At 68.8% G+C, this 57,671-nt stretch carries 53 protein-coding genes and 1 pseudogene (1 of these 54 running past the window's edge); 14 read left to right on the top strand and 40 right to left on the bottom strand.

Translation table 11 applies throughout. The features are described from left to right. From QOZ89_RS10250 to QOZ89_RS48240, 3 genes are all read left to right on the top strand, one after another. Positions 1–33, top strand: the 3' portion of a protein-coding gene (locus tag QOZ89_RS10250) for an ABC transporter ATP-binding protein (protein WP_071051358.1). The gene continues 705 nt to the left of window position 1, outside the view; only the last 33 of its 738 coding nucleotides appear in the window; its start codon lies off the left edge, out of view; it ends in the stop codon at positions 31–33. A gap of 71 nt (positions 34–104) precedes the next feature. Further along, on the top strand, positions 105–752 hold the full coding sequence (locus tag QOZ89_RS10245; RefSeq protein ID WP_071051357.1) for a TetR/AcrR family transcriptional regulator: 648 nt from the start codon (positions 105–107) through the stop codon (positions 750–752). A gap of 618 nt (positions 753–1,370) precedes the next feature. Then, positions 1,371–1,655: a hypothetical protein gene (locus tag QOZ89_RS48240; protein WP_312623623.1), complete on the top strand. Its 285-nt coding sequence runs from the start codon at positions 1,371–1,373 to the stop codon at positions 1,653–1,655. Here the strand turns inward: QOZ89_RS48240 and QOZ89_RS10235 are convergent. The 12 genes and pseudogenes from QOZ89_RS10235 to QOZ89_RS10190 form a co-directional block, all read right to left on the bottom strand. Continuing rightward, positions 1,578–3,290 carry an FAD-dependent oxidoreductase gene (locus tag QOZ89_RS10235; RefSeq protein ID WP_312623622.1) on the bottom strand — a complete coding sequence of 571 codons (1,713 nt, stop codon included), beginning with the start codon at positions 3,288–3,290 and terminating at the stop codon, positions 1,578–1,580. The genes QOZ89_RS48240 and QOZ89_RS10235 overlap by 78 nt on opposite strands. A gap of 13 nt (positions 3,291–3,303) precedes the next feature. Next, on the bottom strand, positions 3,304–3,753 hold the full coding sequence (locus tag QOZ89_RS10230; protein WP_198543422.1) for a thioredoxin family protein: 450 nt from the start codon (positions 3,751–3,753) through the stop codon (positions 3,304–3,306). Between the two features lie 273 nt (positions 3,754–4,026). Further along, positions 4,027–4,557 (bottom strand): phosphate-starvation-inducible PsiE family protein, encoded by a 531-nt coding sequence (locus QOZ89_RS10225; RefSeq protein WP_071051354.1) that lies wholly within the window; start codon positions 4,555–4,557, stop codon positions 4,027–4,029. A 128-nt stretch (positions 4,558–4,685) separates the two neighbouring features. Continuing rightward, entirely contained in the window at positions 4,686–5,552 is an 867-nt protein-coding gene (locus tag QOZ89_RS10220; RefSeq protein WP_071051391.1) for an LLM class F420-dependent oxidoreductase, read from the bottom strand. Between the two features lie 88 nt (positions 5,553–5,640). Then, positions 5,641–8,277 carry an ATP-dependent chaperone ClpB gene (gene clpB, locus QOZ89_RS10215; protein ID WP_071051353.1) on the bottom strand — a complete coding sequence of 879 codons (2,637 nt, stop codon included), beginning with the start codon at positions 8,275–8,277 and terminating at the stop codon, positions 5,641–5,643. After that, positions 8,268–8,654 (bottom strand): chaperone modulator CbpM, encoded by a 387-nt coding sequence (locus QOZ89_RS10210; protein WP_071051352.1) that lies wholly within the window; start codon positions 8,652–8,654, stop codon positions 8,268–8,270. The genes clpB and QOZ89_RS10210 overlap by 10 nt, the downstream gene beginning before the upstream one ends. Continuing rightward, the gene (locus tag QOZ89_RS10205) at positions 8,651–9,604 is read right to left on the bottom strand and encodes a DnaJ C-terminal domain-containing protein (RefSeq protein WP_312623621.1); all 954 of its coding nucleotides are present in this window, start codon (positions 9,602–9,604) and stop codon (positions 8,651–8,653) included. The genes QOZ89_RS10210 and QOZ89_RS10205 overlap by 4 nt, the downstream gene beginning before the upstream one ends. 6 nt (positions 9,605–9,610) lie before the next feature. After that, positions 9,611–10,285 carry a nucleotide exchange factor GrpE gene (locus QOZ89_RS10200; RefSeq protein ID WP_083419302.1) on the bottom strand — a complete coding sequence of 225 codons (675 nt, stop codon included), beginning with the start codon at positions 10,283–10,285 and terminating at the stop codon, positions 9,611–9,613. Between the two features lie 7 nt (positions 10,286–10,292). After that, positions 10,293–12,206, bottom strand: coding sequence for a molecular chaperone DnaK (gene dnaK, locus QOZ89_RS10195; protein ID WP_071051350.1), 1,914 nt, complete (start codon positions 12,204–12,206; stop codon positions 10,293–10,295). After that, a complete protein-coding gene (gene ligD / locus QOZ89_RS47260) occupies positions 12,161–12,832 on the bottom strand; it encodes a non-homologous end-joining DNA ligase LigD (protein ID WP_491677177.1) in 672 nt (223 codons plus the stop codon). The genes dnaK and ligD (QOZ89_RS47260) overlap by 46 nt, the downstream gene beginning before the upstream one ends. Further along, positions 12,750–12,920: pseudogene (gene ligD / locus QOZ89_RS48235) on the bottom strand (non-homologous end-joining DNA ligase LigD); the annotation flags it as partial. The pseudogene ligD (QOZ89_RS48235) and the gene ligD (QOZ89_RS47260), both read right to left, overlap by 83 nt. Positions 12,921–12,983: 63 nt before the next feature. Next, positions 12,984–14,993, bottom strand: coding sequence for an erythromycin esterase family protein (locus tag QOZ89_RS10190; protein WP_071051349.1), 2,010 nt, complete (start codon positions 14,991–14,993; stop codon positions 12,984–12,986). A 401-nt stretch (positions 14,994–15,394) separates the two neighbouring features. Here QOZ89_RS10190 and QOZ89_RS10185 point away from each other — a divergent pair, with 401 nt between their 5' ends. Further along, positions 15,395–15,763, top strand: coding sequence for a hypothetical protein (locus QOZ89_RS10185; protein WP_071051348.1), 369 nt, complete (start codon positions 15,395–15,397; stop codon positions 15,761–15,763). Positions 15,764–15,884: 121 nt separating this feature from the next. Continuing rightward, positions 15,885–16,082 (top strand): BON domain-containing protein, encoded by a 198-nt coding sequence (locus QOZ89_RS10180; protein WP_198543421.1) that lies wholly within the window; start codon positions 15,885–15,887, stop codon positions 16,080–16,082. Positions 16,083–16,572: 490 nt separating this feature from the next. Here QOZ89_RS10180 and QOZ89_RS10175 read toward each other — a convergent pair whose 3' ends face one another. After that, a complete protein-coding gene (locus QOZ89_RS10175; protein WP_071051347.1) occupies positions 16,573–17,022 on the bottom strand; it encodes a DUF1931 family protein in 450 nt (149 codons plus the stop codon). A 92-nt stretch (positions 17,023–17,114) separates the two neighbouring features. Next, the gene (locus QOZ89_RS10170; RefSeq protein WP_241842028.1) at positions 17,115–17,408 is read right to left on the bottom strand and encodes a hypothetical protein; all 294 of its coding nucleotides are present in this window, start codon (positions 17,406–17,408) and stop codon (positions 17,115–17,117) included. A 387-nt stretch (positions 17,409–17,795) separates the two neighbouring features. On the opposite strand from QOZ89_RS10170, the gene QOZ89_RS10165 reads away from it, so the two are divergent. Next, positions 17,796–18,563 carry an SDR family NAD(P)-dependent oxidoreductase gene (locus QOZ89_RS10165; protein WP_071051346.1) on the top strand — a complete coding sequence of 256 codons (768 nt, stop codon included), beginning with the start codon at positions 17,796–17,798 and terminating at the stop codon, positions 18,561–18,563. A 75-nt stretch (positions 18,564–18,638) separates the two neighbouring features. Continuing rightward, the gene (locus tag QOZ89_RS10160) at positions 18,639–19,487 is read left to right on the top strand and encodes an LLM class flavin-dependent oxidoreductase (RefSeq protein WP_312623619.1); all 849 of its coding nucleotides are present in this window, start codon (positions 18,639–18,641) and stop codon (positions 19,485–19,487) included. Positions 19,488–19,704: 217 nt separating this feature from the next. Here the strand turns inward: QOZ89_RS10160 and QOZ89_RS10155 are convergent, their stop codons facing one another. The 9 genes from QOZ89_RS10155 to QOZ89_RS10115 form a co-directional block, all read right to left on the bottom strand. Further along, positions 19,705–20,781: a YVTN family beta-propeller repeat protein gene (locus QOZ89_RS10155; RefSeq protein ID WP_071051344.1), complete on the bottom strand. Its 1,077-nt coding sequence runs from the start codon at positions 20,779–20,781 to the stop codon at positions 19,705–19,707. A gap of 78 nt (positions 20,782–20,859) precedes the next feature. Continuing rightward, entirely contained in the window at positions 20,860–22,161 is a 1,302-nt protein-coding gene (locus QOZ89_RS10150) for a Dyp-type peroxidase (RefSeq protein ID WP_116271686.1), read from the bottom strand. Between the two features lie 330 nt (positions 22,162–22,491). Then, on the bottom strand, positions 22,492–22,917 hold the full coding sequence (locus QOZ89_RS10145; protein ID WP_071051343.1) for a hypothetical protein: 426 nt from the start codon (positions 22,915–22,917) through the stop codon (positions 22,492–22,494). Positions 22,918–23,657: 740 nt separating this feature from the next. Then, positions 23,658–24,428 carry an ethanolamine ammonia-lyase subunit EutC gene (gene eutC, locus QOZ89_RS10140; RefSeq protein WP_071051341.1) on the bottom strand — a complete coding sequence of 257 codons (771 nt, stop codon included), beginning with the start codon at positions 24,426–24,428 and terminating at the stop codon, positions 23,658–23,660. A gap of 101 nt (positions 24,429–24,529) precedes the next feature. Beyond that, complete coding sequence (gene eutB, locus QOZ89_RS10135; protein WP_071051340.1) at positions 24,530–25,990, bottom strand: ethanolamine ammonia-lyase subunit EutB; 1,461 nt, start codon at positions 25,988–25,990, stop codon at positions 24,530–24,532. A 60-nt stretch (positions 25,991–26,050) separates the two neighbouring features. Further along, positions 26,051–27,394, bottom strand: a complete 1,344-nt coding sequence (locus tag QOZ89_RS10130; protein ID WP_312623617.1) for an NAD(P)/FAD-dependent oxidoreductase — start codon at positions 27,392–27,394, stop codon at positions 26,051–26,053. Next, positions 27,387–28,277 (bottom strand): amino acid ABC transporter ATP-binding protein, encoded by an 891-nt coding sequence (locus QOZ89_RS10125; protein WP_283240620.1) that lies wholly within the window; start codon positions 28,275–28,277, stop codon positions 27,387–27,389. The genes QOZ89_RS10130 and QOZ89_RS10125 overlap by 8 nt, the downstream gene beginning before the upstream one ends. After that, entirely contained in the window at positions 28,274–29,014 is a 741-nt protein-coding gene (locus QOZ89_RS10120; RefSeq protein ID WP_071051339.1) for an amino acid ABC transporter permease, read from the bottom strand. The genes QOZ89_RS10125 and QOZ89_RS10120 overlap by 4 nt, the downstream gene beginning before the upstream one ends. Positions 29,015–29,050: 36 nt before the next feature. Beyond that, complete coding sequence (locus QOZ89_RS10115; RefSeq protein WP_312623616.1) at positions 29,051–29,998, bottom strand: substrate-binding periplasmic protein; 948 nt, start codon at positions 29,996–29,998, stop codon at positions 29,051–29,053. A 19-nt stretch (positions 29,999–30,017) separates the two neighbouring features. Between QOZ89_RS10115 and QOZ89_RS10110 the strand changes: the two genes are divergently transcribed. The 3 genes from QOZ89_RS10110 (at position 30,018) to QOZ89_RS10100 (ending at position 32,917) form a co-directional block, all read left to right on the top strand. Further along, positions 30,018–31,418, top strand: a complete 1,401-nt coding sequence (locus tag QOZ89_RS10110) for a CdaR family transcriptional regulator (protein ID WP_312623615.1) — start codon at positions 30,018–30,020, stop codon at positions 31,416–31,418. A 480-nt stretch (positions 31,419–31,898) separates the two neighbouring features. Further along, positions 31,899–32,453 (top strand): Uma2 family endonuclease, encoded by a 555-nt coding sequence (locus QOZ89_RS10105; RefSeq protein ID WP_312623614.1) that lies wholly within the window; start codon positions 31,899–31,901, stop codon positions 32,451–32,453. A 149-nt stretch (positions 32,454–32,602) separates the two neighbouring features. Continuing rightward, positions 32,603–32,917 carry a transposase gene (locus tag QOZ89_RS10100; RefSeq protein ID WP_312623613.1) on the top strand — a complete coding sequence of 105 codons (315 nt, stop codon included), beginning with the start codon at positions 32,603–32,605 and terminating at the stop codon, positions 32,915–32,917. On the opposite strand, the gene QOZ89_RS10095 is transcribed toward QOZ89_RS10100, so the two are convergent. After that, positions 32,911–34,098, bottom strand: coding sequence for an FAD-dependent monooxygenase (locus QOZ89_RS10095; RefSeq protein WP_312623612.1), 1,188 nt, complete (start codon positions 34,096–34,098; stop codon positions 32,911–32,913). The two genes, QOZ89_RS10100 and QOZ89_RS10095, sit on opposite strands and share 7 nt — an antisense overlap. A gap of 102 nt (positions 34,099–34,200) precedes the next feature. Between QOZ89_RS10095 and QOZ89_RS10090 the strand changes: the two genes are divergently transcribed. Further along, a complete protein-coding gene (locus QOZ89_RS10090; RefSeq protein ID WP_312623611.1) occupies positions 34,201–35,130 on the top strand; it encodes a TetR/AcrR family transcriptional regulator C-terminal domain-containing protein in 930 nt (309 codons plus the stop codon). A gap of 148 nt (positions 35,131–35,278) precedes the next feature. On the opposite strand, the gene QOZ89_RS10085 is transcribed toward QOZ89_RS10090, so the two are convergent. The 8 genes from QOZ89_RS10085 to QOZ89_RS10050 form a co-directional block, all read right to left on the bottom strand. Then, complete coding sequence (locus tag QOZ89_RS10085; RefSeq protein ID WP_071051333.1) at positions 35,279–35,614, bottom strand: TfoX/Sxy family protein; 336 nt, start codon at positions 35,612–35,614, stop codon at positions 35,279–35,281. After that, complete coding sequence (locus tag QOZ89_RS10080; RefSeq protein WP_312623610.1) at positions 35,611–36,321, bottom strand: type 1 glutamine amidotransferase domain-containing protein; 711 nt, start codon at positions 36,319–36,321, stop codon at positions 35,611–35,613. Before QOZ89_RS10080 ends, QOZ89_RS10085 begins: the two co-directional genes overlap by 4 nt. Before the next feature lie 147 nt (positions 36,322–36,468). Beyond that, the gene (locus QOZ89_RS10075; RefSeq protein WP_312623609.1) at positions 36,469–37,059 is read right to left on the bottom strand and encodes a TetR/AcrR family transcriptional regulator; all 591 of its coding nucleotides are present in this window, start codon (positions 37,057–37,059) and stop codon (positions 36,469–36,471) included. 399 nt (positions 37,060–37,458) lie between these two features. Then, a complete protein-coding gene (locus QOZ89_RS10070) occupies positions 37,459–37,995 on the bottom strand; it encodes a hypothetical protein (RefSeq protein ID WP_131804115.1) in 537 nt (178 codons plus the stop codon). A gap of 84 nt (positions 37,996–38,079) precedes the next feature. Next, positions 38,080–40,947, bottom strand: coding sequence for an ABC transporter permease subunit (locus QOZ89_RS10065; protein WP_071051329.1), 2,868 nt, complete (start codon positions 40,945–40,947; stop codon positions 38,080–38,082). After that, positions 40,944–43,226, bottom strand: coding sequence for an MFS transporter (locus QOZ89_RS10060; protein ID WP_312623608.1), 2,283 nt, complete (start codon positions 43,224–43,226; stop codon positions 40,944–40,946). Before QOZ89_RS10060 ends, QOZ89_RS10065 begins: the two co-directional genes overlap by 4 nt. Before the next feature lie 214 nt (positions 43,227–43,440). Then, positions 43,441–44,661 carry an ABC transporter substrate-binding protein gene (locus tag QOZ89_RS10055; RefSeq protein ID WP_071051326.1) on the bottom strand — a complete coding sequence of 407 codons (1,221 nt, stop codon included), beginning with the start codon at positions 44,659–44,661 and terminating at the stop codon, positions 43,441–43,443. Between the two features lie 857 nt (positions 44,662–45,518). Beyond that, complete coding sequence (locus tag QOZ89_RS10050) at positions 45,519–46,145, bottom strand: TetR/AcrR family transcriptional regulator (protein WP_312623607.1); 627 nt, start codon at positions 46,143–46,145, stop codon at positions 45,519–45,521. A gap of 277 nt (positions 46,146–46,422) precedes the next feature. On the opposite strand from QOZ89_RS10050, the gene QOZ89_RS10045 reads away from it, so the two are divergent. The 3 genes from QOZ89_RS10045 (at position 46,423) to QOZ89_RS10035 (ending at position 49,400) form a co-directional block, all read left to right on the top strand. Further along, positions 46,423–47,679 (top strand): amidohydrolase family protein, encoded by a 1,257-nt coding sequence (locus QOZ89_RS10045; protein WP_071051321.1) that lies wholly within the window; start codon positions 46,423–46,425, stop codon positions 47,677–47,679. 46 nt (positions 47,680–47,725) lie between these two features. Further along, on the top strand, positions 47,726–48,166 hold the full coding sequence (locus tag QOZ89_RS10040) for a VOC family protein (protein WP_071051319.1): 441 nt from the start codon (positions 47,726–47,728) through the stop codon (positions 48,164–48,166). A gap of 481 nt (positions 48,167–48,647) precedes the next feature. Further along, on the top strand, positions 48,648–49,400 hold the full coding sequence (locus QOZ89_RS10035) for an LmeA family phospholipid-binding protein (protein WP_071051317.1): 753 nt from the start codon (positions 48,648–48,650) through the stop codon (positions 49,398–49,400). 74 nt (positions 49,401–49,474) lie between these two features. Here the strand turns inward: QOZ89_RS10035 and QOZ89_RS10030 are convergent, their stop codons facing one another. The 8 genes from QOZ89_RS10030 to QOZ89_RS09995 all read right to left on the bottom strand — a co-directional run bounded on the left by QOZ89_RS10030 (position 49,475) and on the right by QOZ89_RS09995 (position 57,410). Continuing rightward, complete coding sequence (locus QOZ89_RS10030; protein WP_071051315.1) at positions 49,475–50,416, bottom strand: MBL fold metallo-hydrolase; 942 nt, start codon at positions 50,414–50,416, stop codon at positions 49,475–49,477. Between the two features lie 68 nt (positions 50,417–50,484). Further along, positions 50,485–51,186, bottom strand: a complete 702-nt coding sequence (locus QOZ89_RS10025; RefSeq protein WP_071051313.1) for a response regulator — start codon at positions 51,184–51,186, stop codon at positions 50,485–50,487. Beyond that, a complete protein-coding gene (locus QOZ89_RS10020) occupies positions 51,183–52,349 on the bottom strand; it encodes a sensor histidine kinase (RefSeq protein WP_491677178.1) in 1,167 nt (388 codons plus the stop codon). The genes QOZ89_RS10025 and QOZ89_RS10020 overlap by 4 nt, the downstream gene beginning before the upstream one ends. A 73-nt stretch (positions 52,350–52,422) precedes the next feature. After that, positions 52,423–53,256, bottom strand: coding sequence for an ABC transporter permease subunit (locus tag QOZ89_RS10015; RefSeq protein ID WP_083419291.1), 834 nt, complete (start codon positions 53,254–53,256; stop codon positions 52,423–52,425). Then, on the bottom strand, positions 53,253–54,200 hold the full coding sequence (locus tag QOZ89_RS10010; RefSeq protein WP_071051311.1) for an ABC transporter ATP-binding protein: 948 nt from the start codon (positions 54,198–54,200) through the stop codon (positions 53,253–53,255). Before QOZ89_RS10010 ends, QOZ89_RS10015 begins: the two co-directional genes overlap by 4 nt. Positions 54,201–54,653: 453 nt before the next feature. Then, positions 54,654–55,634, bottom strand: a complete 981-nt coding sequence (locus QOZ89_RS10005) for an NADPH:quinone oxidoreductase family protein (protein WP_312623606.1) — start codon at positions 55,632–55,634, stop codon at positions 54,654–54,656. Beyond that, complete coding sequence (locus tag QOZ89_RS10000) at positions 55,634–56,398, bottom strand: SDR family NAD(P)-dependent oxidoreductase (protein ID WP_071051309.1); 765 nt, start codon at positions 56,396–56,398, stop codon at positions 55,634–55,636. Before QOZ89_RS10000 ends, QOZ89_RS10005 begins: the two co-directional genes overlap by 1 nt. Before the next feature lie 187 nt (positions 56,399–56,585). Beyond that, a complete protein-coding gene (locus QOZ89_RS09995) occupies positions 56,586–57,410 on the bottom strand; it encodes an SDR family oxidoreductase (protein WP_312623605.1) in 825 nt (274 codons plus the stop codon). Positions 57,411–57,671: the final 261 nt, after the last annotated feature.

The raw sequence follows: 57,671 nt of genomic DNA, 5'->3' as shown, positions 1-57,671 counted from the left end.
ACGCGCTCCGCACCGGCGAGCGCGGTCGGGTAGGGTTCTGCCGGCGTGGGACGACCGGAGCAGGTCCTTCCCCGACGGCGGCTTTGGACGACAGTCGAGGTGCGATGCCAGGCACGGACCGGGAGGCTCCGGGGGCCGGGAGCCTGCGGGCGCGCCAGAAGCAGCTCACTCGCCAGCTTCTTCTCGACGCCGCGGTCCAGGTGATCGTCGACCTCGGCTACGCGTCGGCGACCGTCGAGGACATCGCCCAGGCCGCGGGCGCCAGTCGACAGACGTTCTACCAGTACTTCCCGTCGAAGGCCGACGTGGTGCTGGAGCTGGTCGAGCGCAAGCAGGCCGAGGTCGACGAGCTGTTCGGCGCCTTGTTCGCGCTCGAGGAGCCGACCGCCTCTGAGCTGCGCGCGTGGATTCGGCGGGCGATCGAGATCTGGTACCCGGCGAGCCCCGAGCGGGTCGTCGTACAGCAGGTCATGGCCCTGGAGCCGGCGGTGGACAGCCGCGGCGGCGACTACATGGTGGCGAGCCTGGACGCGCTGGCCGGCTATCTGCGTCGCCAGAACCCGATGCTGGGTCAGCTTTCGGCGCGGGTCCGGGCGTGCCGCCTGATCGCCGAGTTCGAGATGCTCTCCTACCTACGTCTGTATGGCATTCCCGGCGGCATCGACCTGGTCGTCGACGGGTTCGTCCGCGGCTGGCGGGCGGCGCTGACCGAACCGGAGGAAACGACCGGCGGCGCCCCGCCCGAGGCCTGAACGTCGACACGTCGTCATGACGCGGCCGGCCTCCGGCGGATCCCTTCCGCCGACTCCCCGCGGGTCGGGACCGACACCGCCGCTCGGGACGCGCCGCGCGCCGCTGGACACGGCCTGGGCGCCGCCGTCGCCACCCCTTCACGCGGAGCGGGCGCCTGTCGAGGCGCACGGGCCGACGCCGACCGACACGGTCATGACGCGGCTCGCCGCGCAGGGACCGGCGCTGGACCACCCCTCGTCGCCGGCTTCTGTGCCCACGGCCCGGCCACGACGCAGCCGCCGCCGAGGGCTTACCGCCGCCTTCGCCGCCGCTGTCACCGTCGTGCTCGCCACCGTGGTGACGACGGTCGTCCTGACCAGCGGCGGCGGCACGGGGGGTGAAACGCCAGCCGCCCACGCGCTTACGGCTTCACCGGGCGCGGGTGACGCGACCCCCACGGCCAGGCAGCCGGCGGCTGGCCAACCGGCGACGGCCTCGGCGGGACCTGGCGGTGCGATCACCACAGCCACGCCGCTTGGCAAGCCGCTGACCGGCCCCACCGACCTGGTGAACGCGGTCGTGTTCTCGTCCGACAGCCGCACCCTCGCGGTCGGCAGTGGCGAGGGCGCCGTGCGGTTATGGGACGTGTCGAACCCAGCGAGTGGCCCTGGGCTGATCCCGTCGTCGGCCTGGCCATCACCGTCGCGATCCTGCGGGTCCTACGCTCCGCCGCCCGGGTCCTCGGCGCCAGACTCATGGACGCCGTCGATCCCGACCTCGTCGCCGAAGCCACCACCACCCTCCTGCACACTGTCGACGACACCCGCAACGTTCCGTACAGGGCGTCAGGAGGCCCGACTTCCGGTGTGTTCGAGGTGTTCGTGCAGCATGCGGATGGCGGTGGCACCGTCGCCGACGGCTGAGGCGACCCGTCGGACGGCGCCGTGTCGAACGTCTCCGACGGCGAAGACGCCGGGCCGGCTGGTTTCCAACTTGCGCGGCGGGCGGTCGAGGTTCTGCCAGACCTCCCCACGTGCGGCCGGCTCCGCGTCCACCCCGGTCAGAATGAAGCCGCTGTCGTCCAGCGCGACCGTGTCGGCGAGCCAGCGGGTGCACGGCTGTGCGCCGATGAAGACGAAGAGGACCTCGGCGGGTATCGAGCGCCGTCCGCCGGAGTGGTCGTCCTCGATGACGAGTGCCTCCAACGAGCCGTGTCCCACGGCCCGCCTTACCCGGCTGTGGGGGTGGACGACGACCCGGGGATGGCGCCTGATCCGGTCCACCAGGTAGCGCGACATGTTTTCGCCGAGGTCGTCTTCGCGGGCCACCAGGTGAACCACCGGTGCGATCTCCGCCAGGAAGACTGTGGCCTGCCCGGCGGAGTTGCCGCCGCCGACGACCGCGACCGGGCGCTGGGCGCAGAGCTTGGCCTCGATCAGGGTCGCCGCGTAGTGCACGCACGTGCCCTCGAACTCCCCGATGCCGGGCGCGTCCAACCTGCGGTACCGGGCACCGGTGGCGATCACCACGGTCCGGCTGACGACCTCCATCCGCCGGCCGCCGCAGTCCACCGGGACGACGTACAGCTCACCGTCCGGTACCAGCGCAACCGCCTCGGCCGGCACGCTGATCTCCGCCCCGAACCTTCGTGCCTGGATGGCCGCCCGCTCGGCCAGTTCCGCTCCGGAGATCCCGGCCGGGAAGCCCAGGTAGTTCTCGATCCGGGAGGACGTTCCCGCCTGACCGCCGGTGGCGATCGCGTCCAGCGCCGTCGTGGCCAGACCTTCCGACGCCCCGTACACGGCTGCTGCGAGCCCGGCCGGTCCCGCCCCGATCACGAGCAGATCCCGCACTGACGTCTCCGGACGCAGCACCGTCACGCCGATCGCCCGGGCCAGTTCGGCGTTGCTGGGGTTACGCAGCACCAGCCCCTGCGGTCCCTTCCGCCAGATCACCACCGGGGTGTCCGCTGGCCCGAGGCCAAGGCTTCGCAGGACCTTGTCCGCGTCGCTGTCCTGCTCCAGGTCCACGAACCGGTGCGGCAGCCGGTTGCGGCCGGCGAACTCTCGCAGCCGCCGGGTGTCCGCGCAGTAGTGGGAGCCGATGATCCGGAAACCGGCTTCCATGCCGATGAGCAACTCGCGGCGCAGGAAGTAGGCACGTACGATCAGATCGCCGAGCGCGTTGTCCCGTTGCACCACTTCTGTCAGTGCCTCCAGCGGCACCGCGAGGACTTCTGCATCCTCGCCGGGCATCGCGGTGGAGAACGCGACCTGTCCCGTCAGGAGACCGAGTTCGCCGAGGAAGCGGCCTGGGCCGTGCACGCGGATTACCCGCGCGTCGTCGCCGCCGTAGCCCGTGATCACCAGCACCTTGCCCCGCAGGACGACCAGGAACTGGTCGGTCCGCTCGCCCTCCCGGATCAGTACTTGTCCGCGGCGCACGTGGCGACGTTCACCCCGGGTGGCCAGGATCTTGACCTGGTCGGCCGACAGCCGTGGATACGCGCCGTGCAGATCCGGAGTTTCGGTCAGCTGGGTCGGGTCCGGTATTAGCACGGCGGTACTCCGATCAAGCAGCGCTTCCCGATGGTCGAGGAGGCCCGGTCGAGGTCGCGGCGGCGATCACCGTTTCCACCCGGTCCCGCGATGCCGGTGCCGGTGCCGCACCTGCCCTTCGGCCGACGACGGCGGCCCGGTTCAACACCAGCAGGGTTGGGATCGCCTGCGCCGAGAATCGCTGCGTGATGCGGGGGTTCTCGTCCACATTCACCTTGACGAGTTTCGGCCGGCCGGCGAGGTTCCGAGTGACCTGTTCCAGCGCCGGGCCGACGATCCTGCACGGCCCGTACCACGGCGCCCGCAGGTCGACCAGGATGGGAATGGTCGCCTGCTCCGCGAGCTCAGGAAATTTCCGCTCGCCGGCCTCCACGACCCAGGGTAGCGGGCGTGGCAGTGACCGCGCCGCGGGATTCCCTCGCTGGCCGCAGGCACCCGGTTGGCCCGGCCGCAACGCTCGCACCGCACCACCGCCAGCTCGCCGCCGGCGGTCCTCGTCGTGGCCGTCGTCAACCGTCCGCGTCCCGGTCCGCTGTTTCGGGTCCGGATCCCGGTCCAGACCACGGCTGGTGCCCCCTTCCCGCTTGGCAGTCGGCCCATGCGCTACGGATATGCCCGCGAACCGGCGGCGTGGAACGTGGCCGCCGGGTCGTGCTGTCGTTGCCCTGGGGTAGGTCATCCCGCTATATGCGGTTTGCGGCCCAGGGTGAAATCGGTGGTCCGGAATCGCTCCCGGTTACCCGGGCTCACCGGTGTCGAATCGCCGCTGCGACCAGCGAGCCAATGCCAGCGCGGCAATCAGGACGAAGACCGCCCCCGCGTCGACTGCCAACTCAATCAGCCGCTGCCGACTCTCCGCCGGTGTCTCCGGGATGGTCAGGACGACTACGACCGACAGTACGTGGCGCACCAACGCGATGATACCGACGATGATGAACGGCTCGAGTTGCAGCCGCCCGCCCTCGAGTCTCGTTTCGATGGTCACCAGAATTTCCACGATGATGAGAATGAGAAGCAGTTCCTCGATGGCGACGACGAAACGTGCCGTCCAGGAACCGCTGCCGTGCAGCACGGTGGCCAGCGTGAGATACAGCACGCCGGCGCCCACGGCCAACAGCACGACCGAAATCAGGTAGAGCAGCACATACTGCGCGCCGAGCAGCAGCCGCAGCGGTGGGGACTCGGGCCGATTCAGGTTGCCCAGCGCCGACGGCCCGCCCGGCGAGGCCGGCGAGGCAGCGGCATCCTGCCCGCTCGATTCAGCCATGATCGTGACCGTTCTGCAGCGCGTGCACCCTCCGAGACTCGCCGCTGGCTGAAGCAACCGCATGTCGGGACCGGCGGTGCCGGCGATCCGCGCTGGGGCCACCGACGTTGGTTGACACCTTTCCTTGGTCAGGGCCGTAGGCCCAGGCCGGTGGCGAGGCTGCGCCACTGCGCTCTGGGCAGGGTGTCCGGAGAGTCGGTGAGGACCTGAAGGGCGACGTGGTCGGCGCCCGCCTGGTGGTGCTCGTCGACTCGGCTCCGGATCCGGTCCAGGTCTCCCCAGGCGACCAGGCTGTCGACCAGGCGGTCGCTGCCACCGCTGGCGAAGTCGTCCGCGCTGAACCCGAATCGCGCCAGGTTGTCGGTGTAGTTCGGCAACGCCAGGTAGATAGACAGGACGCGGCGGGCGATCGTCCGCGCCTGGGCCGGATCGGTGGTCAGGATGACTTTCTGCTCCGGGGCGAGCAGCGGGCCGGCGCCGAGGATGTCCCGGGCCCATGAGGTGTGCTGCGGGGTCACCAGGTACGGGTGGGCCCCGGCGGTGTGCGTGGCGGCGAATCTCAGCATCTGCGGGCCCAGCGCGGCGAGCACTCGTACGTCCCTGGGGACCGTGGGCCGCTCGACGTCGAGCCGGTCGAGGTGGTCGACCACGGCCTGGTAGGGGTACCAGTAGCCTTCGCCGGCGAACGCCGGGTAGCCGGTGCCGAACCCGAGCAGCAGCCGGTTCGGGCGGGACTTCGTCACCCGAGCGTAGCTGGCGGCCACGATGTCCGTGGGTTCGGTCCAGACGTTGAGGATGGCGGTCACTGCGCCGAGGTGGCGGGTGGCGTCCAGCAGGGCCGCCGGCAGTCCGAGGTCCGCGGTCGCGTCGCCAAGCCAGACCGCGCCGAAGCCGAGCGCGTCGACGTCGGCGGCGGCGTCCGCGCGCTCCCGCGGATCGTCTGGCCATCTCGCGCTGGTGGTCCAGAGTCCGAACCTGCCGATGTTCACCGCCACCACGTCGTCCTTCTTTCCGCGCCGCCTCTCGTCCCGCCGGCCAGCGGCCGAGGGCGGCAGCCGGGAGCCAACGGCCGAGGGCGGGTCCTCAGGCGGCGAGTCCGTGCCGGGCCGCGGCCTTCTCGTAGGTGACGGCCAGTTCGCCGTCGTGGGCGTCGAGCCGCACTGCGCTGCCTTCGGTGACCTCGCCGCGCAGCAGCGCCCGGCCGATCCGGGTCTCCACCTCGTGCGAGATGTACCGGCGCAGCGGCCGGGCGCCGTAGACCGGGTCGAACCCCCGTTCGGCGATCAGGCGGCGACCGGCCTCGGTCAGCTCCAGCGTGATGCGCCGTTCGGTGAGCCGCTGGCGCAGGTCGGAGAACTGCAGGTCGACGATCTTTTCGAGGTCGGGGAGAGTCAACGGCCGGAACAGGATGATGTCGTCGATCCGGTTGAGGAACTCGGGGCGGAAGTGGCCGCGTAGTTCGGCCATCACCCGGGCCTCGGTCTCGGGCCTGATCTGGCCGGTGTCGTCGAGCCCGTCGAGCAGGTATCCGGAGCCGATGTTCGAGGTCATGATGACGACGGTGTTGCGGAAGTCGACCCGGTGGCCCTGGGCGTCGGTGATCCGGCCGTCGTCCAGGACCTGCAGCAGGATGTTGAACACGTCCGGGTGCGCTTTCTCGATCTCGTCGAAGAGCACCACCGAGTACGGCTTGCGCCGGACCGCCTCGCTGAGCTGACCGCCTTCCTCGTACCCGACGTAGCCGGGCGGAGCGCCGACCAGCCGGCTGACCGTGTGCCGTTCCTGGTACTCGCTCATGTCGAGCCGGATCATGCTCTCCTCGGTGTCGAACAGCGCCGCCGCCAGGGTCCTGGCCAGCTCGGTCTTGCCGACGCCGGTGGGCCCGAGGAAGACGAAGGAGCCGATGGGCCGGCGCGGGTCCCGGATCCCGGACCGCGCCCGGATGATCGCGTCCGCGACGAGCCCGACCGCCTCGTCCTGACCGACCACCCGCTCCCGCAGGATCTCGTCCAGGCGCAGCAGCTTGTCCCGTTCGGTCTCCTGCAGCCGGGCGACCGGGATACCGGTCCAGACGGCGACGATCTCGGCGATCTCGTCGGCGGTGACGACCTCGCGCAGCAGCCGGTGGTCGCCCTGCTTGGCGGCGAGCTGCTCCTCTTCCGCCGACAGCCGCCGTTCCAGTTCGCGCAGCCGGCCGTAGCGCAGTTCGGCGGCCCGGTTCAGGTCGTACGCCCGTTCGGCTTCATCTGCTTCGCGGCGGACTCGTTCCAGTTCCTCGCGCAGCTCCTGGACCCGCTTGATCGCGTGGCGTTCGGCCTCCCACTGGGCACGCTTGGCGTCCGCCTCGGCGCGCAGGTCGGCGAGTTCGCGGCGCAGCTCGTCGAGCCGTACCTTGCTGGCCGGGTCGGTCTCGGTGGCCAGCGCGGCCTCCTCGATCTCCAGCCGGGTCACCCGGCGGGTGATCTCGTCGAGCTCGGCGGGCATCGAGTCGATCTCGGTCCGCAGCCGGGCGCAGGCCTCGTCGACCAGGTCGATCGCCTTGTCCGGCAGGAACCGGTCGGTGATGTATCGGTGGCTCAGTGTCGCGGCGGCGACCAGCGCCCGGTCGGAGATCTTCACCCCGTGGAAGACCTCGAACCGCTCGCGCAGGCCACGCAGGATCGAGATGGTGTCCTCGACGCTCGGCTCGTCGACCATCACCGGCTGGAACCGGCGTTCCAGCGCGGCGTCGGACTCGACCCGCTTGCGGTACTCGTCCAGCGTGGTCGCGCCGATCATGTGCAGCTCGCCGCGGGCCAGCATCGGCTTGAGCATGTTGCCGGCGTCCATCGCACCTTCGGCCGCGCCGGCGCCGACCACCGTGTGCAGCTCGTCGACGAACAGCAGGACCCGCCCCTCGGCGGCCTTCACCTCGGCGAGCACGGCCTTCAGCCGCTCCTCGAACTCGCCGCGGTACTTGGCACCGGCCACCAGCGAGCCCATGTCCAACGCGAAGATGGTCTTGTCGCGCAGCCCCTCCGGCACGTCGCGGCGCACGATCCGCTGGGCCAGGCCCTCCACGATCGCGGTCTTCCCGACACCCGGGTCGCCGAGCAGTACCGGGTTGTTCTTCGTCTTGCGGCTCAGGATCTGGATCACCCGGCGGATCTCGGCGTCTCGGCCCACCACCGGGTCGAGGGTGCCCGTTCGCGCCTGCTCGACCAGGTCCCGGCCGTACTTCTCCAGGGCCTCGTAGGCGCCTTCCGGCGTTGCCGAGGTGACCCGCTGGTGGCCGCGGACTCCGCTGAGCGCGGCCAGGAACGACTCCCGGGTGATCCCGTGCTCCGTCAGCCGGCGGCCGGCCGTGGTGCCGGTGCCCTCCTCGGCCAGCGCAAGGAGGAGATGCTCCACCGACACGTACTCGTCCTTGAGGCGCTTGGCCTCACGTTCGGCCGCGTCCAGCAGCCGGGCCAGCCGCTGGGTGACGAAGACCTGTCCCGGCTGGGCGCCAGGCCCGGTCACCTTCGGCCGGCGGGCCAGGTCCGTCTCGACAGCGGCGCGCAGCGCCGCGGTGTCGGCGCCGGCCTGCCCGAGCAGCTTCGGTACCAGCCCCTCGGGTGCGTCGAGCAGGGCGAGCAGCAGGTGCTCGCCGTCGACCTCGGTATGCCCCAGCCGCGTGGCTGCGGACTGGGCGGCCTGCAACGCCTCCTGTGACTTCTGGGTCAGCCGGTTCATGTCCATGGTGGTGTGCTCCTCGCGGCTGTCGGCGGTCGAGCGGGTGTGCTGCTGCGCAGCGCGGCTTCCAGTGCATCGATGCGGTCGAGCAGGTCCAGGACGAGGCCGATCGCGGCGTAGTTCAGGCAGAGCCCGGCCCGCAGCCGCTGGATCCTGGCGATCGTTGCCAGCGTGTCCAGCGGGAACCAGAGCTCTCCGCGGGCGTCCCGGGTGGCGTTCAGCAAGCCGAGCGTCACGAACCGGCGGAGCAGGTCGGGGTGCAGGCCACTGCGGTGGACGACCGTCTCCAGCGTCAACCTGCGGATCGGCGCCAGCGGATAGCGAGGCCGGCCGGCCGGTGCCGACGGCACTGCCCGCCGCTGGGACGGGGATCGGATGCTCATCCTCGGGACCCCCTCCTCGGGTCGAAGGTCGACACGGCCGCCAGTTCCTGGAACAGTGCGCGCTCCCGATCGGTCAGCCTCGCCGGCACCGCCACACTGACCTCGGCGTACAGGTCGCCCGGCCGTCCGGCGGGGTTCGGTAGTCCCTCGCCCCGCAGGCGCAGCCGCCGGCCGCTCGACGACCCGGCCGGCACGTGCACCTTGACCTTGCCGCCGGGAGTGATCACCGGGACCGTCGCGCCGAGCGCCGCCTCCCACGGGGTGACCGGCAACGTGACGTGGATGTCCCGGCCGTCCGGCCGGTAGCGGGGGTGCGGCGCTATCCGCGCCCGCAGGTACAGGTCGCCGGGCTGCCCGCCGCCGGCTGACCGGCCACCCTGCCCGGCCAGCCGGATCCGCTGCCCGTCCACCACCCCGGCCGGGATGGTGACCTGGTAGCTGCGAGGCCCGTCGGGGCCGGCCAGGGTCACCCGGCGGCGGCCACCCCGGTATGCCTCCTCGACCGTCAGCTCGAGCTCGGCTTCCTGATCGGCGCCGGGGATCGGCCCGGCCGCGCCGCGGGCGCCGAAGATGTCGCCGAAGATGTCTTCGAAGCCGGCGCCGCCGGCGCGGGCGCCGAAGTCCGTGCCGAAGCCGGGTTCGACCCGGACACCCCGGGGCCGGGCCGGACCGCCGCCTACCCAGCCCCCGCCCGCCCCGGCGGCCACCCGCTCCTCATAGTCCTCGGGGATCCGTCGGAAGTCCGGGCCGAACCGGTCGTAGCGCGCCCTCGTCTTCGGGTCGGACAGCACGTGGTAGGCCTCACCGATCTCCTTGAACCGCTCCTCCGCGGCCGGATCGGAGTTCACGTCCGGGTGGTAGCGGCGGGCGAGCCTGCGGTAAGCCTGCTGTATCTCCTCGGCGCTCGAGTCCCGGCCGACACCGAGAATCTCGTAGTAGTCGCGGGCCACCGCCGGTCACTCCGCGGATCCGCTGGCGTCACGCCCTCCGCGGCCCGGCTCCCGGCCCTGCGGGCCTGGCGCCCGCTCCTGCGGGGAGCCGGGCCGGGCCGGGGACCGTTGCCCGCCGTCGGCATCGTCGGCTGGTGGTCGGCTGACGGCGACGCCGACGGGGCGCAACTGCCGGCCGCCGTCGCCGTAGCCGGGGCGCACCACGTCCACCACCGTGCCGGGCGGCATGCCGGGCTCCTCGACCACGCTCAGCGCGTCGTGCCGGGCCGGGTCGAACGGCACCCCTACCTCGTCGTGGCGTGGATAGCCGAGCCGGTCCAGCACGTCGACGGCCTGGTCCCGCACGGCCCGGACGCCCGCCACGATCGAGCGGGGGTCGGCGTCGGCGTTGGCGAGCGCGAGTTCGAGGTGGTCGAGCACCGGCAGCCAGGCGCGGGCGATGCGGGCCTTCTCGGCCTCACGGTCCCGCTCCACCTCCCGGGCGAACCGTTTGCGCAGGTTCTCCAGGTCGGCGGCAGCCCGGCGCCAGCGGTCCTCCAACTCGCCCACCCGGCCGGCGGCGGCCGAGCCAGCGTCGCGGGCCGCGTCGCCGGCCGGAGCCTCGGCGGCGCGTGCTTCGGTTGCGACGGTGGGCACCTCGGTGGAGGCGTCCTGCGGGCGCTGCTGCCCCTCGGTCGACATCACGCGATCAGCCACGGTCGAAGTCGGCGTCGATGACATCGTCCGCGTCGGTCGGTCCGCCGGCGGGCGGAGGCTGCTTTCCGGGGGCGCCAGGAGCGGGGCCGGTCGGGCCGGGGCCGGTCGGGCCGGTTCGGCTGGCCGCGAGGCCGTGGTAGACCTGCTGCAGGTCCGAACTCAGCGACCGGACCCGGTCCAGCGGCGCCTCCTCCTTGACGGCCTGCCGGGCGTCGGCGACGAGCATCCCGGCGCGGGCCTTCTCGTGCGGCGGTGCGGCGTCGCCGAGGTCGGCCAGAAGCCGCTCGACCTGGTAGGCGACCGAGTCCAGTTCGTTGCGGGCGTCGATCGCCGCCCGCAGGGCCTGGTCCTCGTTCCGGTGCCGCTCCGCTTCGGAGATCATCCGTTCGACCTCGTCCTTGGGCAGGTTGGAGGTCTCGCTGATCGTGATGGACTGCTGCGCGCCAGTGTCGGAGTCGCGGGCGGTGACATTGAGGATGCCGTTCGCGTCGATGTCGAACGTGACCTCGATCTGCGGCTCGCCCCGGGGCGCCGGCCGGATGTTCTCCAAGCGGAACCGGCCGAGCACCCGGTTGTCCGCGGCCCGCTCCCGCTCCCCCTGCAGCACCACAATGTCCACAGCCGGCTGGTTGTCCTCCGCGGTCGAGAACACCTCTGAGCGCCGAACCGGGATCGTCGTGTTCCGTTCGACGATCTTCGTCATGAGGCCGCCGCGGGTCTCGACGCCCAGCGACAGCGGGGTGACGTCGAGCAGGAGCACGTCGGAGACCTCGCCCTTGAGTACCCCGGCCTGGATCGCCGCGCCCAGCGCGACGACCTCGTCGGGGTTGACGCTCATGTTCGGTTCCTTGCCGCCGGTCAGCCGACGGACCCGTGTCTGCACCGCCGGCATCCGGGTCGCGCCACCGACGAGGATTACCTCGTCGAGGTCGTCGGCGGTCACCTTGGCGTCCTCCATCGCCTGGGTGACCGGTCCCATCGTCCGCTCCACCAGATCGACGGTGATCTGCTCGAACGTCGACCGCATGACCGCGGTGGTCAGGTGCCTCGGCCCGGACGCGTCCGCGGTGATGAACGGCAGGTTCACCTGGGTCTGCGTCACCGAGCTCAGCTCGACCTTGGCCTTCTCCGCAGCCTCGAACAGGCGTTGCAACGCCTGCGGATCCCGGCGCACATCGACGCCCTGGTCCCGCTGGAACTCGTCGGCGAGATGGTCGACCAGACGGCGGTCGAAGTCGTCGCCACCCAGGTGGCTGTCGCCGGCCGTGGCCCGGACCTCGACCACGCCGTCGCCGACGTCCAGGATGCTGACGTCGAAGGTGCCCCCGCCGAGGTCGAAGACCAGCACGGTCTCGTGGCCGCGCTTGTCCAGCCCGTACGCCAACGCAGCCGCGGTCGGCTCGTTGATGATCCGCAGTACCTCCAGACCGGCGATCCGGCCCGCGTCCCTGGTGGCGGTGCGTTGCGCGTCGTTGAAGTAGGCGGGCACGGTGACGACCGCCTCGGTGACCTTCTCGCCAAGGTTCTTCGCGGCGTCATCGGCGAGCTTGCGCAGCACCAGCGCGCTGATCTCCTCCGGCGAGTACAGCTTGTCCCGCACCGTGAAGCGGACCGCGCCACCGGGGCCCGCGACGACGTCGAAGGTGACCGCCTTGGCCTCTTCGCTGATCTCGTCGTAGTGCCGGCCGATGAACCGCTTCGCCGAGTAGATCGTCGCCTTCGGGTTGAGGATCGCCTGCCGCCTGGCCAGCTGCCCGACCAGCCGCTCACCGCTCTCCGCGAACGCCACCACCGACGGAGTCGTCCGCGAACCCTCCGCGTTCGGAATGACTCTTGCCGCACCGCCCTCCCACGCGGCGATCACCGAGTTGGTCGTACCCAGATCAATACCGACTGCCTTCGCCATTGCGTGCCCCTTCGGGGAACGAGCTGAACGGGCCGGGTCGAATGTTTCGACGCCGAGGGCCCGCGATTGTCCGGGTCAGCAGGGTCGCCCTGGTGTGAGCCAGACGCAGTCCGCCACACTGCCCGATATCGGCCCAACCGGTTCGGCCCGTCGAGCGTTTCGCCACTAAATCCCGTTCCCGCTGCGGGCGCGGCGCAAAACCGCGCGGAGGGATCCCGGCCGATCGGAAGGGGTCCCGGCCCGTCCATCGCCGTTGCGGAGCAGGTGGACTTGGTGTCCCTGAGGATCTCGTCCAGTCCGCGACGGGCCGCGCCGACGTGGGAGAAGATGGCCTGCCAGGGATCGCCGCCACGCTGCAGCCGGCCGGGCAGGGCCGTCTTACGCTGCTCGACGGTAAGCCGCCAGGGGTCGTGCGCCGCCGCGACCCGTGCCACGTCCCGCGCGAACCGGCGGACCACATCGAACCCGGCTCGGCGGCACAGCGGGACCACAACGTGGTTGCCGCGCGAACCGGACGGTGCCCAGCTCCTTCGGGACGGTGACCCGGCAGATCCAGGCGGGGAAGTGGGTGCCGGCGCGCTGCTGGATGATCCGCTGACCGTGGATGCCGTCCGGGTAGCGTTCAAGGTTGAGCGGTCGGCCGGCGAGATGCGGCAGCATCACCTCGGCGATCCTGCGCGTAGTAGCCGGCCAGCTGCGCCTTCGTGATGCCACCCGGGAACAGCGGCTTGCCCGGCCGGGGGATCTCCACGGTGCGCCGTCCGACGCGGTCAGCTGTCACGCGGCGAACGGGTAGGTCTCCGACGGTTCGCCGCTGTCCCAGCGGGCGGTGCGTTCGAGCGGTTCGACCGCGCGGGTCTCGTCGATATGGATGATGGCGTCGAACTGGTCGGCGGCCCGGGCGCGGAAGTAGTGGCTGGACCGTTCGGTGTCGGGGCGGTAGATCACGCCGATGGCGCGTTCCAACCGGGCCGAGGTCAGTACTTTGGCGGCCCATTCGGCGGAGCCGAGCGGTACGAGGAACTCCTTCTCGCCGACCTCGTGGAACAGTTCCTCCAGGCTGTCGGGAAGCGCTGGGCGGACCCGTTTACGGTCGGCCGGGGCGTCCCAGTCGCTGGCGGCGGTCACGGTGCCGGTGTAGGTGGTGAAGCCGACCAGCCGGCAGTCGCCGGGGTGGCGGGCGCGGGCGATCTGGCCGAGGGTGAGTTCGCCGCGGGTCGCGACCTCGGTCGCGGTGGCGTCCCCGACGTGGGAGTTGTGCGCCCATACGACGATCTTTGCTGGGGTGGTGCGTTGCCGGCCTAGGTGGGCGCGCAGCGCGTCCAGGGTGTCGGCCATGTGCCAGTCGCGCAGGTTCCAGGAGGAGACCCGGCCGGTGAACATGGATCGGTAGTAGTCGGCCGCGGACCTGACAGTGCGGGCGTTCTGCTGCGCGTAGAAGAAGTCGTCCGCGGCGAGCGGTCCGTCGTGCACGGTGTAATCGGCGGCGTGCCGCTGCAGGTCGACGAGCTGGTCGACCAGTTGCCGCTCGCAGGTGTCGCCGGCGCCGAATGCGGCGGCGTAGCCGTAGACCTGACCGTCACCGCCGTAGTGGTCGAGGCAGGCGTACCGCTCGCGGGCACGCCTGGCGGCGGCCGGGTCGACCCGGTCCAGATAGGCGACGACCTCCTGGATGGAACGGTAGAGGCTGTACAGGTCGAGTCCGTAGAAACCGGCCTTGGCTCGTTCTTCGGCGCCGAACCGGTCGTTGCGCTCACGGAGCCAGCCGACGAAGTCGAGTACGACGGTGTTACGCCACATCCAGGTCGGGAAAAGTTCGAAGCCACGCAACGCCTCCGCGGCGGTCACATCCTCGCTGTGACCGCGGACGAACCGGTTCACCCGGTAGGCGTCCGGCCAGTCCGCCTCGGCCGCCACCGCGCAGAACCCCTTCTCCTCGATCAGCCGCCGAGTCATCGCGGCGCGGGCGGCGTAGAACTCGTAGGTGCCGTGCGACGCTTCCCCGATCAACACCACATCGGCATCACCGACCAGGTCGAACAGGACGTCGTCGGCCGGGACGCCGTCCTGGACCGGCACAATCTCGGACCGGACGACGGCCGCCTCCGTGCGATACACCCCGGCTCCCTCGGGAAGCCGGGACGTCGCCGCCGCGCGCAACAGGCCGCGCACCGCCTCGTCGGTGGTCTGGGTGAAGTCCCAGTAGGACTGCCCGACCGCGAAGAACGGCGACGGCGTTGTCGCGCACACCACCTCGTCCGCCAGCGCCTCCAGCTCGCGGCAGGTGGAGGAGGGTGCCGCCGGCACGGCGACGACGATCCGGGCCGGCTGGTGCTGCCGCAGAGCCTGGACGGCGGCGCGCATACTCGCGCCCGTGGCCAGGCCGTCGTCGACGAGGATGACGGTCTTGGCCGCCACGTCCGGCATCGGCCGGCCTTCCCGGTAGGCCTGTTCCCGGCGCAGCACCTCCCGGCCCTCCTCCTCCGCCGCCCGCTGGATCACCTCCGGGGAGAGGTTCAGACCGCGGACAACGTCGTCGTTGAGGACCAGTACCCCACCGCTGGCCATCGCGCCCATCGCCACTTCTTCGTGGTCCGGGACCCCCAGCTTGCGCACAACGAACACGTCGAGCGGCGCGCCGAGATCGTTGGCAACCTCGTAGGCGACCGGCACCCCACCGCGGGGGAGCCCCAGGACCAGCACATCGGGACGGCCCCGGTACTGCGCCAGCAAACCAGCCAGATATCGGCCGGCGTCCCGGCGGTCACGGAACAGACGATTCGACACGACGCTGCCCCCTGCCCACTCGGCGGCAAGATTCGGTTGATGCCCACCACCGACTGAAGGAAACAACACTCCCACAGTCCGCTGGCGGCCGACGTCTAAAACTCTGGATACGACCCCGTTATCAATGTTATGCCTCGATATCCGACACGCTTCCCTGCCGGTGCTGGTACCGATGCGCCCGCATCTTAATCCCGACCGATCGGATGATCTCGGGAACCTCCACCTGTTGCGCAGCGGGGGTGACTGTTTCACACTGGCCACCGGGACGATTCGCCGCCAACCACGCGTCGAAAGATCGGGCGTCCCACTACCCCGGCCCTGCGAACCGGCGGCGGGTGGTCATCCGCTGACCTTGGACGCAAGGAAGATCATACTCATGTCGGTGAAGGAAGATCATAATCATGTCGGTGAAGCTGAATCGTAGATCCTACGAGCACGCCCGGAAACTGGTCGAAGATCGGAAGGTGGTGCTGGACGGCAGGGATGACTGGAGCGAGCACCAGCCGTCCGCCGCGCAGGAGAACAGATTCATTGACGAGCACGGCTTCGGTGAATATAAGAAGTGGTATCTAGGGATCGATGACGAGGTCGGTGAAGATCGGAAGGGTCGTTACAAGTTCCCGTACGGTGACTTCGAGAACGTGCACCGCTGCGGCGTCCTGACCGCCGAGTCCAGAGCCGGGCAGTACAAGTACCTCGACATCGAGCAGGCCGCTGCCCACCTGCATGGAATGCTGGACCTGATATATGCGACAAAGCCTGGCATCTGAGCCAGTACACGGCCAGTCGCCGCCCCGGTTTCCTGAACCGACCCACGGCTGCGACCGGATAGTGTCAGATCAACTCCTTGCGATGATGTCCGGCCGGCGCGGTGACGGAGAGCGAGGACAGGTGACCACCGCAGCGGCAGCTCGAACTGACGAGCAAATACAGCAGGATGTTCTCGAAGAGCTGAAGTGGGACGCCCCGGTGCAGCCCAACGAGATCGGCGTCATCGTCAAGGGCGGCGTGGTGACGCTGACTGGCTGGGTGGACACCTACACGAAGAAGTGGCTAGCCGAGAACGCGGTAAGCGGGTACGCGGGGTGACGGCGGTCGCCAACGACATCGAGGTTCGCCTGCCGACCTCCGGCGAACGGACGGACGCCGATATCGCCGCGGCCCGGACGCCGAGATCTACCTGTCCCAGCCCGCTTGACAGCCCAGCCCAGGGGATATCTGACATGGTCGCTGTGGGCCGCCTCCCGGGCACAGCGTTCGCGTGGCGTGCCCTCGGTCGGGCGATCGACACTGCGGGCGTTCCCGCAGGCCACGCCGTCGCCGAGGCGTCCCCCGCAGGAGGCGGTGCCACGACCGCCGCTGCTGGCAATGCGTTTACGAAAGTGGCAATGCGTTTACGAAAGGTCCCCACCGGGGGCATCACCGAGGGAGCTGCCCCTGAGCTGCAACGAGGCACGCTCGCCACCCACAAGATCGGGGCGCGATCGGCGGGTCGCCGGGTTTCCGCCGAACCTCGCTCTGCCGACCAGACGGGCCTTCTGGCCACCCCGACGACCGCCACGTCAGACCGACCGTTACCTCAGAGCAGGAGGTCGAAGGTCCGGCGGGCTCGTTCCCATTCCTCGGTCGCGGGCTGCTTGACGCCGGGCTCGATGATCGTGAAGGCCTTGGCGAGCGCGAGGCTGAGTCCACCGACGATCAGGGGAAGGCGGTCGGTCGTCTCGTCGCTCAGGGCCGCGTCCAGCGGGGGCCGAGCCGCGATCATTTCCAGGATGGGACGCAGCTCGATCTCCTCATCGAGATCGCGGAACCGGTGGGTGCTCTCCTGGAGACCTTTGGTGATGGGCAGGTCCCACGGCTGGATGACATCTCGGCTGTTGGCCTTCGCGGTGGCCTGCGCCATGAGGAGGAGATCGTAGATCTTGTCGTTGACGAAGTCGCTGTAGCGCTTCAGGTCGTTCTTGTCGATGTCCAGTCCGGCGGCGATCCGGAAAAAGCGCACGAACCTGGTCACACCGATCACCGGCATAGCGGGCCTCCTGTGAGGATCGTTTTTCACGTGGCGAGCCGCACGAAGTGGCGAGCCACCGGCCGTCCCGGCGCCTGCCCCGACGTCGCCGCCTATCCGGCGCGTGCCATGTCGAGCATTCCATGAAGGTGGGCCGCGGCGTGTTCGATGTCGAGATGACCGCACTGTCCGGCCCTCGACTCGGCTGACAGGACGCCGCACCGGTCGACGTTCTCGAAGTCTCCGCAAGAGAACCTGTACCGGGCCTTCCGATTTTCGCCAGCCTCGTCGTCGATGCCCAGGAACCACTTCTGGTACTCCTCGAAACCGTGTTCATCGAGGAACTCGTTCTCCCGCCGCACTGACGGCCGGTGCTCGCTCCAGTCGTCCCCGTCGTCCAGCACCACCCGCCGATTCTCGATCAGGGCTCGAGCGTGCTCGTAGGACCTCCGGTTCAGTTTCACTGCCATGACCACTCCCGGTGAGTTCGCGTGACTACGTCACCGCCCTCGGGATCTCCGTCGAGGCGTCGACCACGTAGGACATGGGCATGACGATGCTGATCTCATAGAGGACGGGGATCATCTCGTGTTGGGGGTCAGGATGCCACACGGCATGAACTGCGTAAGCAGGACGGCCGGGATGAGCTGGACCGCCTCGAACTCGGTGTGGGCGAAGGCGCTCATCCACAGGCCGAGGTCCTGCCGAGAAACGAGCTCGGCAGACGGAGTTGTGCGCTTAGATCCTTCGCCAGCGGGAACGGACTGTCAGGTGATTGGAAAGGGGTCTTGAGGTTGTCTGTTCCCGTTGTCGTTATTACGGGTGCGCTCACGGGTATCGGCCGCGCCGCCGCATTCGCGTATGCCCGTGAGGGTGCAAATCTTGTCGTCTCAGGCCGCCACATGGACGCCGGCGAGCAGCTTGCCGGAGAGCTCGGCGATCTTGGTGCCCAGGTCGAGTTCGTGTGTGCCGACGTTCGTTGCGACGCGGAGGTGAAGAACATCGCCGACCGCGCGATCGTCAGGTTCGGACGGATCGATGTTGCCTTCAACAACGCCGGCATCGAAGGAACACCCGGCTCGGTGACCGAGATGACTGACGAGAGTTACCAGTCGGTCTTCGATACGAACGTCAAGGGTACCCTGCAGTGTTTGAAGCACGAGTTCCGGGCCATGAGGGAGCAGGGCGGAGGCAGTATCGTCAACGCCAGCTCCGCATTTGGTCTGATGGGTTACCCCGATGCGGCCGTGTACGTCGGCAGCAAACACGCGGTCGTCGGCATCACGAAGGCGGCTGCCCTCGAAGGCGCCGCTCACGGTATCCGGGTCAATGCCATCGCCCCAGGGTTTACCAGGACCGGGATGTACGAGCGGTTCACCGGCACTGACAGCGCGCGTGACGCGGTCGACTCGGTGCTGCCGCTGCACCGGGCGGGCACGCCGGAGGAGATCGCCGAGGCCGTCCAGTTCCTAGGCTCGGACAAGGCGGGCTATATCACCGGTCATGTCCTCACGGTCGACGGCGGCCTCATGGCGGGCTGGCCCCTTTTCCCGGACTCGTGAGCCCGGGATCGCCGGAACGAGCGCCGCGGAAGGGTACGCCGCCGGTTCCTGGTTCCGCGGGTGGAGGTAGAACTCATGGATGTAGGTCTCGGCCTGCCGATCGGCGATCCGCCGTCCCTGTTGGACTGGGCTCGGCGCGCCGATGCCGGCCCCTTCAGCACCGTCGGGCTCCTTGACCGGGTCGTGTACGACAACCCGGAGCCATTGGTGACGCTCGCCGCGATCATCGGGGCCACGACGCGGATCCGCGTCCAGACCGAGGTACTGCTCGCGCCGTTGCGGGAGCCCGTCCTGCTGGCGAAGCAGGCGGCGACCCTTGACCGCATTTCCGGCGGCCGGCTCACCCTCGGTATCGGACTGGGTGCGTGGGAGGATGACTACTGCGCTATAGGTGCCGATTTCCACCGGCGCGGCCGGCGACTCGACGAACAGATGCCGATCCTGCGGAGGATATGGGCCGGCGAGGCCGCCCGGCCGGGGCTCGGTTTCGTCGGCCCGGCGCCCACCCGTCGCGGCGGCCCGCAGGTGCTGTTCGGCGGGTTCACCGCCGCCGCCCTCGCCCGGATCGCCCGGTGGGGCGACGGCTTTCTCTGCGCCACCCCGCCGGCCCACGCCGACGGCCTGCTGCGCACCGTCGAAAAGGAATGGGACCAGGCCGGCCGGGCGGGTCGGCCTCGGCTGGTCGGCCAGGTCAACGCCGCGCTCGGGCCGGACACCGTGCTCGAAGAAGGGCGAGCGGCCATCGCCCACTACTACGGGTCCAGCCAGTACGCCCGCCAGGTCCTGGAGGCATGGCTCACCACCCCCCAACAGATCCGTGGCGCCATCGCGGCGTTCGCCGACCTCGGCGCCGACGAGACCATCGTCTACTGCTGGTCCCCCGACCCCGATCAGGTCGACCGCCTCGCCGACATCGTCAACTGATCCTGACCGAAGCGGGCGCGCGCCGGGCTCGTGATCGTCGAGCCGGCGACGCTGGATGACGGCTGCCCGACGCGGACGGCCTGATCGCCAGCAAGCCCAGCGCAAACGGATCCAGGTGGCCGACCCGCACCGTCGGTCCGCCGCGCCCAGACGGCGCTGCTGTCCCAGCGCTGCGAGCGTGGCTGGCCCGGCTCGTCGTCCCGGTGAGGGCTCGGTTCTACGTGCGCTGAGGGCTCACCGCTACGCCGTATGGACTGTTGCCGACGGTGACCGTTGCAATGACCTTGAGGGTCTTCTGGTCGATGACCGTGAGGGTGCCCGCGCCCTGTTCGGTGACGTAGATCGCGTGGGAGGTGACGTCAAGGTTGAACGGGTCGGTCCCCGGCGAACCCACGGGAACAGTCGCCGAGACGCGGTTGCTGTGGGTGTCGATCACAGCGACGGCGCCGGGGCCGAGGACTGTCACGTAGGCGGTGCGGTCGTCCGGTGCGAGCGCGACGTCGAAGGGGCCTTCGCCGAGCGAGATGGTGGTAGTGATCGTGCTGGTGCCGGGTGCGAGGACAGAGACGCCTGCGGTCGCCTCGTTGGCGACGTATGCCAACGAGGCGGCCGCGTTCACGGCGACGCCGACCGGGGAGCGTCCGGCGGGCAGGGTGCGGGTGACCCGACGGGTATGGGTGTCGATGACCGATACGGTGCCCGAGCCGCTGTTGGCGACGAGGGCCACGGCGCCGTCGCGGCTGGTCGCCACGCTGACCGGGGAGATGCCGACCGCGACGGTGGCGGCTACGCGGTTGGTGCGGGTGTCGAGGATCGAGACGCTGTTCGACCCGCCGTTGGTGACGTAGAGGGTCAAGCCGTTCGGGCTCAGCGCCACGCCGGAGGGACTGGCGCCGACAGGCACGGTCGCCACGATCGTGTTGGTGCGGGTGTCGAGGACCGATACCAGAGCCGATCCGCTATTGGCGATGTACGCGTGCCGGCCGTCCGGGGCGAGGGCGATCCCCTCGGGCCCGACGCCAGCCGCCACGGTCGCGACGACCTTGTTCGTTCCGGCGTCGATCACCGAGACGGTGTTGTCGAGCTGGTTGGTGACGTACACGCGGCCGCTGGCGGCCGCGTCCGCGACCGAGGTCCCAGCCGAGGAGGGACCGGCTGACCCGGCGGGGCTACACGATGTGATCAGGAGGCTGACGCCGGCCGCCAGGACCGGGCGGAGCGCCGTGCGGCGGCGGCGCCGATCGCCGGCGTGCCGGTCGGTCGTGGCGGTTCGGGCTGGCGGACGGGAACGCATCCGACCTCCTGTTCGCGTCGCGGCGACTCGGTCCGGGCGGCCGGCTGCGCGGGAGACCGGCACGGCGGGAGACGGGGGTCAGGCCAGGAGGCCGCGGGCGAAATAGTCGTGTTCGTCGCGCACCCCCGGAAGGGCGAAGAAGTAGCCCCCTCCCCTCGGGCTGATGTAGGGCACCAGGGCCTCGGCTTCCAGCCGGGTCTGCATGGCGATGTAGGTGTCGAGCTCACGCTGGAAGCAGCAGAACGCGTGTCCCAGATCGAGGCCACCCTGCTCGTCCGGACTGCGCTCGTAGTCGTAGCTGCGACGCAGGATGGAGCTGGTCGACGCGGTCTCGGGGGTCTGCGGATTGGCCAGCCGTACATGCGAGTTCAGGGCAGTGATCAGGCCTTGTGGGTCGTTGGTGTAGATGGGATCGAGGGTGTCCGACGCGTCGTCGGACACGGCGTACATCGGTGCGCCGCTGACCTTGCGCCGTCCGAAGATCCGCTCCTGCTGGGCCACGGGCACCTTCTGCCAGGCTTCGAGGTCGAAGTGGACGATCCGCACCACCTGGTAGGTACCGCCCGCCGTCCAGGCGGGCTCGGCGGTGTTCGGCTGCACCCAGACCACCTTGTTCATCGTGGCGGTGTTTGTTCTGTCGGGATTGGTGATGCCGTCTTTGAAGCCGAACCAGTCCCGCGGGATACCGACCGGACGCGGCGGGTTGCGCTGGCAGTGCAGGCGCCAGCGCGGCTTCATGGCGCCTGTGGTGTGGGCCAGGATGTCGAGGGTGGCGTGCACCGTGGTGTCGCGGTGCTTGGCGCATATCTGTATCAGCAGGTCGCCCTGGGATAGCGCCGGATCCAGGTCGTCGTGGAGGAAAGGCCGCATCGAGACGAGTTGGACTGGTTTGCGCCCGCCGAGTCCGTAGCGGCTGTCGAACAGGGTCGCGCCGACGGCCACGGTGATGGTGAGGTCGTCCGGCACGACACCGGGTCCCAGGATGCCGTTGTCCGGCGGGGGTGCACCTGGAGACGGCTTAGGCCCCGTTCCGCCCGCGGTGAGGAACCGGGCCCGGGCGGTCAGGGCACGAAACAGATCCGCGAGTTCGCTGCGGTCGGCGGCGGTCACATCGAAGGACGCGAACGCTCCCACCGTCTGCGGATCAGTGGCGATGCCCGCCTGATGGTCGCCGTGAAACGGAATCGTGCCGGCACCCGGCTGGGCGCCGCCCGATGCCTCCGTCCGGGCGAGGTCGAGACCGCCCAGGGTCCCGCCCGCCGCTCCCACGATGCCCGCGGCGAGGGCACCCCGAAAGAACGACCGCCGCGCAAGACCACCCGCCGGACATCCACCCCCGCTCCATCCCTCATACGGCACGGCGGTCCACTTGTCGGTCAAGGATTCCCTCCCGGAACCATCCGTCCGTGCACCGCGCCGAAGCCGTTGTCGAGGATTTCGGGACGACCCGACTTGATGATGCGAGCCATTGGCGATGATTCACACATAACATCTGCTCCGCGACGTGGCGGCATCATTCGCGGGGGAACAAGCCGGCTCTGACGGATGGTAGCCACGTACGGGGAACGACTCGTCACCCATGGCGGGTGAGATGTGGGTCCGGTCGGCGCCGGTGCGGGCTCGGGAACGAGCGTCAACGAACGGCAGTCCGGGCCGCCTCACCTCCGGCGCTTGGTCCGGGCATGAATGGTCGCGGCTAGCTGGCTGCGGCTAACTGGCCTGAGCGGCGGCGGCGTCGGCACGGGCCAAGGTCGCGTCCAGGACGGCGAACTCGGCTTCTTCCACGGCCGCCATGGCGAAGTCGATCGCGTAGACAGCGTCGTCCTCGGAGTTTTCCGCTCGCCGCTCGGCGCGGTTGGTGTCGCGCTCGGCCCGCTTCTCTTGGGCCTCAGCGCGCAGGGCGCTCACGTGGTCCTTCCAGCGGCCCTGGATCTCGCCCCACCGGTCGGAGGCCTCCCTGGCGGCGCCGGCGGCCTTTTCGCGAAGCTCGCTCGCGTGCCGCTCGGCATTCGCACGAGCTTGGTCGACTCTGGTTTCCAGCTCCTCGCGGGCCTGCTTCTCAGCCGCGTCCGCGGCCTCCTCGGCAGCCTTGGCGCGCGTGGCGAGGTCGGCCAGCTGCTCGGACAATCGAGTCATAGCGCTCCCTCTTTCCTCTGACCCTTCCTGCTTAATTCGGATGGCAACAATCATAACGCCAGGCTCGACGCGGCGCGCGTCGACCCGCGCCCGGGGGACTGGCGCGGCCTTTATCCTCATATACGCGATTTCCTGGAGGCCTTTTGACCTTGACTGGCCGACAGCCCGCGCCGTTTGGCGAACTTCGCGAGCGCACGCTGGCCGTCGGCGTTCGGGTGCACCGCTGGTGCGGTGCCCGGCCCCAATGCGGCGGAACAGTGGGATGCCCGCGGCGGTGACCGTGCCGGCCCGGCACCGCATATCAGGGCCGAACCCAGGACAGGGGCACCCAAAAATGCCTATCCGCCGATATCCGATCACGGTCTGACCGGGGATCTCTATACTGCGGCTATGGGTGCCCGAAATAGGGCTCTATCAGGATTCCTGCCAGTATTCGTGGATCGGGCCGCCGGGCCGGTCCCGTCGGATCACCGCTGCCGTGGGTTTCGGCGGCGGGCTGGCCGCGACGGGAGGGCCGCCAGGGCCTTGGCCGGTCCCGTCGGGGTTCTTCGGTTCGATCGCCGACCACGCGCGCTCAACCCGGACGGGGTCATGGCGTCCGCGATGCGCCGCACGATGCGTCGGTCCTGCGTGATGTTGCTGACGATGGCCTTCGCGGTGCGCGGCGCGCGCGGGGCGTCCTGGACAGCCGCGGCGGCCTGCTCGGGGTCGGGCGCTTGGCGGCGGAGGCCCAATACCGTTCACGGCGCGGTCCCCACCGAATCGGAATCGAGGGGTCCGCGCCGGTCTGGTTCTTTGAGGGTGATGCCGCTGGCGCCGGTGGCGCGCATTGCCCGGATGAGCGCGATGATGCGGCTGACCGCATCGGGGTGGGCGATACCGCGGGGGTGGATGTTCGAGAGGAGGTTGCGGTCGGCGTCGGTGTGGTGGGCGCGAGGCCGCCAGGCGAGGTAGGCGGACATGCTCTGCGCGGTCGCCAGCCCAGGACGCTCGCCTATGAGTAGGACGACGGCTTTGGGATGGAGGATTTCACCGACGTCGTTCATGATCCCCACGCGGCAGTGGTTGACCGCGAAGGTCTGTCCGATCGACCATCCGGCCTGGTCCGCGGCGTCCAGCAGGAGTGGAAGCAGGCCGGGCACCTGGGCCTCGATCGCGGCGGCGGACAGCCCGTCGCCAATGACGACCTGTAGATCAGTGTCGTGGGGGCAGCGTGCGGTGATGGTGTCGCGTGCGATGGAGGACAGCCGTCGACCCCTGTCGGGGCGACGAAGGTATTGGGTGCGGTCGTCCGCGGCGGAATCGACGGCGAACAGGCCATATCGTTCGGCGAGCGGGGCGAGGGGGCCGCTGGTGAGAGTGAGGTTGGCGGTGACGGCGTCGCGAGCGGCGGCGTGGTCGGCGCGCAGAGCGAGCAGCTGGGCGGTTCCGTAGGAGGTGCCGATGCGTCCGACGAAGATCCGGGCGGGGGTGACGGCGCGGACGCGCCGCGCCAGTTGGGTGACATCCACGCCAGCACTACCGGTAGCCGGCTCGATGTTGGTGGGGGTCGCCGCGCCTGGCGGAGATGGAGCTGGAGTCCGGGGCTGGGGTCGAGATGGGCTGGGGGTCGTCACATCGCTCCGCCCGGTTGACGCCTCGGGTGGTGAGTGCCGATGGCCGCCGAGGGTGTGGCCTGTAGCAGGGCGGCGTCGAGGCCGCCGGCCAGGGTGGCGGCGAGCTGGCCCGCGGGGTCGGTGAGCCGGCCGTCGCGTAGTAGTCCCTTCTCCGTGAGCCAGGTGGTGAACTCAGGCGCGGGCGACAGGCCGAACAACTCCCGTATCCCGGCGGCGTCATGGTAGCTGGTGGACTGGTAACCAAGCATCACGTCGTCGGAGGCGGGGACGCCCATGACGAAGGTGCATCCGGCGGCGGCAAGCAGGATGAACAGATCGTCGTTGGTGTTCTGATCGGCCTCGACGTGGTTGGTGTAGCAGACATCGATCCCCATCGGAAGCCCGAGCAGTTTGCCCACGAAATGGTCCTCCAATCCCGCCCGGATGATTTGCCGGGCGTCCGCGAGGTATTCCGGGCCGATGAAGCCGACCACCGAGTTGACGAGGAACGGATCGTAGGCGCGGGCGACTCCGTGCGCACGGGCTTCGACAGTGAGTTGGTCGATGCTGTGGTGCGCGTCCGCGGACAACGCGCTGCCCTGGCCGGTCTCGAAGTACATGACCTGTTCGCCGACGAACTGTCCCGCTCTGGTGCGGTGGTGGGCGAGTACGGCCTCGCGGCCTTCGGCCAGCAGGTCCAGGCTGATGCCGAAGCTGCGATTGGCTTCCTCGGTTCCGGCGACGGACTGGAACAGCAGGTCGACCGGGGCGCCTGCGTCCAAAGCGGCGAGTTGGGTGGTGAGGTGGGCGAGCACGCAGGTCTGGGTCGGTAGATGTAGGTGGTCGATCAGGCCGGCGAGGCCGCGCAGGATCGCGGCGGTCCCCGTGACGGACTCGGCGGCGGGGTTCACGCCGATCATCGCGTCGCCGCAGCCGTAGAGCAGCCCGTCGACGGCGGATAGCAGGATGCCTTCGACGTCGTCGGTGGGGTGGTTCGGTTGAGTCCGCACCCCCAATACCCCCGGCCCGCCCATCGTGTTGCGGCATCGGGTGGCCGTACGCAATGGTTTCGCCCCGGTGATCAGGTCCCTGTCGCTCATGATTTTCGCGACGGCGGCCGCGATCTCCGGAGTGACCGCCCGCGCCAAACCGCCGGCGGCCCAGGTTTCCGGGAACCCGGGCGCGAGGATCATCTCTCGGAACTCTCCGATGGTACAGGCGGCGATCGCCTGGAAGCCGACCGTGTCGTGACTGGCCAGAATCAGGTCGGTGACAGCGTCGTCGACGAGCGGGTTCGCCACGATCTCGGATAGTGGTACGTCCGCCAATGCCAGCTTGGCCGCCACGCGCTCCCGGGCGGAGCCCGCGGCGATCTCCGCTAGTTGATCACCTGACTTCTCCTCGTTCGCCTTCGCCATCACCTCCCGAAGATCGGCGAAGACGAACCGTTCACCTCGCACGGTCGCGCGGTAGGCCACGTTGCCTCCCTTCGGCGTGGATGGCGACCCTTGCGCGCACCGCCGCGCGCGTCCGCGGCGTCACCGGAACCGGAACGGCGCGAGCTCCTGGGGCCGCCGGCCGGTGAGCAGGAAGTCGGCCAAGGCCCGGCCGCTGGCCGGTGCCAAGGTGACGCCCAACATGCCGTGCCCGGTCGCGACATACGCATTGTCGTAACCCGGTACCCGGTCGAGCACCGGGAGGCCGTCGGGGAGCAGCGGGCGACCGCCGACCCAAGGGTCGTGGATCAGCCTGGGCAGCTCCTCGTGATCGTCGAACCAGCGGCCGAGGTAATGGCGGCTGCCGCGAGCGATCGCGATAATCCGCCGCCAGTTCAGCTGCCGGTTGTCGCCCGACAGTTCCATCGTTCCCGCAAGCCGGGTCGCCGCCCCGAACGGCGACGCGACGATCCGACGGTCGGCGAAGTACAGCGCGTGCCGGGGGGCGGGGTCGAGGTCGACGCCGAAACTGTAGCCCTTGCCCGCCTGCAAAGGGAGTCGGTGACCCAACTGCCGCAACAGCCGGTGGGACCACATGCCTGCCGCGATCACGACCGCGCTGCAGGCGATCTCGCCGATGCTGGTCTGGACGGCGGCGACCCGGCCGGCCAAGCGGCGAAATCCGGCGACGGTGGCGCCTTCGTGGATCTGGCCGCCGGCCTTGCGGACGACAGTGGCGAGCGACCCGACCAGCCGGCGCGGGTCGAGCACGCCTTCACCGCGTACCAGGTACGCCGCCTGCACCTGCGGCGACAGTGCGGGGTCGAGGCGGTGTGCTTCGTCGCCGAGCACGATCTCGTCTGGCACCTCATACCGGCCGGCCGCCATCATCCGTTGCATCTCGAGGTACCGCGACGCTTCCTGTGCGGACAGGAAGGCGTGCACGAGCCCGGGACGCCGCAGCGTGGTTTCGACGCCGGCGTCGGCGAGACCGCCGAACAGGTCGAACGTCGTCCGGTTCAGCTCGGCGATCGCCGCGTAGCCGCGCCGGAACGTGCGTTCGTCGGTGCTACGCCAGAACCGCCACAGCCACGCGAGGAACCTGGGGTCGGCGGAGGGACGCAGGTAAAGAGGTGATTCGGGGCGTCCCAGTGACCGCAGCCCGTAGCGGGTCACGCCGGGGGCGGGCACCGGCGCGGAATGGCTCAGGCATACCCAGCCGGCATTGGCCCAGGACGCGCCGGAGGCCAGCTTGACCCGTTCGGTCACGACGACCGGCACCCCGGCGTCGGCCAGGTAGTGAGCCGTACACAGGCCGACGACACCGCCGCCGATCACGACGACCGGCTTGTCCTGCCGGATCCGCTTGTGCGCGGCCGAGGCCAGATCTGCCTGGTCGAACTGGTCCGTCGCGAGTCCCGGAGCCGGCGCGGCCATCTCAGGCATCGGGCTGGGCCGCGGCTTCGTTGGACAGGAATGCCCGCGTCCTCTCCTGGCCAGGACGGTCGAAGATCTCCTCGGGCGGACCCTGCTCGACGATCCGGCCGCCGTCGACGAACACCACCCAGTCGGCCACGCCGCGGGCGAACGGGAGTTCGTGGGTCACCAGGATCATGGTCATCCCGTCCTGGGCGAGTGCGCGCATGACCTGCAGGACCTCGACCGTCGACTCCGGGTCGAGTGAGGAGGTGGGCTCGTCGAAGAGAAGGATGGATGGCCGGAGCGCCAGGGCACGGGCGATCGCCACCCGCTGCTGTTCGCCGCCGGACATCTGGTCGGGGTAGGCGAGCCCGCGGTGGGCGAGACGCACCCGGCGCAGCAGACTCACGGACCGTTCCAGCGCCGTCCGCGAGGGTGTCCCGGCCCGCACCTGCGCGAGCATCACGTTCTCGACCGCGGTGAGGTGCGGGAACAGGTTGAATCGCTGGAACACCATGCCCACGGATCGCCGCAGCGCGGCCAGGTCCGGACAGACCACCCGGCCGTCGGCGAAGACCGCCTCGCCGTTGACCTGAATCGACCCGTGGTCGGGTCGTTCCAGCAGGTTGATACAGCGCAGCAGCGTGGTCTTCCCACCCCCGCTCTGACCGATGATGCTAAGGATCTTGCCGCGGGGCACGGTCAGATCGATGGCGTCGAGCACCACGCGCCCGTCGAACGACTTGCACAGGTGCTCGATCCTCACGACGGGGGTCGCGCCAGCGGACTGGCTCTCCTCGGGCACGGCGTCGGCAAAGGTTTTGGATGCGGGTTCGGCTACCTCGGTTGACGGGCTCGTCGCGACGCCGGTCTCCTTGCGCGCTTCGAGCGCTGCTTCGATGCGGTTCACGCCAGTGCCTCCTCCTCGGTCAGCAGCGCCGCGGCGGTGCGTAGCAGTCGCCGTCTGCGCGGCGAGATCGGCAGGCCCGCGTGCACTCGCCGCTCAATCCACAGCAGGCCCTGGGACAGCGGGTAGCACAGCGCGAAGTAGACCCCCGCGATGACCAGGTACACCTCGAGCGCCCGAAAGGTGGCCGAGGTGATCAGTCTGGCCTGGGACATCAGTTCCGCGGCGGAGATGGTGACCAACAGGGAGGTCGACTTGAGCAGGTCGACGAGCATCGTGTTCGTGCCCGGCAGGGCGAGCCGAAGCGCCTGCGGAAAGATCACTCTGGTGAAGGAGTCCACTCGCCGGAGCCCGAGCGCCTGGGCCGCCTCCCGTTGCCCATGGTGGACGCCTCTGATCGCCGATCTGAAGGTCTCGGACAGGTAGGCGGCGTAGAAGAGGATGAGACTGGTCGTCCCGGCCTCGAACACGTTGAGCCGCACGCCGACCGACCCGAGACCGAAGTAGGTCAGGAAGATGATGGCAAGCAGCGGAACGTTCTTGAAGACTTCCGTGTACACTGTCGCCGGCAGCCGAACCAGCCGCACGGTGCTCACCCGCATGAGCGCTACGAGCAGGCCGAGCGCGGCCGCTCCGGCGAAGCCGACGACAGTGTACTCGACGGTCCGCTGCAACCCGTCGAACAGCGTTCCGTAATAGTCGGACCACGGGACCTTGAATGGGCCGGACGCCAGGTGCATCGGATCTCCTTCGATAGTCAGCCGCGCTTGTACGGCTCAGATGGATGGTGGTGCCCAGCCGTCCGAGCGGTCGACGGCGGTACGAGCTGAGGCCATCCCCGGCGACGGCTTGAGGAACTGGTCCGGGTCCGCGCCGTACTTCTTCGCCAACGTCGTCAGCTCGCCGTCGCTGTACATCGTCCGGATCTGCGCCGAGATGGCCTTTTCCAGGGTCGAAGCTTTCTTCGGCAGGTAGAAGCCGGTCATGTAGGGGCGGAAGTAGTCGTATGCGGGATGCTCGGCCACGTCGGCGTCGCTGGGCGGGGTCAGGTACTCGGTGGTGACATTCATTCCGGGCCGGGCCTTCTTGGCGGCCAGGATTATCAGCGGGTCAAGAAAGCCGACGTCGATCCGGCCGGCCGCGAGGTCGTCGAGAACTCCGTTGGCGTCCGGGTAGACGTGTAGCTTCGCGCCGGGCACCTGCTGAATGGCCTGAACCCAGACGTAGCCCTCGACGGTGCCGAGGTTGAGCCCTTCGAGATCCTGGACGTTCTTGTAGGTCTTGCCGGACCGTACCGCCATCGCCGGTGGTGAATAGTACGGCGGATCCGTAAACAGGCCGGACTCCTGCCTTTTCTTGGTCCAGGCCACGCCGCCCACGGTGATGTCATACCGGCCGGCCTGCACCCCGGCGAGCATGCCCGCGAAGTCGGTGACCTCGACCTTCACTTTCAAGCCGAGTCGAGCGGCAACAGCGTTGATGATGTCGGCGTCGAAGCCGACCATTGTGTCGCCCTTCGCCTCCGTATAGGGAGCGTAGGGTTCGATAGCGACCGTAAGGACTCCGGACTTGATCGTGGGAAGGCTGTTGCTCGCGGCTGGAGAACTCCCAGTTGAAGTGCTCCCGCCCGAAGACGAGCAGGCTGAGATGAGCACGGTCGTGGCCAGTCCGCAGGCGAGGGCCGCCAGCCGTAGCCGGGCGGCGCGAAGAGGGCGCACGGGCATCTTCACCTTTCAGTGATTATTGACGAACGACGCACAGGAAGACACAGATGGAATCAACGGGACGTGTGTTAGAGGCACCCTAGAGGGCCGTCGTCCAGGTGTCACTGGACGTACCCAACGAACCACCGCCTTCCATCAGGTCGGTGGATGTATGGTTCGTACAGTTGTGATGCGCCTGTCCACGGAAGTGACGATGTTGACACCCTCGGTCGCCCAGGAGATCGCGCGCGAAACAAGCGCGGTCATTGGTTTTAACGTCCTGATCACAGACAACGATGGGATCGTTATCGGCAGCGGCGACGTCGACCGGATCGGCTCCTTCCACGAGGCGTCCCTCGAGGTCGTGCGGACCTTGCGACCCACCAGCCACGGTCCCGACACGGCGGTCCAACTCGTGGGAGTGCAGCCGGGCGTAACCCTTCCGATCATGCTCAACCGAGAACCCGTCGGCACCGTCGGGATCACCGGCGAGCCGGACCAGGTCGAGCGGTTCGGCCGCCTTGTGCGTCACCAGACCGAGATCCTGCTGCGCGAGTCCCTACTGCTGCGGTCACGATTGCTGCGGAAGAGCGCGATCGAGGACCTGATACGCGATCTCGCTCACTACGACCCCCAGGTCACCGAACCGGACTTCATCGCGTTCAAGGCCAGCGAGCTGGGATACGACCTCCGGTTGACGCGGGCCGTCGTGGTCATCGACGTCGACGTGGCTGGTAATCCCAGCCACGTCGACGCGCATGGCGACGACCCCCTGGCGCCGGAACCCACGACGCTGCAGGCCGCTATCCTGAGAACGGCGCACCGGGCATTCCCCGACGCCCAGGACCTGATTGGCACCACTGCCTCAGGGCGCTTCGTCGTACTCCACCGACTTCCCGCCACCGCCCCAGCGTGGGACGGACCCTGCAACGTCGCCGAGGACCCGCCGCGACGTCTCCTGGTGACCTGCCGCGCCCTCGCCAGCGATCTGACGAGTTCCTCCGTTACCTGCAGGATCGGCGTCGGAGGGTACGCGACCTCGGTGTCCGGGCTCCACGACTCGTATCGCGACGCCACAAACACCCTGTACCTCATGCGTCGACTTGGCCGCCACGACCGGGTCGCGCACATCGACGACGTCCGCGTCCCCGACCTGTTGGCGACCGTTCCGCCGGCCGCGCGAAACAGGTATGTGCGTGCTGTCGCCGGTCCGCTGCCGGATCACGCCGAATGGCGCACAATCCGAAATACCATCGCGGCATGGTGCGAGTCGGGCTTCAACCTGGTCCGCGCCGCCGCCGCTCTGCACGTTCACCGCAATACCCTCGTGTACCGCCTCGACAAGATCGAGAAACAGCTGGGGGTCGCCATCCGCGATCCGCGCGCTGGAATCCGTCTTTACCTCGCGTGCCTGGTCGACGAGATAGATGAGGACCGTTGACAAAGTTGCCCGTCGGCTGGGCGTGGGGTGCCAGAACTCGACCTGGGCCTGTGACCTGGCCTGATTCGACGACTGGGCGGTCGGCATGATGGCCAGCTGTGTCGGTGCTGCGGGTGCCGACAAATCAAACCGGTCTTGCTCGTCATCGCCGGCCGTATGTCCACCGTGCGCGCATGCGACCGGATCGTCGTCCTCGACGACGGCCACTGACCCCCGCTGGCACTCGCGAGGGAGTCCTCGGCACCTGTCCCTCTGCCGCTGTGTGTCATCTATGGACCTTGATCCGGTCCGTACCCGATGGCGCCCGGCGCGCGGTCGACTACTGCCTACAGCTCCACCAGGAGCAGTGAGGTGCTGCCGTAGCTGGTGCTGTCGGTGCGGACGATGTTCGTCGGTGCTCGGGCCTGACGGCGCTAGGCTGGTGCGTAGGGATCGGGCCTGTCTGGTTCTTCGGGAAGGAGGCGCGCCATCACTGCGGAGATGATCGCTCCTGCCTGGATGCACCAGCAGATCACGGCGGAGCAGTACGACTCCTGGTCCGATGAGCAGTGCGCGGGCATCGAGATCGTGGACGGGATGGTCGTCGTGAGTCCCAGCGCGTCCAAGCGCCACAACAGGCTGATCAAGGTCCTCGCGGTCGCGTTGGAGGCCGCTGCGGGGCCGGACTGGAACGCGGACTTCGACTTCGACGTCCGGCTTCAGGACGTGCCGCTGACAAATCGACGTCCGGATGTCGTCGTGTACCGTGCCGACACGATCGACATCATGCCGGCCCGCCCCGGGCACATCCTGCTTGTCGTCGAGGTCGTCTCGTCTGGTTCTGAGACGACCGACCGGATTGTCAAAGCCGAGCAGTACGCGCGAGCTGGGATCTCGTACTACTGGCGGGTTGAGCAGCCTCCGGCCAGCGTCCCGGTCGTCTACACCTACGTCCTCGACCCGGCGTCCGGGACCTATCGCGACGGTGAGGTCTTCACGGGCGTCGTCGACGCCGCCGCGCCCTTCCCGGTCAAGGTCGATCTCACCCGGCTGTAGCCACATGTGCGGACGTCCGGACAAGGCAGCCGGCAAGACCGCGGCGATGCGCACCCGACCGTCATTGCCACCGCCGCCGGCCACATCTCGCGCAACGACGGTCGAGGCCTATCAGGGGTTTGTTGGTCTGAGCCCAAGGAGATCGTCAGATGAGTCGTCCGCCGGTGTTCCCCGCCGAGGACAAGATCCGGAAGGTGTTGTCGGTGCTCGCCGGCGAGGTCACGATCGCGGAGGCCGCCCGGCGGAACAAGGTGCCCGAGACGTCGGTCGGGAAGTGGAAGCAGCAGTTCCTCGAGGCTGGCCGGGCCGGTCGCGGCCGGGGTCCGGGGCGCATCGATCACACACGAGTGAACACAACCTCCCCTTTCCGCCAGAAACGGTGGACGGGCGGGTGGGAAAGAGTGGAACTGTTCGCCCATCGAGCGCTTGCGATCGGCTTGTTGTCAATAGATCACCGTCAGTAGTCCTTCAGCGCGATCGCGTCGGCCTTCTGGAATTGCTTGGCAGCGAGCGCGCGCATCGGCCAGCGGGTCATCATGGTCATCGAGAGGTTGCGCATGCGGATCATCAGCGCGCTGTTCGGCGCGAAGCCCTTCATGCCACCGGGTGGCAGGGTCTGGCACTGCTTCACATAGACGCGCATCTCATCCTGGTACCGGGCGAACGCCGCCTCGTGGTCGTCCGGTGTCGCGGACAGTTCACCGGCGAGCACGTAGGCGGCGACGAGCGCCATCGCCGTACCGAGCCCTGCCAGCGGCGAGCCGCAGTACCCGGCGTCGCCGAGCAGCACCGTCCGCCCTCGGTACCACTGTCCCATGTGGACCTGACTCAGCGAGTCGAAGTAGAAATCCCCGGCGCCGGGCATCGCGGCGAGGATCTGCGGTACCAGCCAGCCCACTCCGGTGAACTTGGCGCGCAGGATCTCCTGCTGGGCAAGCGCATCGCGCCAGTCGTAGTCCAGCGGCGGGGAGGTGAAGCTGAGCATCGCCTTGGCCGTGCCGCCGTTCTCCGGCCGGATGCCGGCGACCAGCCCGCCCGGCGCGCCGTGCATGAGGAACCAGTGGTCCAGGTTGCCCGGGTTCGGGACCGTGAAGTAGGCCATGTACCCACCGAGGTGCCGCACGAACTCCTGCTCGGGCCCGAAGGCGAGCCGGCGTATCCCGGAGTGCAGCCCGTCCGCGCCGACCACAATGTCGAACCGCCGCACGGCACCGCTGGCGAACGCCACCTTGACGCCGTCCCCGTCCTCGGTCAGCCCGGTGATCCGGTCGTCGAACACGTATTCGGTGCCGTCGCGAGTGGCGTCGTACAGGATGCGGGTCAGGTTGCCACGCATGATCTCGATCTCCGCGACCATGCCCTCGCCGTCGAACAGGTCGGCTGGCATCCTCGCGGTCCACCGGCCGCGACCGTCCACATAGGCGAATCCGCGCTCGTCGACGCGCTCCGCCCGTACCGTGTCGAGAAGCCCCATCCGCTCGACCACCTCGCGCCCGGCTCCGCGCAGGTCCACGGCGTGCCCGCCGGGTCGGGGCGCGGGCGCGACCTCCACGACCGTCGGTGCGAAGCCATGCCGCCGCAGCCAGAACGCGAGCGCCGGCCCGCCGATGCCTGCGCCCGAGATCAGTACCGTCCGGTTGACCATTGCTGTGCCTCCTCGTTGCGTACGCTGTACCAACCTTTGCGCACACCGTACGTGTGCTAGTCAAACCACTTGGTGTACTAGTACGGGAGGGGGGAGCGATCGATGACTCAGCCTCCGTACCGGCGCATCGCCGAAGAGATCCGCGCCCGGATCGCCGATGGCGAACTGCGACCTGGCGACCCGGTGCCATCGGCACGCGGCATCACCCGCGAGTGGGGCGTGGCCCTGGCCACCGCGACGAAGGTGCTCGCGACCCTGAACGCCGAGGGGGTGACCCGGTCGCTACCGGGTCGGGGCACGGTGGTCGCCGGCTCGGCCGTACCCGCCCAGCCGGCGAGCGTGTCGGCGCGCGGCGCGCGCCGACACGAGGGCGATTCCGACTTGACCCGCGAGCGGATCGTGGCGGCAGCTATCCGGGTCGCCGACGCCGAGGGCCTGGCGCAGTTGTCCATGCGGCGCATCGCGACCGAGCTGGGCGCGGCCCCGATGTCCCTCTACCGCCACGTCAACGGCAAGGACGAGTTGCTGGTGTCCATGATGGACAGCGTGCTCGGCGAGGACCCCCTGCCGGCCCGACCGCCCAAGGGTTGGCGAGCCCAGCTGGAACTGTCCTCCCGCGTGCAGTGGCAAGGGTTCCGCCGCCACCCGTGGCTCGCCCTGGCGCTGTCCGTCACCCGCCCGCAGCTGATCCCCAACGGGATGCGACACACCGAGTGGGCGCTGCGCGCGCTGGACGGGTCGGGCCTGACGATCCAGGAGATGATGCACGTCCACACGACGCTGTTCAGCCACGTGCGCGGCCTGGCCCTCAACCTTGAGGCTGAGGCCCAGGCCGAGCAGGACTCGGGGCTGACGAGCGACGAGTGGATGCAGACCCAGGAGCACGGCTTCCGCGTCATCGCCGGTACCGGCGACTTCCCGCTGCTGAATCGGTTGGTCAACAGCGAGATGGAGCTGGACCTGGATCAGTTGTTCGAGTTCGGCCTGGGCCTCCTGCTGGACGGGCTGGAGCGGCACCTGGCCGGACGGTGACTCAGCTCGGCACGTTCCACCGCTGGTCCGCGCCGCCGGTGCAGTCCCAGATCTGCAACGGATGTTCCCGTGGCCCCGGGAACGGGACTGGCTGGTCCGCGGGCATGTGTTGGAGATATCGGGCTGGCGGCGGCGACGGCGGCGGCAGTCACGTCCGGGCCTGTGCGGGGAGCTTGCTGATCGTGTGGCGGATGAGGGTGGTCAGGGCGTCGCGGTCGTCGAGCGTGTCGTCGGGGACGCTGTAGTAGGCGCGGACGGTGACGGTTTTGCCGGCAGCCTGGTAGGTGAACGGCCGGCTGCCTGCTGCCTCCCATGCTGGCCGGTCGCCGGGCGGGATTTTGACGTAGAGAGCGTCCATGATCATGGCGACCTGGCGGCCGGTGTGGCACAGCGCCCAGCCGCCGAAGAACCGGCGCAGCGTCATCCCGCCTAGGGACTCGACCTGATCGAGGACGTGCTGGGCGAGGTTGTGGTGCCCGCTCACGGCCGGGTCGGGGCTGTCCGTGCCGGCCGCGGCGTCTCGATCAGGAGTTCGGCGACCTGGGCAGAGGAGGCGGGGTTCTGCCCAGTGACGAGCTGGCCGTCCCGGAGGGCATGCGCGACGAACGGTAGGCCGGCGGTGTAGCGGGCGCCGCGGGCGCGTAGCCGCTGTTCCAGGGAGAAGGGGACGAGGTCGGTCGCGGCGACGAGGTCTTCCTCGGTGTCGCTGAACGCGGTGAGGGCACGGCCGTCGACGAGCGGACGTCCCGCGATGGTGAGGCCGACGAGCGCGGCGGCACCATGGCAGACCGCCCCAATCGTCCCGCCGCGGGCGAGGACATCCGTCAGAAGGGCGGCCAGCAGCGGGTTGTCGGGGAAGTCCCACATGGTCCCGTGGCCGCCGGCCAGGAACACGCTGTCGACGTCACGGGGGTCCAAGTCGTCCAGCGGCACGGTCGCGCCCAGCTGGGCAAGGCCGTCGGAGTCGGCGCGGAAGCGGTCGACCGCGGGGGTCACGGCTGCCGGGGCAAGGCTGGCGGGATCGGCCGGCGGCTGGCCGCCGGCGGGCGAGGCCAACGTGACCTGGATACCGGTGTCGGCGAGGACGTAGTACGGGGCGGCGAGTTCCTCATACCAGAAGCCGGTGGGACGGTCGGTGTCGCCGAAGCGGGCGTGCGAGGTGAGGACGAGGACGGTTCGGGAACTGGACACGGGGTGCCTCCAAGCGGACGCGGGCGCGCTGAAGCGGACGGCGACAGAGTTGATCAACTGGCGGGGTGGCCGCAGCCGGCCTGCCAGGCATACGTAGTCGTGGGTCCACGACGCCGCGGGGGTGGACGGGTTCGGTGGGTGGCGGGGTCAGCCTGGTTTTTCGCGTAGCGCGGTGACGATGTCGTTGGTGACCTGCCGCAGCCGTGCCGGTTCGGCGCCGGAGCGCACCAGGACCAGCACGCCCTGGTAGTCGACCAGCAGCCGCAGCCCGAGACGGTCCGCGCGCCGGGCCGCCGGGATCTGGCCGGCCGCTTGGGCGCGTTCGACCGCGCCGGCGAGGCCCCGTTCAATCTCGTCCAGCCCTCGCCGCACGCCGCGGTTCGTGAGCTCGTCGAGGGCGTAGGACTCCACCGCGCTGTTCGTCACCAGACAGCCCGGGTCACGGTCTAGGCCGGTCTCGAACGTCGAGGTGAAGTAGCTCCGGATGCCGGCGAGCGGGTCGTCGACCCCGCCGAGGTGCTCGGCGATCCGGCGGCGAACCACCCGGTCGATATAGGCGTCCAGCGCGGAGCGGAAGATCTCGTCCTTGTTCCCGAACGTGCGGTGCAGACTGCCCGGGTGCAGCCCGGTGGCGGTCTCCAGATCCCGCAGCGACGTGGCGTGAAAACCCTGGCGGCGGAACAGCTGCATCATCGTCAGCAGGACCTCGTCCGAGTCGAACAGCTGCCGCCGGCCCATCGCCACACTCCATAGTTGGTCGATCGACCACAAATCTAGCGGCATGGCTGGACCTGTCAACCCTGTACCTGCCGAAAAATACGTCCGGGCAGGTCAGGCCGCATGTTCGTACTCGTGCAGGATGCCGCCGAGCCGGTCGCGTCGGCTGGATCGAGCCACTGTTCCCCACGCGCTCGGCCGCGGCGGTCCACCCCCAATGAGCTCGGTGAACGCGCCATGGCCGACGCCGTCCTGCGCGTCACAGGCACCGCCGGCGGCTGAGCACCGCGGGCTCTGCCAGCGAGGGCGGCGCGCGGGAACCGGAGCTCAGCCTTCCTCACGCGTGACGCGGTCGGCCGTGATCCTTTCTCCGGGCAGGGGAGAGCCAGGAAACGTGACCTCGGGACGCGAGCACCGCGGTCAGAAGTCAATGACCCCTCGTTGGTAGATGAAGTCGATCGAGGCGAACTGCTCCCCGACCCGTTTCAGGGACTTGTCCACGACCACCACGGTCACCGAGTGGTACTCGCGGTCGTTCCCGATCGGGTTCGCCCGCGGAATGCTGTCCAGGACCAGCGCCGGGCTTTTCGTGATCCACACCTTCACCTGCTTCAGGAACTGCTCGCGGGAGCACGTGGGCAGGTTCCGGCAGGACTCCGGGACGAGCTTCAGCACGTTCTGGCCCGGCCGGATGGTCGGCTGGTCCAGGAATACCGCGAACTGGTCTCCCGGCCGGGCCAGGCTCCCCGCGGTCCAAGTGATCTTCATGGGCAGCTCCGACACCGTCGACGAGGCGCCCGGGCTGGTGATGCGGATCTGCCCTCCGGTGAAGACCAGACCGGTGACACGGCAGCCGGTGAGGACGCCGGCCGCCACGGCCAGCGCGAGAGCCAGGGCGGAAGCCCTGATGACCGGCCGTACATTCCAGTGGATATCCGTCTGCTGTCGTGCCGTCATGCCGTCGCACTCCCGCGCCTGGAGGTCCTGTCGCACTGCGCCGCCACCGGGCGGATACGCCCTTTCGTCGGGTTTCGTGTTCATCTAGACGGTCGGGGTGATCGCCGTGGAGGGCTGCTCGGACGCGGTCCCGACGGAAGCCGGCCGGGGTACCGACGATGAGCGGTGGAGCACGGTCGCGCTGGCCCCGAGATAGGCGTCGATCACCAGCGGATCGGCTTGGACCTCGTCCGGCGATCCGTCCGCGATGACCGTTCCGACGTCCATGACGATGACCCGGTCAGCCATGCCCATGATGAGCGGGATGTCGTGCTCGATGACCAGCATGGTCAGGTCCAGTTCGTCCTTGAGCCGGCGGAGGAGGACGCCGAGCGCCTCGGTCTCCCGCTGGGCCACCCCGGAGGACGGCTCGTCCAGCAGCAACAGCGTCGGCGCCAGGGCGATCATGCAGGCCAGCTCGGTGATCCGCCGGGTACCGGTCGACAGCTCCTGGATCTGCTTGGCCCGATAGGACCCGAGCCCCATGATGTCCACCAGGTCGCTCGCGCGCCGGGCCTTCTCCTTCTCCGTCCCGGGCAGGCCGAGAACCGAGAGGGAGAAGCTGGTGGCCAGGCGTGGTTCGAACGCCAGCCGCACCGTCTCGGTGACCGTGAGCGTCGGGAACAGCGCGGCGTCCTGGAAGGACCGGATGAGTCCCAGCCGGCCCCGCCGCTCGGGGCTCAACGACGACACGTCGTCGCCGTTGAAGAGGACCTCGCCCTGGTTGGGGCGGGTGAATCCGCTGATCAGCTCGAAGGTGGTCGTCTTGCCTGCACCGTTGGGGCCGATGAGGCCGACCACCTCTCCCTTGTGGACCGAGAGCGACACGTCCCGCACGGCGGCGATGCCCCCGAAGCTCTTCCGCAGGCCGCGGACGTCCAGCAGCGCGGTCTCCGGCCTGACCGGGACCCGCCGAGGCTCCGCCACCACGGACAGCCTCCCGGCGCGCGCGCTCTCGGAGAGGATCGGTTCCTCGGTGTCGATGTCGAGGCCGTGCCGGGCCGCGGCCCACCGGACGTAGCGCGTCCGCAACGGTTCGAGCCCCTGCGCGATGCCGCCCGGAAGGTAGAGGATGAGGATCAGCCAGCCGAGGTCGGTCGCGGCGATGCCCGCCGCGTCCAACGGGAGGAAGCGTGGCAGGCCGATGACGTAGAACGCCCCGATCAACGGTCCGATCAGAAGCCCGACACCACCGATGACCGTCATGGCGACGGTGTCGATGCTCGCCTGCACCGAGAACGTCGACGCGTCGACGCTGCTCAGCAGATGTCCATAGACGGCACCGCCGAAGCCAGCGATGAATCCGGCCAGCGCGAACCCCTGGATCTTGAGCCGCGTGACCCGCACGGTGAAGCCGCGCGCGTTGCTCTCGTTGTCCCTGACCGCGAGCAGAGCCCGGCCAAAGGCGAGACGGCGGACGTTCCAGGCGATCAGCAGGACGATGAGGAAAGCCGCCAGCGCCACGTAATAGTAGGACCGGCCCGTGTCGAGGACCTTCCCGAACACAGCGGGGCGCGGCGGCCGCACCCCGCCGCCGAGGGCCCAGTTCTGCTCCAGCCCCCAGCCGTTCGCCATGAGAGCGAAGCCGAGTGTGGTGACGGTCAGCATGAGGCCTTTGAGTCGGAGTGCGGGAACCCCGATGACCAGGGATATCGCGGCCCCGCCCAGGGCCGCGATGACCAGGGCCAGCGGGAACGGCACGCTCGAGTCGAGTTTGAACGACACGACGGCGCCGACGCCGGCCACCGCGAACTGGCCCAGGCTCAACTGACCGCTCAGTCCCGTTCCGATGCCGACCGACACGCCCACGATGGCATACGTGATCACCGTCGAGAGGGAGACCGCGCTCGCGTTCGACACCATCAGCGGGAGGAGCAGTGCCACCACCAGGCCGATCCCGGTAAGTCCCCAGCGGAAGCCCCGGACCTCGGGCAGCCGGGCGACCCTGGCCGGAAGCGGCTTCCATGACGCGACCGAGGCCCAGCTACCCTTCTCCTCCGCCCGTCCGCGCGCGCTCCGCTGGCTCAGGAGAACGACGAGGATCAGAACGTAGAACACCAGGTCGGGCAGACCGTCGGAGTTGGGGTAGTTGAACAGGACGACCTGCTGCACGACTCCGATGAGCACGCCGGCGCCGAATGCGATCGGCAGGCTGTACATCCGGGCGATGACGCCGGCGGTGAGCGCCCGCAGCAACAGCGGCGGCCCGAAGTCGGTGGACGAGGAGAAACCGGAGGCGGGAATCACCAGCAGCGCGGTCAGCGCGGACAGGACACCGGCCAGGACCCAGGACAGGCTGGACATGTTCTGTACGGAAATGCCGGCCAGCCGGGCCGATTCCGGGTTCGCGGACGAGCACCGGATACCGAGCCCGAAGCGGCTGTAGCGCAGGAAGAGGGTGAGCGCCGCCACCGTCGCCGGACCGAGGATGAGCATGGCCGTGTAGGCCTCGTCGATGCGCAGGTCGCCCAGGTTGATCACCGGCATCCCGGGAGGGCTCGGCAGAGTCACCCCGCTGAAGGCGCTGGAGTCCACCACCGAGGCAACCTCGGTCAGGAACGCGCCGACGCCCAGCGTCGCGACGATGCTCATGACCGGAGTGGTATTCCGTAGACGGCGTATGACCACGAGCTCGGTGGCCCCGGCGGCCAGGCCGCCGGCGGCCAGGCCGGGGATCAGCGCCACGTAGTAGGGAATATGGAATTTGTGGGTGAGCAGGCTCAGGACCGCGACCCCGAAGGCGCCCATCTGGCCGTGCGCAAAGTTGATGATGCGGCTCGTCCGGTAGATGAGGACCAACCCGACGGCCAGGAGGCCGAACGTCAGTCCGGAAAGCATGCCGAGCACCACGGCCGACAGCGGCACGTGGAACCCGTGGACCGCTACGTCCGGCAGTGCAGAGAGCGATGTCATGCGCCGTTCCCGCCTTGAGAGGCCGCTCCGAGAAACACCGCGCGGAGCAGGTCGTCACGGGCCAGCAGATCCGCCGAGGAGCCGTCGAACCGAACCTGGCCCTTCTCCATGAAGTACGCGTGGTTCACGACGCTCAGCGCGAGCGATATGGACTGTTCGACCAGCACCACCGCGGTGCCCGCCGCATTGATCTGGCGAACCATGGCCAGCAGCCGGTCGACGACGATCGGCGCCAGCCCGAGCGACAGCTCGTCGATCAGCAACAGCCGTGGTTTCAGGATGAAAGCCTTCGAGAGTGCCAGCATCTGTTGTTCGCCGCCGGACAGCGTCAACGCCGGCTGGTTACGTCGCTCGGCCAGCCTGGGGAACATCTCGAAACATTCGTCGATGGCCGCGTCGAGGCGTTTTTTGTCCCGACCCAGGCTGAAACCCAGGCCCCGCAGGTTTTCGGCCACGGTCAGCGGCCCGAACACGGCCCGGCCGCCCGGTATCTGCGTGATCCCACGGCTCACCCGCTTCTCGGCGTCGACATAGGTGATGTCGTGGCCTCGTAGCCGCACGGAGCCGGCGCTGGGCATTCCGAGCCCGGAGATCACCTTCAGCAGGCTCGACTTCCCTGCGCCGTTGACGCCGAGCAGCGCGAGCATCTCGCCGTCGCGCACGGTGAAGTCGACCCCGAACAGCACCTGGAGCTGGCCGTACGAGAAGTCGATCCCGCGGCACGCGAGCAGCGGCGGTTCCTGCCTGCCGCTGACGGCCAGATCACGGACCCCCTCGTCCTCGAGGATCTCGCTGACGACCGAGTCCAGGTCCCCGGTCACGCTCTTCGCGCCCCGCCCCAGCAGAGCGGCGGCGCCCAGCGCGGGCACGACCAGCGTGGCGATCGCCGCGGCGGCCGAGTACCTGGACTCGATGTCGCCGAGGAGGATGGTGCCGCCCTCCCCGCCCACCAGCCCGAAGTAGACCGCCCCCAGCGACACAGCGATCGACCTGGCCCGTGGCCGGACGATCGACATCATGACCAGGCTCAGCGCCGCGACGGCGACGGCCTCGGAGGCGAACACGATGGAGAAGCCGGCGAGGCTCACTCCCAGGACGGGGATCACGGCGAGGACGAGACCGCCCGCGAGGAACACCAACGCCCAGGCGACCATCCTGACCAGCTGGGCCGGCTCCCGCCGCCAGATCTTCTCCCCTCGACGCGAGTAGTACCACAGCGCTGGCAGCGCCAACAGCCAGCTCGCGGCGAAGAAGGTCGCGCGCTCGGAGGTGGTCAGGCTGAACTGCTCCTTCAGCCAGAACCCCTGGTAGGTGACGACCGGGTTGACCGCCACCCCCAGCACGGCCCACACCGACAGCAGCCGCCGCACCGTGCGGATCGTCCACACCCGTCGCAGCGCCTCCCAGAACGTCAGCTCGGTGGCGTCTTCCCGACGCGGCGGCGGGCCGGACTGGTCCGTCCGCATCAGACCGGCCACCTGGTCGGAGTCGTGGCGTCCGTAGCCGGGCTCGCGAAGGCACAGGCCAATCAGCGACGCCGCGAGGAAGACGACTCCGGCCACCAACAGGACGCCGCGCCAGGACAGCCCCACTGGCCCGGCCAGGATCGCGACCAGGGCCGGGCCGAGAATCGCGCCGATGACGCCGGCGCCGCGGTGGAAGCTCAGCGCCCGCAGCCTGGCGGCGGGCGGATAGGAGTCCATGATCATTGGGCGGTGCGCGGAGTAGACCACCGCGGCCCCGGCGCCCGAGCTGCCGATCACGGTCGTCATCGCCGGCACCCACGTCACGATGCTGCCCAGCACCAGCGACGGGCCGTACTGGAATCCCAGGTTTTTGGAGATCATGACGCGCTGACTGCGCTTGTAGAAGATCGCCGCGAACTGCAGGGCCGTCAGCCCGACAAAGGTCTGGCGCTGGGTGGCCAGCATCGCGTAGGTGCTGGCATCGACGCCCAGCGAACTGCTGATGTCAGGGCCGAGCGCGGTGACCAGGTACGCCGTCGCCTCATCCAGCGCCGCGAACAGGCTCAGCGCGATTAGCAGGTACCAGCCGGTGCCCGAAGTGGCAATGTCGGCTCCCAGGGACCGGATCTGCCCGGCCTCACCGCTGGCTCCGGTGAGGAGCAGGCGCCTTCCTTCGGCTCGCCGCTGCCGCACCCGAGCGATGACGCCCGACATGACGTCGAGCCCGCCGTCGTCCAGCGCCGTGTCCGCGTCGGCGGAGGCGCTCTCTGCGCGGGCCGCGCTCACGACGCCGGCGTCGCCGCCCGTCATCATGAACAGGCTCCTCGCGACGCCGCCAGCGCCGGACGGAACCCGACCTTGGCGATCCAGGGCGATGGCGCCGGGGTGAAAAGGGCGGTGCTTAGATACCAGCTGTTACTCATCAAGACTCTCCCGGACGCTCTGTCGCTCCTGGGTGTCGCGGGCATCAGCACGGCGGCGGTCGCCAGCCCCGGAACGGGCCGAACGACCGCCGCCTCCCTGTTTGTCAACTGGTTGTCGTGAACGCGCTGGCTGGTAGCGGGCCCCCGCTGTACTGGAAGCACGTGCAACTGGGCGTGTACTTCAGGAGCTTGGCGATGGTGACCCCGTCGCGGCGGCCGCCGGAGTAGTCGGGCGGTCCGAGCAGCTCCGCGCTCGGGATGTTCTTGGCCTTTCCGAGTCCCGTGATGGCGTCCTGCGGCGTCAGCTTTCCGCCCGCGTTCACCCCGGCCGTGAAGACCAGCAGCTGGTCGCACATGTTCCAGAAGAACTGGGCCTGTGACGGGCTGGCGCCCGAGGCCTCCATGATCTTGTTGCACAGGGCGCCCGTGGCGTTGACCGGCGGGTTGACCGCGTCGGCCGACGGGTACCAACCCACCGCCATCGAGTTCGCGTATCGGACTTCCTGGTCCGGGTCGGTCTTGTTCCCGGCGTATGCCCGCTGCGCGGGCAGCTCATTGGTCGTGAAGCCCAGCTTCGGGAAGTACTTCTGGGTCGACGCGGCCTGGGTGAACGGCCGTAGCGTGCCGCCCTGCGTGTCCAGGAAGAGGACGTGGTCGATTCCCTGCTGCTTGAAGCGAAGCACGGCGCTGCTGATCGCCTGCTGGGTGGGGCCGATGTCGTTGACTCCCGACACGGGCTTCACCAGCTGCTGGTCGGTGATCGTGAGACCGTGGCTGGCGAGCGCCGGCTTCAGCGACTCGTCGATGGCGCGCGTGAACGGGTCGGTGTTGTAGCCGACGAGGCCGATCTTGGGGTTCTGCCCGAAGAAGCCGCCCTGGAACAGGCCGTTCACCTGGAGAGCCGCCGCCCGGGTGAGGCTGAGCGCGCCCGCCGTGGCGTACAGCGGACGCTGTTGGAAGTAGGTGTCGTCCGCGGCGAGGCTTCCGCCGGCCGCGTCAAAGGCGATGACGTTCGCGGACTGCAGGCAGGAGACGATGGTGTCGCTGTGGTTCGGCAGGTCCATTACGGCGAACACGTGATGGTCCTGGGTGAACTGCGTGCACATCTCCTGCTCGGACGAGTCGCCCGCCGCCCTGGTCGCGTCGAGAGGGTAGAACACCGGCTGGATCTTGCGACCTAACAACCCGCCGTGGTTGTTCACATAGTCGGCGAGCGCCTGGTAGTAGGCCTTCGTCTCCTCGTCCGTGGGTGGCGCCGCGCCACTCGACCCCAGCGAGCCGCCCAGAAGCTTGGCTAATGCCTGGAGATTGGATGGGAAAGGCATGCCGATCTCGACAGGCGCACCCGAGGCCGCCGACGCCGTCCCGCTCGAGGCTGAGGAGCCGTTCCCCGACGAGCCGCAGGCGGCCATGGTCACCGCGGCCGTCACCACGATGGCGAGCGCGCCGGCCCGCCGGCCACGCGTCCGCCGAGACCACGGCCCCCGGGTACCGCTCCCGATCGGAGACCGGCGGACCGGGCCGCGCCATCGGCCAAGGCGCCTCTTGGCCTCGACATTGTTGCCCTGATCAGCCATTGCATTCCGTCCTTGTGTCGGCCGACCTCTGTCAATGTGATGCGGGACACTACAAGTGAGAACTCACTCGGTCAAGAAGCGCGAGAACCTCATGATCAAATTTTCGGTGGAACCTACCCGGCAAGTGCCCAACCGGCAACTGTAAGTGTTGTGAGCGCTACGGACGGTATCGAGCGGTCGGGCTATGAAGCCGGCGTGCCGTCCTCTGGCGCCAGGGTACCTTCGAGCGCTTCTCCCGGCAGCTGGTAACCGCGTGTTACGTCTACCTGACCGTCGAGTATCTGACCGGCGAGCGGCGACGCGACCTGCGGCCTGTCCGCGTCCGCGTGGCCGGGGCCCGGCCACGCACAGTCCGTGCGGGACCGGGCGGCACATCCTCGACCGAGTGAGTTCTCACTTGTATGGTCAGGTGCCGTGGGCAGATCGGGGAGGCTATGTCGCACGAGTCTGCGTCGTCCATCGCCGCGCTGACAGCCACCGAACAGATCGCGCTGAGTGGCGGCGGCGGTATGTGGACCACCAGGGCTGTCGGGCCGGTGCTGGGCGCCGTGGGCGGCTGCCGTCCGGCCACGGCGAGAATCGTGGCCACGGGCGGACCGCGTCAGTCAGGAGTCGTCCGAATCCGAATCCGAATCCGACCGGCGGATGCCGTGCAGCATCAACGAAACAATCTCGGGCGCCTGCAGGGGCCGCTGGAAGAAGAGCTGATTCGAACCGGTCATCGTCAGGACCAGGAAGGCCTGACTGGCGACCGCGGGATCAATGCGTAGATCATCTCTGGACGGCTCGAACAGCGCCGGCAGGATCTCCCGCGCGATGAAGTCACCCGAATAGCGCTGAGGAAGCCGCCCCCGGACCGCCTCGAGCTGCAGTGTGCCCGAGAACTCCCAGAGCGTCGCCATCAGACCGGTGAGAATCTCGGCCGCCTGGGCCAGCCGGTCCTCCAGCGGGAGCGACCGGTCGATCTGAGACAGCCGCTCCAGCGCGGGGGCGGCGTCGAGCGCGACCTGAAGAGTCGCCAGCAGGATCTCTTCCTTGTTCTTGAAGACGCTGAAGACCGTCCCGTCGGACACGCCGGAGGCGGCGACGATCTCCTTGGTCGTTACAGACCAGCCTCGCGTACGCAGGAGCGGAATGGTCGCCTTGATGATGGCGGCACGCCGCTCCTCCGGTGTCTTCGGGCTGGCCCTGCGCCTGCCGGAGGCAGCGGATGCGTGTGAGTGCTGACTCATTCGCGTGAGTGTACTGCCGCCGAGCGATCCACGCCGTTCATGATCCGGCCGGCGCGCGGGAACGGGCGAGGCGGAGCGCGGGCCGTCGCCAGCGCCGCGGCCGGGGCGGAGCAGCGGCGACAGACCGGCCCCGGCATGGGCTCGCCTGTCGGGCCGCCAGCGGCCCTGGGCCGGCTCCAGGTGGGTGCCGCGGAGGAGGCATGGTTGACCGAGTGAGTTCTCACTCGTAACCTACGGACGACCTTCCCCGATTCACGCCGAGGTTTGGAGAACGCCGGTGGACGAGTGGATCATCTCGGTGGACGACCACCTGATCGAGCCGCCGAACGTCTGGACGGATCGGCTGCCCGCCAAGTACCGCGACACCGGCCCCCGGTGGGTCAGTGACGAGCACGGGGAGTCGTGGCTGTTCGAGGAGACCAGGCGGATTCCCCTGGACGCCATGGGCACCGGGGGGGCCATCTGGCCGAAGGAAAACCGGCCGCAGATGTTCACTCCGCTGTCCTGGAGCGAGGTTGCGCCGGCGTGCTACGACCCCAAGGCCCGCGTCGAGGCCATGAACACCGACCGCGAGCTGGCAGCGTTGTGCTTCCCCAACATGGCCGGCTTCGCCGGAAGCCTGTTCCAGCGCGCGAAGGACAAGGACCTGGCTCTCCTCTGTATCCAGGCCTACAACGACTGGTACCTCGACGAGTGGGTGGCCGCCTACCCCGGCCGGTTCATCGGCATGGGCCTGGTGCCCTTCTGGGACGGCGACCTCGCCGCGGCCGAGGCGGAGCGGGTCATCGAGAAGGGTGCCCGAGCGCTCTCGATCAGCCAGGCGCCACACAAGATCGGCTTCCCGTCGGTCACCGACCCGCACTGGGATCCCCTCCTCTCGGTGATGAACGACGCGCGCCTGTCGCTGTGCATGCACCTCGGCAGTGGCATGAGCGCGGTCGAGGAGGACTCCAGCGCCGACTGGACGACGCGCATGCGGGATGCGATCAAGAACAACGACCTCAGTGAGGTCGCCAAGCGGGCCGGCATCAGCACCGAAGAGATGAACCGGAAGCGCAAGATGCTGCCGGGCACCAGCACCTCGCTCCTCGGTGCGCGCATGGGCTCGGCGAGCCTGACCGACTGGCTGGAGAGCGACAACTTCGAGCGTTACCCGAACCTCAAGCTCGTGCTGTCGGAGAACGGCGTCGGCTGGATTCCTTCCGTGCTCTCCCTCGCCGACTGGACGGAGACGCTGAACCGAACGGCCGAGCCCAAGGAGGGCCCGCTGCCGAGCGACATCTTCCGGGAGCACATCTTCGGCTGCTTCATCCACGAGCCGATCACGTCGAAGCTCATCGACGAGATCGGCGCCGACAACATCATGGTGGAGACCGACTTCCCCCACACCGCGACCAACTGGCCGCACTCACTGGACCGCGTCCGTGAGTGCGTCGCCGGCCTGCCCGCCGACGTACAGCACAAGATCATTCGCGGGAACGCCGAGCGGGTCTTCGACTTCGTCCCGTCGGAGCCCCCAGCCCTGGTGGCGTAGCGTCAGCGTCGGCCGAGGTCGGGAGCGATGTGGCGAGGGGAACCCGGTGAATCAGACACCCGTCGAGGTCATCTGCTTCTCACACCTGGGGATAACGGTCGCGGACATCTCCGCCTCGGTCGACTTCTACACCCGGGTCCTCGGGTTCGTCCGCCGGTTCACGGACGAGCGGGACGGATGGACCCGGGTCGGGCTAGAGATGAACGGCACGATCGTCGAACTGTTCAGCCCCCATGTCACGGACGCTCTCGGGCGCGGCATCGACCCCTTCTACCCGAAGGATCTCGGGCGTCCCAAGATCGCGCTGACCGTCGCCGACGCCGCGGCGACCTACCAGAAACTGATCGACGCGGGCATCACCCCGATGTGCCCCGTCACGACCACCCGAGTTTCGGCGTTCTTCTTCATCGCCGATCCAGATGGGACCCCCATCCAGCTGCAGGAGTTCCTCGACGGTCAGCAACGAGTGGCCGAGTTGTTCGCGTAGTCCGGCACCACGCCACCGAGCACAGATCTGTCCCGCCACCTCGCAGCCCTGGGCGGTGAGGGGAGATCGCTGGATCGACCTCCGCGAGTCTCATCCTGGTGAGCGCCGCACCGTCCCGGTGACTGGCCCACGGCAGCGGATCAAGCCACTTCGCTGGATCGGCCGGGCGAGGCATGCACACGCCCCGAAGGACCTCGAACGCCTGACGATCGGCCGGCCTGCGGCATACATCGCAGGTCTTACCCTGGCCGGAAGAATCAGCCCGCGGACTCATGCGAGTGCATACCGCCATCGGCATAAATGAGGCGTCAGGAGAGCGCGACGAGGACGGGACGTGCCGATGACCGACGCCCACGGGCCGAGTACTAGCCTTGACGATACTGGTGCTGACACGACAGTTCCGATCATCATCCCTCGGTCTCGCCACTGGCTTCGACGCCAGTTCCGACGCCGGTGGACGCGGATCATCGCGATCATCGTCGTGGTACTGATCGTGCTCTTCCCGATCGTCGACCGTGTCACGGTGGCGTTGGCCGAGAAACAGATGGCGAAGCAGCTCGAGACGAGCGTCGCGGCCACCCTCGACTGCGGCCTGCCCCCGCCGACCGTGCGGCGGGTTCATATTGGCGGCTTCCCGTTCCTGACTCAGATTGCGTTCGGGAAGTTCAAGGACATCAGTCTCGCGGTCGATGGCCTGGCGACGCCCGGCCCCCGGATCTCCTCGCTGGACGCGGACATCAAGGGGATTCATGTTCCGATTTTCAGCATGCTCACCGGCCGTGACGGACAGATCTCGATCGACGAGGTTCGCGCCACCGTCGGGATGACCTACGACGATCTGAACGCCTTCCTCGCGAGCATGCCCGGCAAGATCCAGGTGAATCCGGAGGATGGCGGCCGCAGCGTCGAGATCTCCGGCACGGCCGACCTGCCAGTGCTCGGAACCCAGCAGGTCGACGGTGTCACCACCTTCGAGGTCCGCGACAACAAGATCACCCTGGTGCCATCACACCTGACGCTCAGCGGAACGATCAACCTCAGTATCCCGATCCCGCTGGGCCAGCTACTTCCGTCGATCCCGATTCCGGTCGGCGGCCTGCCGTTCGACCTGAACGTCGTCTCAGCGTCCACGAACGCCTCCGGACTGCTGCTCACCGCGACCGCCGAGCACATCGTCCCCCCGTCCGGGAAGCTGCCCGAGCAGAACTGCACGCCGTCCGCCGCTCAGGGATGATCCGGGCGGCGGCGCGGCGCCGGCAGTGCGTCGCGGTCGGTTGGCTTGTCACGGCTTCCGCTGGTGTCGCGCGCTCAGGTGGCTCGCGACCCACGCTCCTCGGTGCCCTGGGCATCGCCGGACGCCGACTCCTGATCATCGAACGGAGCGCCTCCGGGTACGAAGTACACCTCGTCGCCGTCGGCGGCGAGACGGCCGTAGTGGGGTGCCGGGAAGTGCGCCGGAAACAGGAAGGCTCCCTCGTCGAGGGCTCTGCGCACCAGTCGCTGCCGGGTCTCGACGGCAGTGGCCAGATCGTCGCACCCGGGTAGATGGAGGTCCGGCCGGGTCAGCTGGACCGGGTGGTGGAAGACATCCCCGCTGAAGTACGCCCGGGCGCCGCCGGAGGCAAGGCTCAGCATCGCGTGCCCGGTCGTGTGGCCCGGCGCCGGCTCGACCCGCAGGCTCGGCGAGACCTCGTAGGGGGCGGACACGATCCGAGCCAGTCCCGCGTCGACGACCGGGCGCACACATTCATCGAAGACGTTGGGATTGAACTCGTTGGCATGCCGGTCCGGATTCGCGGTGTCCCACCGCCGGTACTCCCGGTCGACGAACAGGTAGCTGGCGTTGGGGAAGGTCGGCACCCATGCACCGTCGACCTGCCTCGTGTTCCAACCGCAGTGGTCGTGGTGGAGATGGGTGCAGAACACGACGTCGACCGTCTCGACCGTCACGCCGGTGCGGGCGAGGTACTCCAGATACGGGACGTCCAGGTCGTCGAAAAAATGCCCCCTGCCCTTCCGGCCGTTGCCGGTGCAGGGATCGACGAGAACCGTGAGGCCGTCAACCCGGACGACCCAGCTGTGGTTGGAGAACTGGAACGTCCTGGACCTGCCGCCCAGGAATCCGTCAGGCAGCGGGGATACCCGGCGGGCAAGAAGGGCGTCGTCGTCGGTGAGAAGACGAAGCGAGACCGGCAGCGTCTGTTCCTCCACCCGGTCGACGAGCGCGCTACCCAGTCTGATCGCAGGCATGCCGTCAGGTTATCAACGAGACGCGACGCGCAATGGGTGCCGGCGGACGGAGCGACGATGCTGGACGTTCAGCGGGTTGGCTCACCGAACGTGTCGCGGCTCGGTTGGCCGTCGACTATCAGGCCGTTCTGGTAGGCGAAGATGACCGCCTGTACGCGGTCGCGAAGTTCGAGCTTGGCCAGGATGCGGGTGATGTGCGTCTTGACGGTCGCCTCGGAGAGAAAGAGACGCTCCGCGATCTCCGCATTGGTCAGGCCGGCCGCGACCTCGAGGAGGACCTCGCGCTCGCGTCGCGTCAGCGCCGCGGCCGGGTCCGGCTCGTGTGCGCGTTCGCTGGCGGTCTGGAGGCTCGCGGCGTGGCGGTTGAGCAACTCGCGGGTGATGCGAGGAGACACGACGGCGTCGCCGGCCGCGACCGCGCGCACGGCGTCGACGAGCTCCTCCGGGCGTACGTCCTTGAGAAGAAACCCGCTCGCTCCTGCTCTCAGCGCGGCGAAGGCGTACTCGTCGAGGTCGAAGGTGGTGAGCACCAGTACGCGGCCGGCGGCGCGGTTCGCGCAGATACGCCGAGTGGCCTCGACCCCGTCCATGCCGGGCATGCGGACGTCCATCAGCACCACGTCGGGGCTGAGCTGCTCGGCGACGCGGACACCCGTGGCCCCGTCGCCCGCCTCGCCGACGACGCGGAATTCGTCGGTGGCGTTCAGCACCATCCGAAACCCCATCCGCACCAGCGGCTGGTCGTCCACGACGACGATGCTGATGGTCATGCGACCACTTCGTGCAGCCGCATGGTGGCGCGCAACTCCCAGCCACCCGGCGACGCCGGGCCCCAGGACAGGTCGCCGTCGTACAGGGCTATCCGCTCGAGCATGCCCCGCAGGCCGTGGCCACCCGGGGTGGGCGTGCGGCGGGTCGTGATGCCATCGTCGCGAACAGTAATAGCGATTTCGTCACCCTGCCAGCTCAGCTCGACATCGACCCGCGTCGGGCGTACCGCGTGCTTGAGCACGTTGGTGATGCTCTCCTGCACCAGACGGAAAATCGTGGACTCGGCGGTGGTGGGGAGCGGCCGTGGGGCGCCACGGACAGTGAAGCGGACGGGCAGACCGGTGGCGCGGACATCGTCGAGCAGCGTGTCCAGCTGGTCGAATCCTGGCTGCGGGGCCATCTCAAGGGCCGGTACGTCCATGGGCCCTTGGACCTCCCGCAGGACGCCGAGGAGGCGACGCATCTCGGCGAGCGCCTGACGACTGGTCGACGCGACCTGCTCCATCGCCTCCGTCGCGGTGTCCGGCTCAGTACGGCCAACGACCACGGCACCATCCGCGAGACGGATCACCACCGAGAGACTATGGGCGATGACGTCATGCATCTCGCGGGCGATCCGAGCCCGCTCCGCGGTGGCCGCGAGCTGCGCCTGATGATCGCGCTCCCGCTCGGCTCGCCTGGCCCTGTCCTCCAGCGATGCCAGGTACTGGCGGCGGGAGTGAACCGCCATACCCAGAAAGATCGCCGCCGCGACGAGGCTGTTCACGAAGATGAACGAGCCGAGGACGCTGTTGGCGAGCGGGGCAAGCCTGATCGAGGCCACCACAGCCACGGCCTCGATCAGCGTCGCGTTCAGGGCCCTGTGACGACGTCGACCGTGGGCGGCGATCGTGTATATGGCTACCAGTAGCGCGGAGGCGGCAGCGAGCCGGACGCCGACAGACTCCTGAACGACCACGGCCACCGCGACAACGACGAACACCGCCTGCGGATCGTGGCGGCGCAGGAAGAGCGGCAGAACCATACACTGCGCCAACAGCCACCCCCACCAGGGAATCCCGGGGCGGATCGCATCACCGACGGTCAGCGCCTCTAGAGCGAGGGGGGCGGGGAGGTCGGCCAGCCACGGCCACCGTCGCCTGGCGCGAGCCCACCATCCCACCTCCACCGGGGAACCTCGTTTCCGTGTTGGATATTGGACGGCTATCGGCTATCGGCTGTACCTGCTTGGGAGCCTATGCATCGCGGCGGCGCAGCAGTACGGCAGCGATTGTCGATGTTGCAACGATCCAAATGCAGAGGGCGATGAGACCGCCGCCCGTGGACAGTGCGTCATTGTATGGGTGCACCGCGTAGACGGCATTTCCGGCATTGCTTGGCAGATAGGGCATCAGGTGATGCTGCCAACTCGCCGGCAGCACGTTGCCGATGACTGGTACTACCAGTAGCACCCCGAGCACCGTGGCGATGCCGCCGGCCGTCGAACGAAGGATGAAGCCGACGGCGGAGGCGACCACGGTAATGGTCATCAGATAGAACGCGGCGCCCAGGATCGCCGGCATCGCGTGTGACTCGTTCAGGGTGGTGCTGTGGGAGCCGAGCAGGGCCTGACCAACCAAGAACGCCATAAGGCCGCCGACGACGCTGACGATCAACGACAACGCCGCCGACACCGCCAGTTTGGCCCACAGCACTGGTAGCCGGCGCGGCACCGCGGACAGCGAGGACCGCACCATCCCGGTGGTGTACTCGCCGGTCGTCAGCAGCACTCCCAGCACGGCGATGATCATCTGTGCGAGCGCCACGCCGGTCAGGCTGGTGTCCACCGGGCTGAACGTCGCCCGACTGGTCGCGCGCATCGAGTCCCAGTGGGCGGCGGAGACGGCCGAGGCGATCGCCCCGATCCCCACCATCCCGAGGATGGTGAAGACGAGGACGTACCAGGTTGAGCGCAGCGTGGTGATTTTGATCCACTCGGAGTAGATCACTTGTCGCAGGCGGACCGGCTTGGCCGGCACCTCACGGCGTACCGCCGGGTCCCGCGAGATCGCAGCGGCCACGGTGCTCACGTCGTCACCTCCTGAGCGCTGCCGACGTTCGTAACCGTCCGCGCCGCGGTGCGGTACTCGGTGGCCTCCGCCGTCAACTTCATGAACACGTCCTCCAGCGTGACGCGTTGCGGCGTCAGTTCGTAGAGCACCAGGCCGAGACCGGCCGCGATCTTCCCGAGGTGGTGCGCGCCCACTCCAGTGATCTCCATGAGCTGTGGCTCTGTCGAGGTCACGGTCACGCCCGGTCCCGCCACCGCGGCGCGTAGCCGCTCGGCTTCTGGGCTTCGGACGAGGACGCGATCGGTCGTGGCCGACTCGTGCATCTCCTCCATCGACATGTCGGCCAGCAGCCGGCCACGGCCGACGATCAGCAGATGATCCGCGGTGAGCTCCATCTCGCTCATGAGATGGCTCGACAGCAGCACCGTCCGGCCCTCGTGGGCGAGGTCGCGCAGCAGTTTCCGCACCCACCGAACACCTTCGGGGTCCAGACCGTTGACCGGCTCGTCGAGCATTACCACAGCGGGATCGGCCAGCAGTGCCGACGCGATGCCCAGCCGCTGCCCCATGCCCAGGGAGAAGGACCCTGCCTTCTTGCGGGCCACCTCACGCAACCCGACCATGTCGATCACTTCGTCTACCCGCCAGTTGGGGATGGCATGTGTCGCGGCAAGTGCCCGGAGATGGTTGTAGGCCGACCGCGAGGTGTGCACGGCCTTCGCCTCCAGCAGTGCGCCGAGCTGCTTCAGCGGCATGGCGTGCTCGGCGTATGGGCGGCCGTTGACCGTCACTGTGCCGGCCGTCGGCCTGTCGAGGCCGAGAATGAGACGCATCGTCGTCGACTTTCCCGCGCCGTTGGGGCCGAGGAACCCCGTCACCCGTCCGGGCCGGACGACGAACGAAAGATCGTCGACGGCGATCTTCTCGCCGTAGTGTTTGCTCAGCCCATTGGCCTCGATCATTCGCACTTCCTGCGCTAGACGCGTTCCGCTGACGGAGTCATTAATCCCGAGGACCGCACGCAGGCGCATGAGGCCGAAGGTTGACTTGTCGGGCCCGGGTACGACCTGCGGTGGATGCGGGCCAGGACGATGCCTGGCCAGGCGCCGTGCGGGATCGGGCACCTGAACGACGCGCTCGAACGATGGCTTGGGCCGCGCCGAGCACGGTCCCGGCACGTATCGCCCGAGCTGCCGACGGCAGTGCCTCCGCCGCGCCGCTGTCCGGCCGTCACCCGACACTCGCCACCTCGGAGTCCGTCGCCGAGCCCGATGATCAGATCTTCGCTGCACGTTCGACGCGGCGTAGTCACTCTGTCCCTGGCGATAGGTCGTGACGTGACGGGAAACCGGTGCGGTTGCTGGGGTTGTCCGGGGGCCCGCCCCCGGAGGGGCGGACCGCCGCGTGCACGGCGACTACCCGCCGTGCGGGAATATGACCACCTTCCCGACCGCTCGACGCTCGCCGACTGTCCGCATCGCCTCGGCCACGTCCTCGAGAGTGAAGCGCGCCCCGATGAGCGGCCGGAGCCTGCCGGAACGGAGGGCCTCCAGCGCTTCGGACTCGTCCCGGGCGAAGTCGGCCGGCCGCTGGACTATGAACGAGCGCATCTCCATGCCGAGGATCGCCACGCCCTTCAACAGGACCAGGTTGAGGGGGATCTTCGGGATCTGCCCCGAGGCGAACCCGACGCATACAAACCGGCCGCCATACCGCATGGCACGCAACGCTGCTTCGGCGTGGTCGCCGCCGACCGGATCGATGACCACGCTCGCCCCGCCATCGGTGAGTTCCTTGACCCGGTCGCGCAGCTTTTCGGCGTGGTAGTCGACGACGGCGTCGGCGCCTCGCCCCTGACAGACCGCGAGCTTGTCGGGGCCGGATGCCGCGGCCAGAACCCGTGCGCCGAGCAGTTTGGCGACATCGATACAGGACAGGCCCACTCCACCCGCAGCGCCTAGCACGACGACCCATTCACCCGGTTGCACCGCGGCCACGCTGCGTAGCGAGTGATAGGCGGTCAGATACGTTACCCGGAAGGCCGCGGCGTCGGCGAGGTCGACCTCCGCCGGGACGCGCCACAGGCTTCCCGCCGGCACCGCGATCTGCTGCGCGAAGGCGCCGACCGGAGTGGAGCCGGCCACCCGATCGCCCACCTGGAAGTCTTCGACTCCTGGGCCAGTGGACCGCACCGTGCCGGCGAACTCCGAGCCGGGGATGATCGGCGGCGGATAGGGCACCTGATAGCTGCCGTTCAGGATGAGGATGTCGGGAAAGTTCACGGCCGCCGCGGTGATGTCGACGACCACCTCGCCGTCGCCGGCGACCGGGTCTGGCAGTTCCTCGACTCGCAGGTCCTCGATCGAGCCGTAGTCGGAGCTGTAGGCGGCCAGCATCAGAGGGTCCGGAACAGGCCGCCGTCGGCCAGAATCTGCGCGCCGTTGATGTAGCTGGACGCGTCGGACGCGAGGAAGACGCAGACGCCGATGTAGTCCTCGGGGTTTCCGATCCGCTTCATCGGATTCATCTCGGCCGCGCGCGCCCTTAGCTCCGGGCTCCATACCGAGCTCATGTCGGTGTCGACCGCGCCGGGCAGGACCGTGTTGACACGAACCTTCGGCGCCCAGACGCCGGCCAGCCCCAGCGCCATGGCATTGAGGCCGGCCTTGGCCATCGCATAGGGAAGGTCGTTGCCGTCAGGACGCCACGATCCGGCCGTGGAGATGTTGATGATGGAGCCCCCGGTATTCTGGCTCATCCGCGATCCGAACAGCGCGGAGAGGCGGAACGGCCCACGAGAATTGACGTTGTGCGTCTTGTCGTACATGGACTCAGTCACCTGAGCGGGGTCGTCGCCGTACAACAGCGCCAAGCCGGCGTTGTTGATGAGCACATGGCACTGGTCGAAGTTCGCGTAGACCGTGTCGTACAGGCGCCCACAGTCATCCCAGTCGCTCACGTTGACCTGCACCGGGAGGGCTCGCCGCCCCGTCTCCGTGGCCACCTCGTCAGCCACGGCCTTGCAGTTGTCGAGCTTGCGGCTGGTGACCACGACATCGGCGCCCGCCCTCGCCAGTCCGAGGACGATCGCGCGCCCGATGCCTCGGCTACCGCCGGTAACGATGGCCACCTTCCCGGTAAGATCCAGGTTCAGGCTCATCGGTTCACCAGGCGGGCGGGCGCCAGGCAGGGGTCGGCATCGCGGTTCAGTGCGCGGGCTGTACCGCCGGCGAGGTGCGTCAGCGCCTCACGGTTCGCGCAACCCAGGCACCGCGGTCGATCGATCATCATTCCGTACCCTTCATTCTTGCCTGTACTGGATACCGGCAGGTTGACAGCGGCGATTGTCAGGCTGTCGATGACGGTCGAGATTCCTGGGCGTCAGCCGCGCCAGCGGCCCCCACACTCGATGTCGAGAGGAGCCGCGAGTAGTCGTCCACCCAGGCGTCATAGTCGGTGCCCTTGCCGACGAGCGCACGAACGTCGTCGGGCTGCGTCAGGATGAGGAACCGCTCGTCGGCCAGAGCCCGCACCACGAGGTCGGCGACCTGCTCGGGTGTGAGCGCACCGCTGATCGCCGGATCGTCCGCGGCGAAGCCGTTGCTGAGCAGCATCCGCGTGAGCATGGGCCCGGGGCAGAAGCACGAGACCTTCACACCCCGCGGGCGGTACCGGACGGCCAGCCACTCCGAGAACGCGAGCGCGGCGTGCTTGGTGACCGCGTAGCCGACCTTCTCGGGCTGGGTGGCCAGGGCGACGGACGACGCCGTCTGCAGCAGGTAACCGTCGCCGCGGGCGACCATCTCGGGCAGCACCTCGCGCGCGGCGTACAGGTGCGCTAGCACGTGGAGCCGCCACATCCCGTTCCACAGATCCTCGTCCTGCAGGCTGTCGGGCTGCCGTGGCCCGGCGAGGCCAGCATTGGAGTGCCAGATGTCGATGCGCCCGTATGTCTCGCGTGCGAGTCGAGCTACCGCCTTGACCTCGTCCTCCTTCGTGACGTCCGCCTCGAGACCGACCGTTCCGATCTCGTTGGCCACCCGCGTGACGTTGTCGCGTTCGATGTCGGTGACGACGACCGAGGCCCCCTCGGCGGCCAGCCGTTTCGCGATCGCCTCCCCGATGCCGTTGCCCGAACCGGTCACGACCGCGACCTTGCCTGCCACGTCCATCCCAACACCTCCCTGGTCGACCTCGGGGATGCGCGACTGCCCCGGGATCACCTTTTGATGATCATCTGTCTGGTCGGCGACGGTCGTAGCCGCCGCCGACCAGACGTTCAACTGCTCGATGCCGATGCCGATGCCGATGCCGGTGCCGGTGCCGGTGCGGCGGTGTCCGGCGCCGGGCGGCCCGGGCCGGAGCCGGAACCGAGTTGGGGGCCCCCCCGGCCAAACCCCGGGGGGCCCCCCGGGCCACCGCAAGGGGAGCGG

This window comes from Pseudofrankia coriaricola, assembly GCF_032027725.1.
Taxonomy (GTDB): Bacteria; Actinomycetota; Actinomycetes; order Frankiales; family Frankiaceae; genus Pseudofrankia.
The sequence above is the reverse complement of the archived record's forward strand: the minus strand, read 5'-3'. Positions and strand labels throughout refer to the sequence as shown.

Coding starts and splice junctions, on each gene's coding strand:
- QOZ89_RS10175 (WP_071051347.1), bottom strand. CDS start 17,022: ATGCCGGTGATCGGTGTGACCAGGTTCGTGCGCTTTTTCCGGATCGCC.
- QOZ89_RS10010 (WP_071051311.1), bottom strand. CDS start 54,200: ATGATCGAGGCCAATGGGCTGAGCAAACACTACGGCGAGAAGATCGCC.
- QOZ89_RS10075 (WP_312623609.1), bottom strand. CDS start 37,059: ATGGGCCGGCGGCAGCTGTTCGACTCGGACGAGGTCCTGCTGACGATG.
- QOZ89_RS10005 (WP_312623606.1), bottom strand. CDS start 55,634: ATGCTGGCCGCCTACAGCTCCGACTACGGCTCGATCGAGGACCTGCGA.
- QOZ89_RS10105 (WP_312623614.1), top strand. CDS start 31,899: ATGATCGCTCCTGCCTGGATGCACCAGCAGATCACGGCGGAGCAGTAC.
- QOZ89_RS10025 (WP_071051313.1), bottom strand. CDS start 51,186: ATGACCATCAGCATCGTCGTCGTGGACGACCAGCCGCTGGTGCGGATG.
- dnaK (WP_071051350.1), bottom strand. CDS start 12,206: ATGGCGAAGGCAGTCGGTATTGATCTGGGTACGACCAACTCGGTGATC.
- QOZ89_RS10060 (WP_312623608.1), bottom strand. CDS start 43,226: ATGATGACGGGCGGCGACGCCGGCGTCGTGAGCGCGGCCCGCGCAGAG.
- QOZ89_RS10200 (WP_083419302.1), bottom strand. CDS start 10,285: ATGTCGACCGAGGGGCAGCAGCGCCCGCAGGACGCCTCCACCGAGGTG.
- QOZ89_RS10030 (WP_071051315.1), bottom strand. CDS start 50,416: ATGCCTGCGATCAGACTGGGTAGCGCGCTCGTCGACCGGGTGGAGGAA.
- QOZ89_RS09995 (WP_312623605.1), bottom strand. CDS start 57,410: ATGGACGTGGCAGGCAAGGTCGCGGTCGTGACCGGTTCGGGCAACGGC.
- QOZ89_RS10070 (WP_131804115.1), bottom strand. CDS start 37,995: ATGACGGCACGACAGCAGACGGATATCCACTGGAATGTACGGCCGGTC.
- QOZ89_RS10245 (WP_071051357.1), top strand. CDS start 105: ATGCCAGGCACGGACCGGGAGGCTCCGGGGGCCGGGAGCCTGCGGGCG.
- clpB (WP_071051353.1), bottom strand. CDS start 8,277: ATGGACATGAACCGGCTGACCCAGAAGTCACAGGAGGCGTTGCAGGCC.
- QOZ89_RS10225 (WP_071051354.1), bottom strand. CDS start 4,557: ATGGCTGAATCGAGCGGGCAGGATGCCGCTGCCTCGCCGGCCTCGCCG.
- QOZ89_RS10120 (WP_071051339.1), bottom strand. CDS start 29,014: ATGCACCTGGCGTCCGGCCCATTCAAGGTCCCGTGGTCCGACTATTAC.
- QOZ89_RS10210 (WP_071051352.1), bottom strand. CDS start 8,654: ATGAGCATCCGATCCCCGTCCCAGCGGCGGGCAGTGCCGTCGGCACCG.
- QOZ89_RS10100 (WP_312623613.1), top strand. CDS start 32,603: ATGAGTCGTCCGCCGGTGTTCCCCGCCGAGGACAAGATCCGGAAGGTG.
- QOZ89_RS10090 (WP_312623611.1), top strand. CDS start 34,201: ATGACTCAGCCTCCGTACCGGCGCATCGCCGAAGAGATCCGCGCCCGG.
- QOZ89_RS10000 (WP_071051309.1), bottom strand. CDS start 56,398: ATGAGCCTGAACCTGGATCTTACCGGGAAGGTGGCCATCGTTACCGGC.
- QOZ89_RS48240 (WP_312623623.1), top strand. CDS start 1,371: ATGGGACGTGTCGAACCCAGCGAGTGGCCCTGGGCTGATCCCGTCGTC.
- QOZ89_RS10115 (WP_312623616.1), bottom strand. CDS start 29,998: ATGCCCGTGCGCCCTCTTCGCGCCGCCCGGCTACGGCTGGCGGCCCTC.
- QOZ89_RS10130 (WP_312623617.1), bottom strand. CDS start 27,394: ATGCCTGAGATGGCCGCGCCGGCTCCGGGACTCGCGACGGACCAGTTC.
- QOZ89_RS10155 (WP_071051344.1), bottom strand. CDS start 20,781: ATGCGTTCCCGTCCGCCAGCCCGAACCGCCACGACCGACCGGCACGCC.
- QOZ89_RS10160 (WP_312623619.1), top strand. CDS start 18,639: ATGGATGTAGGTCTCGGCCTGCCGATCGGCGATCCGCCGTCCCTGTTG.
- QOZ89_RS10145 (WP_071051343.1), bottom strand. CDS start 22,917: ATGACTCGATTGTCCGAGCAGCTGGCCGACCTCGCCACGCGCGCCAAG.
- QOZ89_RS10050 (WP_312623607.1), bottom strand. CDS start 46,145: ATGAGTCAGCACTCACACGCATCCGCTGCCTCCGGCAGGCGCAGGGCC.
- QOZ89_RS10185 (WP_071051348.1), top strand. CDS start 15,395: ATGTCGGTGAAGCTGAATCGTAGATCCTACGAGCACGCCCGGAAACTG.
- QOZ89_RS10065 (WP_071051329.1), bottom strand. CDS start 40,947: ATGACATCGCTCTCTGCACTGCCGGACGTAGCGGTCCACGGGTTCCAC.
- QOZ89_RS10095 (WP_312623612.1), bottom strand. CDS start 34,098: ATGGTCAACCGGACGGTACTGATCTCGGGCGCAGGCATCGGCGGGCCG.
- QOZ89_RS10055 (WP_071051326.1), bottom strand. CDS start 44,661: ATGCCTTTCCCATCCAATCTCCAGGCATTAGCCAAGCTTCTGGGCGGC.